Below are 56,744 nucleotides of genomic sequence, written 5' to 3' on the forward strand. Positions count from 1 at the left end.
GGGTTGCGCCTTGTGCCCCCCCCCGGGGGGGGGGGGGGGGGGGGGGGGGGGGGGGGGGGGGGGGGGGGGGGGCGCGGGGGGCCCCTCGGGCGGGCCCCCCCGGCCCCACCCCCGGATACGGCCCCCGGGTCAGCGGGTGGCGAGGGTTTCGAGGAGGCGGTCGAGGGAGGTGCCGAGGCCCCAGCGGGCGGAGAGGTCTTCGAGGGTCATCGGGTCGAGGGGTTCGCGGGGGAGGGCCGGGTCGAAGGCGGGGAGGGGGGCGTTGTCGGCGACGCGGACGACCTTGGGGGCGACGTCGAGGTAGGCGGAGCCCTCGACGAGGTTGCGGCGGCGGGCCGGGGTGAGCTTGGAGCCGATGTCGAGGGCGGCGGCGCGGATGCCGGGGAGGTCGCCGTACTCGTGGATCAGCTGGGCGGCGGTCTTCTCGCCGATGCCCTTGACGCCGGGCAGGCCGTCCGAGGCGTCGCCGCGCAGGGCGGCCATGTCGGCGTACTGGGCGCCGCGTACGCCGTACTTCTCCTGCAGCAGCGCGTCGTCGGTGACCTGGAGGTTGCCCATGCCCTTGACCGGGTAGAGGACGGTGATCCCGCGGGCGTCGTCCACCAGCTGGAAGAGGTCGCGGTCGCCGGTGACGATCTGGACGGGCCCGTCGGCGCGGGCGGTGAGGGTGCCGATCACGTCGTCCGCCTCGTAGCCGGGGCAGCCGACCCGGGCGATGCCGAGCGCGTCCAGTACCTGTTCGATCACCGGGACCTGCGGGGCGAGGGTGTCGGGCACCTCCTCCTCGCCGTCCTGGGCGGCCTCGGCGACCCGGTGGGTCTTGTACGAGGGGATGAGGTCCACCCGCCACTGCGGGCGCCAGTCGGCGTCCATGCAGGCGACGAGCAGGTCGGGGCGGTGGTCGTGGACCAGCCGGGCGATGAAGTCCAGCAGGCCTCGGACGGCGTTGACCGGCTCGCCCTGCGGGGAGCGCAGGGAGTCGGGTACGCCGTAGTAGGCGCGGAAGTACAGGCTGGCGGAGTCGAGCAGCATCAGTCGCGGTGCGGTCACGTGTCAGATCATGCCGCACCGCGACGACAGGGGGCGGCTTCAGTGCTCGTGGGGTCCGGCGCGGTGGACCGGGCCGTGGGCGTCGGCGCAGTGTTCGGCGGCGGTGTCGTCGGGCGCGGTGATCTGGAGCAGTGCGCCCGCCTCGTCCTCGCCGACGTGGTCGACCTGGAGGGTGCTGTGGGTGATCGCGTACTCGTCGGCGAGTCGGCGCTGGAGCTCGCGCCGGACGGCGTGGCAGTCCCCGCCGGGGGTGACCAGGATGTGGGCGGACAGGGCGGGCTGGCCGGAGGTGATCTCCCAGATGTGCAGGTCGTGGATCTCCTCGACGAGCGGCTCGGTGACCATCCGGTCGGCGACGGCGTCGGGGTCGATCCCGGCGGGGGCGGCCTCCAGGAAGATCCGTCCGGAGTCCCGGACGAGGGCGATGCCGGCCTTGAGCATCAGCGCGACGACGATCAGCGAGGCGATGGCGTCGGCCCGGGCGAAGCCGGTGAGCAGGACGACCAGGCCGGCGACGGCGGTGGCGATGAACGCGTACAGGTCGGTGAGCACGTGCTGGAAGGCGCCTTCGACGTTGAGCGAGGTGCGGTTGGCCTTCGACATGCACCAGGTGGCCGCGAGGTTGACGACGATCCCGATCAGCGCGGTGACCAGCACCAGGGAGCCGGTGACCTCCGGCGGTGTGATCAGCCGGGTGACGGCCTCGTAGCCCAGCCAGGCGGAGAGCACCAGCAGGGTGACCCCGTTGGCCTGCGCGGAGAGGATCTCGGCGCGCTTGAGGCCGTAGGTGTAGCCGCCGCGGGCCGGTCGGGCGGCGAGCCGCATGGCGACCAGGGCGAGCACGATCGAGGCGGCGTCGGTGAGCATGTGCGCCGCGTCGGAGATCAGGGCCAGGGACTGGGCGGCGAAGCCGACCACGACCTCGCCGGCCATGAAGACGACGATCAGGGCGAGGGCGCTGAGCAGCCAGCGGCGGTCGGCGTCGGCGGAGACGCCGTGCGAGTGCCCGCCGTGGCCGCCGCCGTGTGAGTGCCCGGCGCCGTGCGCGTGGCCGCCGCCGTGCGAGTGCCCGGTCGACTGCTTGTGGTCATGCGCATGATCATCGTGCGAATGCTCGTGCCCGGCCATGGAAGTCCTCTCTGGGCGCACGGGTGGGAACAGGGGCGCGGTGCGACCGCCCTGCAACCGAAGTGAACCGCAGAATCGACAAAGATCCAAAGGCTGTACTGGTGACCGTTGTCGTTGCCGTTCCGGTGGCCGTACCCGATGGATGCCACACCCCTGCGACCAGCCGAAATCCCCTGCGCCCACGCCCAGTTGGGCCTGGGACCGGGCCCGGACCCCGGTCAGCCCGGCGCCACCGCCTCCAGGACCGACACGTCCAGGACCGCCGCGGTGGCCGCCCGGACCAGGGCCTGCATCAGCCGTAGGTCCTGCCCCTGCTCCGGGTGCCATTGCACCCCCAGCGTGAAGCCCGGCCCCTCCACCGCCTCCACCGTCCCGTCCGGCGCGTGGGCGCTCACCCGCAGGCCCGCGCCCACCCGGTCGACGGCCTGGTGGTGGAACGTCGGCACCTCCAGCTCGCTCTCCGGCAGCAGCCCGCCCAGCAGCGTCCCCGGCACCGGCCGCACCGGGTGCGACCCGTAGTGCCCCGGCGATCCGCCGTGCACGTCCACCGCCACCACGTCCGGCAGGTGCTGCACCAGCGTCCCCCCGCACACCACGTTCAGGACCTGCATCCCCCGGCAGACCCCCAGCAGCGGCATCCCCGCCGCCAGCGCCGCCCGCAGCAGCGCGACCTCCCAGGCGTCCCGCTCCGGCGAGTCCACGTCGGTCGCCGGATGGGCCGGCTCCCCGTAGTACGCCGGGTCGATGTCCGGGCCGCCCGCGACGACCAGGGCGTCCAGTCGGGCCAGCACCTCGGGCGCGCGCTCCGGGGCGTCCGGCGGCAGCAGGACGGCGATCCCGCCGGAGTCCCGGACGTACGCGGTGTACCGCTCGGGTACCAGGGCCACCCGCCGGCCCCGCCAGTCGCTCCAACTCGCGTCCACCAGATAGGTGCTGACGCCGATCAAAGGCCTGCGATCCATGGCGGGCATTCTCCCTCCCGAACCTCCTGAACCACCGTCAGCCACGCGCATCGGCGCGCCACACCACCCCGCCCTCTTCCGCCCCGTGAGCCGCAGGCCGTACGGTTCGCTGTGACCGCTTGATCTCGAAGAGTGATCGAGAAGATCGAGGAAGGGGGGTTCCGCCTTGTCCGCGAACGCCGTGCCCGGGAACTCCGCCGCGGGCTCGCCGCCCCGGCCGCCACTGACCCTGGACGAGCTGCGCACCCTGGTGGACGCCGGCCAGGTGCACACCGTGGCGCTCGCCTTCACCGACATGCAGGGCCGGCTGCAGGGCAAGCGCTTCGCCGCCCGCTTCTTCCTCGACGAAGTCGCCGAGAACGGCGCCGAGGCCTGCGACTACCTGCTGGCCGTCGACGTCGACCTGAACACCGTGGACGGCTACGCCTTCTCCTCCTGGGCCACCGGCTACGGCGACTTCGCGATGCGCCCCGACCTCGGTACCCTGCGGCTGACCCCCTGGCAGCCCGGCACCGCCCAGGTCACCGCCGACCTCGCCCGGCACGGCGGCCACCCGGTGGACGCCGCCCCGCGCCAGCTGCTGCGCCGCCAGATCGCCCGGCTCGCCGAGTACGGCCTGGCCGCCGACATCGGCACCGAACTGGAGTTCCTGGTCTTCCGCGACACCTACGAGCAGGCCTGGCTCGGCGGCTACCGCGGCCTGACCCCCGCCAACCTCTACAACGTCGACTACTCGATGCTGGGCACCGCCCGGGTCGAGCCGCTGCTCTCCCGGATCCGCAACGAGATGGCCGGTGCCGGCCTGGTCGTGGAATCCGCGAAGGGCGAGTGCAACCTCGGCCAGCACGAGATCGCCTTCCGCTACACCGACGCCCTCGCCACCTGCGACCAGCACAGCGTCTACAAGACCGGCGCCAAGGAGATCGCCGCCCAACTCGGCTGCGCGCTCACCTTCATGGCCAAGTACGACGAGCGCGAGGGCAACAGCTGCCACATCCACCTCTCGCTGCGCGACGCGGTCGGCGCCCCCGCCTTCGCCGACCGGGACGGCCGGATGACCGACACCATGCGGCACTTCCTGGCCGGCCAGCTGACGGCGCTGCGCGAGTTCAGCGTGCTCTACGCCCCGAACATCAACTCCTACAAGCGCTACCGGCCCGGCTCCTTCGCCCCGACCGCCGTCGCCTGGGGCCGGGACAACCGCACCTGCGCCTACCGGGTGGTCGGCCACGGCCCCGGCCTGCGGATGGAGAACCGGGTGCCCGGCGGCGACGTCAACCCGTACCTCGCGGTCGCCGGGATGATCGCGGCCGGCCTGCACGGGCTGCAGCGCAAGCTGGAGCTGCCCGCGCCCTGCCTGGGGAACGCCTACGCGGTCGAGGAGTACGCCCGGGTGCCCGGGTCGCTGCGCGAGGCCGCCGAACTGTGGGGGCGGAGCGAACTGGCCCGGGAGGCCTTCGGCGACGACGTGGTCGACCACTACCTGAACATGGCCCGGGTCGAACAGGCCGCCTACGACGGCGCCGTCACCGACTGGGAACGCTACCGATCCTTCGAACGGATGTGACGCATGAGCGACGGATGTGACGCATGAGCGACCGACGTGACGCACGGGCGACGGGGTGCGACGCCATGACCGACGTGACCGACGGGTGTGACGCCACGGCCCACGGACGTGCCGCATGAGCGAGCCGCCCGCGAGCACCGTCCGCAACCCCGCCACCGGCGAGGTGCTCGCCACCGTCCCGGACACCACCGACGGGCAGCTGGACGCCGCCGCCCGGCGCGCCCTCGACGCCCAGGACGGCTGGGCCGCGCTCGCCCCCGGCGAACGGGCCCGGCTGCTGCGCCGGTTCGCCGACCAGGTCGACGCGCACGTCCCCGAGCTGGCCGCCCTGGAGGTCGCCGAGGCCGGGCACACCCTGGGCAACGCCCGCTGGGAGGCCGGCAACGTCCGCGACCTGCTGGAGTACGCGGCCGGGGGAGTGGAACGCCTGACCGGCCGGCAGATCCCGGTGCCCGGCGGCCTGGACGTGACCTTCCACGAGCCGGTCGGCGTGGTCGGGGTGATCGCGCCGTGGAACTTCCCGATGCCGATCGCCGCCTGGGGCTTCGCCCCCGCCCTGGCCGCCGGCAACGCCGTCCTCCTCAAGCCCGCCGAGGCGACCCCGCTGACCGCGCTGCGCCTGGCCGAACTCGCCCTGGCGGCGGGCCTGCCCGAGGGCCTCCTCCAGGTCGTGCCCGGGGCGGGCGGCACCACCGGCCGTGCGCTGGTGGACCACCCGGCGGTCCGCAAGATCGTCTTCACCGGCTCCACCGTCGTCGGGAAGGAGGTCGCGGCCCGCTGCGCCGCCCGCGCCAAGCGGGTCACCCTGGAACTCGGCGGGAAGAGCCCGAACATCGTCTTCGCCGACGCCGACCTCGCCCGTGCCGCCGACCCGATGTCCTTCGCGGACAACAGCGGCCAGGACTGCTGCGCCCGCAGCCGGATCCTGGTCCAGCGCGAGGTCTACGAGGACTTCCTGGCCCTGCTGCTGCCCGCCGTCGAGACCCTGCGCACCGGCGACCCGAACGACCCGGAGACCCAGCTCGGCCCGCTGATCTCGGCCGCCCAGGTCCGCCGGGTGGCCTCCTACGTGACCCCCGAACTGCCGGTGCTGGCCCGCGGCAAGGTGCCCGACGGGCCCGGCTACTGGTACCCGCCGACCGTGATCGCCCCCGACGACCCGCAGCTCCCGGCGGTCACCGAGGAGATCTTCGGCCCGGTCGCCGCCGTCCTGCCGTTCACCGACGAGGCCGACGCCCTGCGGCTGGCCAACGCGACCCGCTACGGCCTGTCCGGCTCGATCTGGACCCGGGACGTCGGCCGCGCGCTGCGCCTGGCCCGGGGCGTGCGGGCGGGCAACCTGTCGGTCAACTCGCACGCCTCGGTGCGCTACTGGACGCCCTTCGGCGGCTTCGGCGAGTCCGGGGTGGGCCGCGAGCTGGGGCCGGACGCACTGCGCCACTTCACCGAGACCAAGAACGTCTTCATCCAGAGCGAGGAGTGACGGCCCGATGAGCGAGAAGCACGCCGAGCGCGAGCGGGACGAGGCGGTCTGCCGCCGGCTGGTCGGCCGCACCGCCGTGGTCACCGGCGCGGGCAGCGGCATCGGCCTGGCCGCCGCCCGCCGGCTCGCCTCGGAGGGGGCGAAGGTGGTCTGCGCCGACCTCGACGAGAAGACCGGGCGGGCCGCCGCGAAGGAGGTCGGCGGGCTGTTCGTGCACACCGACGTCACCGACCCGTACATGGTCGAGGCGCTGTTCGACGAGGCGTACGAGACCTACGGCAGCGTGGACGTCGCGTTCAACAACGCGGGCATCTCGCCGCCGGAGGACGACTCGATCCTGACCACCGGCCTGGACGCCTGGCGCCGGGTGCAGGAGGTCAACCTGACCTCGGTGTACCTGTGCTGCAAGGCCGCGCTGCCGTACATGCGCCGGCACGGGCGGGGTTCGATCATCAACACCGCCAGCTTCGTGGCCCGGATGGGCGCGGCCACCTCGCAGATCTCCTACACCGCCTCCAAGGGCGGGGTGCTCGCGATGTCCCGCGAGCTGGGCGTGCAGTTCGCCCGGGAGGGGATCCGGGTCAACGCGCTCTCTCCCGGGCCGGTGGACACCCCGCTGCTGCGCGAGCTGTTCGCCGCGGACCCGGAGCGGGCCGCCCGGCGGCTGGTGCACATCCCGCTCGGCCGGTTCGCCCGGGCGGAGGAGATCGCCGCCGCGGTGGCGTTCCTCGCCAGCGACGACTCCTCGTTCATCACGGCGAGCGAGTTCCTGGTGGACGGCGGCATCTCCGGGGCGTACGTCACACCGCTGTGAGCGGCCCGCAGGGTCCCCGCCCGGGCCCCCGCCCGGGTTTCGGGGCCTCCGGCGGGGGTCGGCGGCCCCTTCTCACCGTAATCTCATCGAAAACCGAGGGAATAGGCCGCCGCGCTGATTTCGCGTTTATCCGGCTGCCTTTAGATTCTTTGCTGTGAGCGAGCAGATTCCCGCCGGGTGGTACCCGGACCCGAAGGACACCACCGGCGACCCGAGACCGCAGCGGTGGTGGGACGGCAAGGGCTGGACGGCCAGTACCCGGCCCGCACCCTCGGACGCCCCGGAGCCGACGACTCCGGAGCCGTCGGCGGCCGAGGCCCCGGTGGCGGCCGAGGCCCCGGTGGCCGGTGATCCGGGGCCGGGAACGGCCGAGCAGCCCAGGGTGCTGGAGGGCGAGGTCCTGGAGAGTGGCCCGACCGTCCGCTACCCGGAGCCGCCGCCCTTCGGCACGGCCTACGGCACGCCCGCCGCGCCGCCCCGCAAGCCCTGGCGCAAGCCGTCCAAGCTCGTCCTGGCGACGGCCGTCGCCGCCCTGCTCGGCCTCGGCGCCGGCTCGGGCATCACCTACCTCGCGATGGACGGCCACGGGGACCGGGCCAAGCCCTCCGCGCGGCAGGCCCCGCAGGGCGGCTACGGGCCCTGGGACGGCTACCCGGGCCTCGGCGGCAACGGCAACGGCGGCGGCAACGGCAATGGCGGTGGCGCCAACGGCGGCAACGGCGGAAACGGGGGCGGCGGCAACGGCGGCAGTGGGGACGGCAAGGGCAGCGGCAAGGCCAAGCCCGGCGCCGGAAAGGCGATCGACCTGGTCAACGGGATCAGCCTGCCGGCCCCGTCCGGCTGGCAGGCCGGCACCACCAGCGACGGCTACGCCAGCATCATCGTCGGCGCGTACACCTGCGCGGACGGCACCGACAGCTGCACCCTCGGCGGCGTGACCACCGGGCGGATCGACGGCGGCGGCACCGACGCCCAGGCGGCGGCCAAGGCCGACATCGCGAAGGCCGCCAAGGAGGCGTACGGCGACGTCACCGGCCACCAGGAGCTCAAGTCCGAGGCGGTCAAGGTCAGCGGCCGGGACGGCTACCTGGTCCGCTGGAAGGTCGACGCGCCCAAGGGCAACAACGGCTACGTGCAGACCGTGGTCTTCCCGTCCGCCGACGGCAAGGCGCTGGTCTCGGTGCACTTCGGCTTCGACATCGCCGACAAGGCGCCGGACCTCGCCGTGATGGACACCATCGTCAAGGGCATCACCGACTACAAGGGCAAGCTGCCGAGCATCCCGGGGATGCCGGGCACGGGCTCCGGCACGGGCTCCGGCGCGGGTTCCGGCGCGGGGTCGGCCCCCGGCTCCGGTGCGGGTTCGGCGCCCGGCTCGGGCGCCGGGGACCCCGGCGGCGCGGGGGGCACCAGCAGCACCTGAGCCCGCGCGCTCCTCACACGGCGGCGGCCCACCCGGGAGGAAGACCTCCGGGGTGGGCCGCCGCCGTTGCCGTGCCTGCCGTGCCCGCCGTGCCTGCCGGTGGGGACCGGAGCCGGCGGTACCACTGGAGCTACGGGAACCGGCCCGGACGGGGGTTGGCCGGCCCGGTTCCCGTGTCCGGCGTCAGGAGTCGCGTCGAACAGCCTCGACACGACGGCGCCGGAGCACCATGCCGGCCCAGCCGACGCCGATCGCGGCGGCACCGGCGAGCAGCAGCGGACCGGTGGCCGAGGTGCCGGCCACGGCCGCGGAGGTGGTCGGGACGATCTGGCCGGCCGGGGCGTTCGGGTCCCCGCCGTGGCCGTGGTGGGCGACCGTGGACTTGGAGGCGTCGGCCGCGATCTGGGCGTCGCTGGGCGCGGCCGGGGCCTGGGCGGCGAGCACCGGGGCCGCGGCGGCGGTCGAGCCGAAGTCGACGTCCGAGCAGCTGTAGAACGCCTCCGGGCTGTCGCTGCGCTGCCACACGGTGTAGAGCAGTTGGCGGCCGGTGCGCTGCGGCAGGGTGCCGGCGTAGGTGTAGTACCCGTTGGTGGCGTTGCGGTCGACCTGCACCTGGGCCACCGGGGCCGGGTCGAGGTCCGACCACTTCAGCGGCTTGGTGGGGTCGTAGCTCGGCTTGGTGATGTAGACGGTCTGGGTGCCGACGTGCGGCGCGGTGGTGCGGAACTGGAAGGTGAAGGCGCCGGCCTTCACCTGGGTGGCCGGCCAGTCGGTGCGCGGCCAGTCCAGGGCGGAGTACTTGTCGCGGTTGGCCGAGCAGAGCTTGCCGTCCGGGATCAGCGCCTGGTGGTTGCCGTTGGCGTTGGCGATGTTGACCTCGTTCCAGTCGTACAGCGGCTGGGTGCCGTTCGCGGCGACGAGGTCCTTGCAGATCTGGGAGACCGGGTGCTCGGGGCCCTCCGCGTAGCAGGCGGCGACGCGGCTGACGGGGTTGGTCATCGTGCCGTGGGCGCTGGCGGTGCCGGCGGTGGTCGCGGCCACCGCGAGGACCGCGGCGCCGACCACGCCGACGGACAGGGTGCTTCGCTTGATGGACATGGGGTGGGGACTCCTTGACCGTCGTTCCGGGCGTTGCGTGGGGGAACGGGCACGCCTGCCCGCCGGGGTGCCGCCGGCCCGGCGCGCGGCCCCCGGGCAGAGCGTAGGATTGGTCTGGACCAGATGGCAATAGCCGCGCGTCGAGCACTTGTTGACGGACTGTAGGCCCCCGAGCAGCGCAAAGGCCCGACGGAAGGCAGGAGTTAGCTCTTCCATCGGGCCCCGTTAAGGCTCCGGAAAGGTCGGTGCCACAGGTTTCAGGGCCGCATGGTGTGGATGATGCCGGCCTGGATCGTGGTCCCGCTGTGGGTGCCGTTCTCGATCGTGTTGTTGATGACGTACGTCGTCCCGGCCTGCTTCCGGAACCGTTCGGGATCGAACTCCGCCAGGATCTCGAAGAGCTCGTCGGCCGCCGCCGGGTCCTCCCGGAACAGCCGGCGCAGCCGGGTGCGCAGCACGGCCGTCGGGTCCGCCAGCGCGTCCCGGTCGTCGCCGGCCTCCACCACCTCGGCCCGGATCAGCTCCAGCTCGGCGTCCGCCGCCTCGTCCTCCCGGCCGCGCCCGAACAGCCGGCCGACCCGCGAACTGACCTGCTGCCAGGCCGCGGTGGCCATCAGCCCGGCCAGTGACGAGGCGCCCGACGTCACCATCTGCTGCACGACTTCCGCTTCCATGCCGCCCCCTCGTGGTTCGTGTGTCGGCACCACGGTAGGGCAGCGGCGGACGGAGCGTCAGAGGAACGTCCTCCCCTCGCCCCGGTAGGTCGGGACGGTCCGCACCACCCGGTCGCCCTCGATCAGGTGCAGCTCGGCGAAGCGTTCGCACAGCTCGCCCGCCTTGGCGTGCCGGAACCAGACCCGGTCGCCGATCAGCAGGTCGTCGGCGGCCGGGCCGAGCAGCGGGGTCTGCACCTCCCCGGCGCCCTCCATCGGGTCGTAGCGCAGACCCTGCGGCAGGTACGGCACCGGTGAGCGGTCCGGGCCGGCCGCGCCGGAGGCCGGGTAGCCGCCGCCGAGCACGGTCACCACGCCGAGGCCGGGGCGGCGCACCACCGGCTGGCCGAACAGGGCGGCCGGGCGGCCCCGGAACGAGCGGTAGTTGTCGAACAGCTGCGGTGCGTACAGCCCGGAGCCGGCCGCCACCTCGGTGACGGCGCGTTCGGCCACGGTGGACTCCACACTGCCGGTGCCGCCGCCGTTGACGAACTCCAGTTCGGCCACCCGGCGCAGCCGCCGGACCACCGCCGCGCGCCGCTCGGCCAGTTCGGCCCGGGCCTTGGCCTGCATCAGCCGGATCAGCTGCGAGCGCACCGGCCGGCCGGGCACCCGGTCGCCCACCCCGGCGACGTGCCCCTCGTACGCCATCAGGCCGACCACCCGGAACCCCCGGCGCTGCTGGACGAGTTCGGCGAAGGCGCCGAGGTCCTCCGGGGTGCGCAGCGGCGAGCGCCGGGCGCCCACCCGGACCCGGCCGCCCAGCAGGTGCAGCGAGGTGTCCAGTTCCAGGCAGACCCGTACCTCGGCGTCGCCGCCGCGGGCCTTGTCGATCAGGTCCAGCTGGGCCGGGTCGTCCAGGACGACGGTGACCTCCCGGGCGGCCGCCGGGTCGGCGGTCAGCTCGGCGTACCCGTCGCGGTCGGCGGAGGGGTAGGCGAGAAGGATGTCGCGGACGCCGGTGCGGGCCAGCCAGAGCGACTCGGGCAGGGTGTAGCTCATCACCCCGGCGAAGCCCTCCATGGCCAGGGCCCGTTCCAGCAGTGCCCGGCAGCGCACCGACTTGCTGGCCACCCGGATCGGCTTGCCGCCCGCCCGGCGCGCCAGGTCGGCGGCGTTGGCGTCGAAGGCGGCGAGGTCGACGACGGCGAGCGGGCCGTCCAGGTGGGCGGTGGCGCGGTCGTACCGGAGGCGGTCGGAGACCGGGGTGGGCGCGTCGAGGATCACCATGGGCGCAGGGTGCCACAGCGGGCTACCGGTTGGTAGGGCCTGTCTCGTGGATTTTGTCGGATCAGGCCGGCCCGGCAAGGAGCCGCGAGACAGGCCCTCCGGGGCGCGTGCGGGGAAATGGGGCCCGCCGGGCGCGGTGGCATAGGGTCGGGCGGGTGGACCGCAAAGACTTCTCCAACCCGGCCTTCGTCGGCAAGAGCATCCCGAATCCCGGCTTCTCCGACGACGACGGCACGGCGGACGCGGCGCTGACCGAGGCCCTCGCCCGCTGGTCGCAGGACCGCGCGGCCGAGCCCGAGGTGCTGGCGGCGCTGACCCCGACCCGGCTGATGGTCCCGATCGTCGCGATCCTCGGCGAGGTCGAGGTGGACGAGCACGGGCACAAGCACGACAAGACCAGCGACATGGCCGTCCCGGTGCTGGAGGCCCCGGACGGGCGCCGCGCGCTGCCGGCCTTCACCTCGCTGGAGTCGCTGGCCCGCTGGCGCGCCGACGCCCGTCCGGCGCCGACGGCGGCCCCGCAGGCCGCGATGGTGGCCTACTCCGAGCGCGCCGACACCCTGCTGCTCGACCCGGCCGGGCCGGTGCCCTTCCTGCTCACCGGGGCCCGGCTGCGGGCGCTCGCGGAGAACCGGCCGTTCCTGCCGCCGGCGCGGGACCCGGAGGTGCGCGAGGCGGTGCGGGCGCTGCTGGCGGCCGAGCCGCAGGTGGTCACCGGGCTGCTGGCGGACGCCGAGGACTCGGACGGGGTGCTCGCGGTGGTGTTCGACCCGGCGCTGGACCAGCCGGGGCTCCAGGCGGCCGCGCAGCGGGTCGGGCAGGCGGTGGCCGCCGACCCGGTGCTGCGGGTGCGGCTGGACCGGGGGCTGGACCTCGCGGTGCTGCCGGCCGGCGCCGGGCTGCCCGGGGAGCCGCTGTACCGGCGGTAGGCCGGAAGCAAGCCGGACAAAAGCGAATAAAGCTGAAAAATGCACCGCCTCACGTGAGGCGGTGCATTTTTCGGTCGCACCGGGTCAGGAGTAGACGGGGCCGGTGAACTTCTCGCCCGGGCCCGCGCCCGGGGCGTCCGGGACGAGCGAGGCCTCGCGGAAGGCCAGCTGGAGCGAGCGCAGCCCGTCCCGCAGCGGGGCGGCGTGGAAGTTGCTGATCTCCGGGGCGCCGGCGGTGACCAGCCCGGCCAGCGCGGTGATCAGCTTGCGGGCCTCGTCCAGGTCCTTGTCCTTGTCGCCGCCCTCGGCGAGACCGCACTTGACGGCGGCAGCGCTCATCAGGTGCACCGCGACGGTGGTGATCACCTCGACGGCCGGGACCTCGGCGATGTCGCGGGTGAGGTCGTCGAAGCCGATCGCGTCGTCGTCCGCGCCGGGGGTCTGGGTGGGCTCGCTGCTCAAGGGGGGCTCGTTCCTTCGTGCCGGTGTCCGTACCCCTGGAGCGTACAAGTTGGTCCGAAGCGGGGCGGAATAGTGTTCTCCGGCGCGACGCTGTATGCTTCGAGACTGACCGGCCGGGATCCTGCGAGGGAGTCCGGCCAGCAAGAGGAGGCTCCACCCAGGAGGCCCGAGAGGGCAACCGCGAAAGTCTCCCACCTGGTCGACCTCGCGGTCGACGGGTCCCGGTCCGCGACGGGCGCCACGGCGCCGAGTCGCCGCAGCGCCCCTCACCGGGCGTCGCCCCCGGTTGTGTGGAGCCCCGCTTGTACCGAGCGGGGCTTTTTTCGTGTCGCGGTGCGCGCAGTGCCGGGCAGCGCAGCACGAATGAAGCCCCGCCCAGTGGTCGAGTCCACTACGTGCGTCCGCCGTCCGACGGCCGCATCGCAGAAGGTGCAACCGAGGAGGCCCCATCAGCACCGAGCCCCGCATCAACGACCGGATTCGCGTTCCGGAGGTGCGACTCGTCGGTCCCAGCGGCGAGCAGGTCGGCATCGTGCCGCTTGCCAAGGCGCTGGAGCTCGCGCAGGAGTACGACCTCGACCTGGTCGAGGTCGCGGCGACCGCCCGGCCGCCGGTGTGCAAGCTCATGGACTACGGCAAGTTCAAGTACGAGTCGGCCATGAAGGCCCGTGAGGCGCGCAAGAACCAGGCGCACACGGTCATCAAGGAGATGAAGCTCCGGCCGAAGATCGACCCGCACGACTATGACACCAAGAAGGGTCACGTCGTTCGGTTCCTCAAGCAGGGCGACAAGGTCAAGATCACGATCATGTTCCGTGGTCGTGAGCAGTCCCGCCCCGAGCTGGGCTTCCGTCTGCTGCAGCGGCTCGCCGACGACGTCCAGGACCTGGGCTTCATCGAGTCCTCGCCGAAGCAGGACGGCCGGAACATGATCATGGTTCTTGGCCCGCACAAGAAGAAGACCGAGGCGATGGCCGAGGCCCGCGCCCTCGCCGACGCCCGCAAGGCCGAGCGTCAGGGCCGCACCCCCGGCTCCGACGCCGCCGCGGACGACGACCTGGTGGACGACCTGGCGGACGACGACCTGCTGGTCGACGACGAGGTCGCCGACGACGAGGCGACCGAGGCGCAGGACGCCCCGGCCGAGGCGCCGGTCACCGAGGCCGACGCCCCGGTCGAGCAGCCGGCCGCATCCCAGGGCGCCTGAGCCTTCACCGGCCAGGGCGGCCCGGGAGACCGGCCCCCCACGGTGACAGGGCGTCCCGCCCGGTCATCGCAGATCCATCCAGTTCACGCCCGCGTGGTACGAGCCGCGCGGGCGTGGACGGGACCGACGAGGAGATACGGCGAAATGCCGAAGCAGAAGACGCACAGTGGCGCCAGCAAGCGCTTCAAGATCAGTGGCTCTGGCAAGGTGCTGCGCGAGCGCGCCGGCCGCCGCCACCTCCTGGAGCACAAGCCCTCGACGCTGACCCGCAAGCTGGCCGGGACCGTCGAGCTGGCCCCCGCTGACGCCAAGAAGATCAAGAAGCTTCTCGGCAAGTGATCGCCCTTCCGCCCGGCGCCAGCCGTGAGCGGGACAGCTGATCCTTCCCGACCCATTCGAATGACGGACCACGTGAAGTAGTCCGTGGTCCAACCCAAGGAGTAATCAAGTGGCACGCGTCAAGCGGGCAGTCAACGCCCACAAGAAGCGCCGGGTCATCCTGGAGCGCGCCAGCGGCTACCGGGGCCAGCGCTCGCGCCTGTACCGCAAGGCCAAGGAGCAGGTCACCCACTCGCTGGTCTACAACTTCAACGACCGCAAGAAGCGCAAGGGCGACTTCCGTCAGCTGTGGATCCAGCGCATCAACGCTGCGGCCCGTGCCAACGGCATCACCTACAACCGCTTCGTGCAGGGCCTGAAGGCCGCCAGCGTCGAGATCGACCGCAAGATGCTGGCCGACCTGGCCGTCAACGACCCGGGTGCGTTCGCCTCCCTGGTCGAGGTGGCCCAGAAGGCGCTGCCGGCCGACGTGAACGCCCCGAAGGCCGCCGCGGACGCCGCCTGATCTTCCGAGATCGGTTGAGCTCTGACCGGACCCGCAGGCTCGCCTGCGGGTCCGGTTCTGCTTTCCGCTCCTCCGCGCCCCGGGTCCCTCGGCGCTCCCAGAGCCAGGCCCCTCGGCGCTCCCAGAGCCAGATCCCTCAGCGCCCCCAGAGAACGAGGCCATGCCGAGCACCGACACCCCCCTGCTGACCTCCCTGCGCTCGCCGCGCGTCGTCGCCGCCCGCCGGCTGGCCAAGCGCAACCAGCGCACCAAGGAGCGCCGGTTCCTGGTCGAGGGCCCGCAGGCCGTCCGGGAGGCCGTCGCCTTCGGCAGGCTGCCGGGCACGAACGAGCACGCCGTGGTCGAGGTCTACGCGACCCCCGAGGCCGCCGAGCGGCACGCCGGCATCGTCGAGGCGGCCCTGGCCGAGGGGCTGGCGGTGCTGACCGCCACCGACGAGGTGATCGCCGACATCTGCGACACCGTGACCCCGCAGGGCATCGTGGCGCTCTGCCGCTTCATCGACACCCCGTTCGACGAGGTGCTCAGGGCCCGTCCGAAGCTGGTCGCGATCCTCGCCCACGTGCGCGACCCCGGGAACGCCGGCACCGTGCTGCGCACCGCCGACGCGGCCGGCGCGGACGCCGTGGTGCTCACCGACGCCTCGGTGGACCTCTACAACCCGAAGGCCGTGCGGGCCTCCGTGGGCAGCCTGTTCCACCTGCCGGTGGCGGTCGGCGTGCCGGTCGAGGAAGCCGTCGGGAAGCTGCGCGAGGCCGGTGTCCGGGTGCTCGCCGCGGACGGCGCGGGGGAGCGCGACCTGGACCGGGAGCTCGACGAGGGCACCCTGGGCGCGCCGGGCGCATGGGTGTTCGGCAACGAGGCGTGGGGGCTCCCGGAGGAGACCCGCGCGCTCACCGACGAGGTCGTGCGCGTCCCGATCCACGGCCACGCGGAGAGCCTCAACCTGGCCACCGCCGCCGCCGTCTGCCTGTACGCCTCGGCCCGGGCGCAGCGTTCGCCCGGCGGCTGCCGTTCGAACGTCTGACGCACCCGGGGGCGCACCGGGATCACCCCGTTGCAAGCCCTACTGCGGGGGCCTGCGAGGCGCTAGGGTCTGCCTCTGTGGGGGGAACGGCACGGTGGGTAATCGGGGAGGCAACCCATGGTCGGCAGCGGGCCAGAGCTCGACCCGGACGACCTGCCGGACGGCCTGGTGGTCGCCGACGGGTCAGGCCGGGTGGTCTGCTTCAACCGGGCCGCGGCCCGGCTCACCGGCGTGCTCCCGGAGGCCGCGCTCGGCTCCGGGCTGGAGGACGTCCTCCCGCTGGAGGACCTGGACGGGCGCCGCTGGTGGCAGCTGACCGACCCGTACGGCGGCCTGGCCATCCGCACCCGTCAGCCGGAGCGCAACCTGCTGCTGCCCGGCGGCCGTGAGGTGCTGGTCTCCGCCCGGTACGTCCGCGCGGCGCGCGGCGGCCCGCTGGAGCGCCTGGTGATCGCCCTGCGCGGCACCGAGGCCCGGCGCCGGACCGAGCGCAGCCACGCCGAGCTGATCGCCACCGTCGCGCACGAGCTGCGCTCCCCGCTGACCAGTGTCAAGGGCTTCACGGCGACGCTGCTGGCCAAGTGGGAGCGGTTCACCGACGGGCAGAAGCGGCTGATGCTGGAGACCGTGGACGCCGACGCGGACCGGGTCACCCGGCTGATCGCCGAGCTGCTGGACATCTCCCGGATCGACGCGGGCCGGCTGGAGCTGCGCAAGCAGGTGGTGGACCTGGCCGCGGCGGTGCGCCGGCACGTGGAGCGCAAGGTCGCCACCGGCATCCCCGAGGACCGCTTCGACATCCGGATCGCCGAGCCGCTGACCGTCCTGTGGGCCGACCCGGACAAGGTCGACCAGGTGCTCGCCAACCTGCTGGAAAACGCGGTGCGGCACGGCGAGGGAACTGTCACGATCGAGGTGGCACCGGCCAAGGAGGTCGTCGAGGCGCCCCTGTGGGAGCGCTCCGGCACCCCTCCCCGCATCGTGGAAGGCACAGCGGTCACCGTGAGCGACGAAGGCAGCGGCATCCCCGAGGAATCGATGCCGCGCGTGTTCACCCGCTTCTGGCGCGGCTCCAAGCGCGGCGGCACCGGCCTGGGCCTGTACATCGTCAAGGGCATCGTGGAGGCCCACGGCGGCTCGATCCGCGTCGACCGCGCACCCGGCGGCGGTGCCCGGTTCCGGTTCATCCTGCCCGCCGGCGTGCCCGACTTCATGTTCTGACGGAGCAGCGGGGTCCCGCCGGAGGGCTTCCCGGCAGCGGTGCCACCCGCTGCGACTACACTCGACCTTTGGCGTCGCGCAACGCCCTGCGCGGCTGAGCCGCGGACATCCACTCCCGTGAGCCTCCGGTGAACGGAAACCGGCTGCCCGTGCCCCGGCCCCGCCGGGCGTGACGCGTTGGGCCCCTCCTGCCCGAGGGCGGGCAAGTTGGGCCCCTCCTGCCCGAGGGCGGGCAAGGAGGGCGAGCACCACCCACCTGAGCACGGACGAGCAGGAGCACGGGAAGATAGAGATGTCGGCACCCAACAAGTCCTACGACCCGGTCGAGGTCGAGGCCCTCAAGCCCGAGGTGGTGGAGCAGGCGCGGGACGAGGCCGTCGCCGCCTTCGCCGCCGCCACCACCCTGAACGAGCTGAAGGAGGCCAAGGTCGCCCACAGCGGCGACCGGTCCCCGCTCGCACTCGCCAACCGCGAGATCGGCGCCCTTCCCCCGCACGCCAAGGCCGCTGCGGGCAAGCTGATCGGCCAGGCCCGCGGCGACGTCAACAAGGCGTTCGCCAAGCGGCAGGTCGAGCTTGAGGCGGAGCGCGACGCCCGCGTGCTGGTCGAGGAGGCGGTGGACGTCACGCTGCCGTACGACCGCGCCCCGCGCGGCGCCCGGCACCCGCTGACCACCATGGCCGAGCGCATCGAGGACACCTTCGTCGCGATGGGCTACCAGGTCGCGGAAGGCCCCGAGGTCGAGGCCGAGTGGCTCAACTTCGACGCCCTCAACCTGGGCCCGGACCACCCGGCCCGCTCGATGCAGGACACCTTCTTCGTCCGGGCCCCGGACGGCTCCGCCGACTCCGGCGTGGTGCTGCGCACCCAGACCTCCCCGGTCCAGGCCCGCACCATGCTCGACCGAGAGCCCCCGCTCTACGTGGTCTGCCCCGGCCGGGTCTACCGGACCGACGAGCTGGACGCCACCCACACCCCGGTCTTCCGCCAGGTCGAGGGCCTCGCGGTGGACGAGGGCATCACCTTCGCCGACCTCAAGGGCACCATCGAGGTCCTGGTCGAGAAGCTGATCGGCGACCACCTGGAGCTGCGCTGGCGGCCCTCGTACTTCCCGTTCACCGAGCCGTCGGCCGAGGTCGACCTCCAGTGCTTCGTGTGCCTGGGCGCGAGCGTCGGCAACCCGGACCGCCCGTGCCGTACCTGCTCCTCCGAGGGCTGGATCGAGCTCGGCGGCTGCGGCGTGGTCAACCCGCGGGTGCTCGTCGCCTGCGGTGTCGACCCGAACCGCTACAGCGGGTTCGCCTTCGGCCTGGGCCTGGAGCGGATCCTGATGAATCGTCACAACGTCGCCGACATGCGCGACATGGTCGAGGGTGACGTGCGCTTCACCCTCCCGTTCGGGATGGAGATCTGATGCGCGTCCCGCTTTCCTGGCTGCGCGAGTACGTCGACCTGCCGGCCGGTGCGACCGGCCGTGACGTCGCGGAGCGCCTGGTCCGGGCCGGCCTGGAGGTCGAGACCGTCGAGCAGCTCGGCGGCGAGCTCAAGGGCCCGCTGGTGGTCGGCGAGGTGCTCTCCATCGAGGAGCTGACCGGCTTCAAGAAGCCGATCCGGCACTGCCTCGTCAACGTCGGCGACGCCAACGGCACCGGCGAGCCGCAGGAGATCGTCTGCGGCGCGCGCAACTTCGCGGTCGGCGACAAGGTCGTGGTCGTGCTCCCGGGCGCCGTGCTGCCCGGCCCGTTCCCGATCGCGGCCCGCCAGACCTACGGCCGCACCTCGGCCGGCATGATCTGCTCCGGGCGCGAGCTGCGCATGAGCGACGACCACGACGGCATCATCGTCCTCCCGCCGGAGTACGAGCCCGGCACCGACGCCATCGAGCTGCTCCAGCTCGTCGACGAGGTGCTCGACATCGCCGTCACCCCGGACCGCGGCTACTGCCTGTCCATGCGCGGCGTGGCCCGCGAGGCCGCCGCCGCGTACGGGCTGCCGCTGGCCGACCCGGCGCTGCTCGACGTGCCGCCGGCCAACTCCTTCGGCTACCTGGTCAAGGTCAACGACCCGACCGGCTGCGACCGCTTCGTGGCCCGTACGGTCGTCGGCGTCGACCCGAACGCCAAGTCCCCGATCTGGCTGCAGCGCCGTCTGCAGAAGTCGGGCATCCGGCCGATCTCGCTGACCGTCGACATCACCAACTACGTGATGCTGGAGGTCGGCCAGCCGCTGCACGCCTACGACAAGCAGCGCGTGAACGGCCCGATCACGGTCCGCCGGGCGGAGCAGGGCGAGGTCCTCACCACCCTCGACGGCGTCGAGCGCAAGCTCTCGCCCGAGGACCTGCTGATCTGCGACAGCAGCGGCCCGATCGGCCTGGCCGGTGTCATGGGCGGCGCCTCCACCGAGATCCTCGACCCGGCCGCCGGTCCGGGCACCACCGAGGTGATCATCGAGGCCGCGCACTTCGACCCGGTCGCGATCGCCCGCTCCGCCAAGCGGCACAAGCTGCCCTCCGAGGCGTCCAAGCGCTTCGAGCGCGGCGTCGACCCGGAGGCCGCCCGCGCCGCCGCGCAGCGCGCCGTCGACCTGCTGGTCCTGATCGCCGGCGGCACCGCCGAGGCCGGGGTCACCGACATCGCGGCGCCGCACCCGGTGCGCACCATCACCATCGCCGCCGACCTGCCCGACCGGGTGGCCGGCACGGCGTACGGCCGGGAGACGGTCACCCGTCGTCTGCAGGAGGTCGGCTGCTCGGTCTCCGGCGCCGACGTCCTGGAGGTCACCCCGCCGACCTGGCGCCCCGACCTGACCGACCCGTACGACCTCGCCGAGGAGGTCATCCGGCTGGAGGGCTACGACAACGTCCCCGCCCGGATGCCCGACGTGCCGCCGGGCAAGGGCCTGACCGAGGCCCAGCGGATCAACCGCCGGATCGGTGTCGCGCTGGCCGGGACGGGCTACGTCGAGGTCAACAACTACCCGTTCCTCGGCGAGACCGCCTGGGACGCGCTCGGCCTGGCGGCGGACGACCGCCGCCGCCGGACCGTCAAGCTGGTCAACCCGCTCAACGACGAGGAGCCGGCGCTGCGCACCACGCTGCTGCCGGGCCTGCTCGGCGCGCTGCGCCGCAACGTCGGCCGCGGCAACACCGACCTGGCGGTCTACGAGACCGGCACCGTCTTCCTGCCGAAGGACGAGCTGTCCGTGGCTCCGCGCCCGGCCGTCGACCACCGGCCCAGCGACGCGGAGCTGGCCGAGCTGGACGCCGCGCTGCCGGACCAGCCGCGCCGGGTCGCCGTCGCCCTCGCGGGTGAGCGGCTGCCGTCGGGCTGGTGGGGCAAGGGCGCCCAGGCCTCCTGGGCGGACGCCGTCCAGGCGGGCCGCACGGTGGCCCGCGCGGCCGGTGTCGAGCTGACCGTCCGTGCCGGGCAGCTCGCGCCCTGGCACCCGGGCCGCTGCGCCGAGCTGGTCGTCGCCGGCACCGATCGGGTGGTCGGCCACGCCGGCGAGCTGCACCCGCGGGTGGTCAAGGCGCTCGGCCTGCCGGCCCGGACCGCCGCGATGGAGATCGACGTCGACCTGCTGACCGCCGACGGCGCCGAGCGGGTCAACGGCCCGACGGTCTCCGGCTTCCCGGTGGCCACCCAGGACGTCGCGTTGATCGTCGACACGGCGGTTCCGGCCGCCGATGTCGAGTCCGCGCTGCGCACCGGTGCGGGCGAACTGCTGGAGGCCATCCGGCTGTTCGACGTGTTCACCGGTGAGCAGATCGGCGAGGGCAAGAAGTCGCTGGCGTACGCGCTGCGTTTCCGCGCCGTCGACCGCACGCTGACCGCCGACGAGGCCACCGCCGCCCGCGAGGCGGCCGTCGCCGAGGCCGTCGCCCGTACGGGAGCGGTGCTGCGCGGGGCCCTTCGTGTTGCCGCGTGCCCGCTTCCGGTTTGTGTGCTTCCGCCTGTCCGCGGCCGGGCGGCTTTGCCAAGGCTTGGCTTGACGGTGCCTCAGCCCGTGGCTTATCTCTTTACCTATGGAAGTAGATAAAGCCGAGGACCGACCCTCGCCCATCGAGTTCCGGCTGGACCCGGCCTCCGGTGTCCCGACCTACCTGCAGCTCGTGCAGCAGGTCGAACAGGCCCTGCGGATGGGCTGGTTGACCGAGGGGGACCGGCTGCCCCGGGTACGCGAGGCGGTGGCCGGGCTGGCGATCAACCCGAACACCGTGCTCAAGGCGTACCGGGAGCTGGAGCACCGGGGCCTGGCGGTCGGCCGTCGGGGCCAGGGCACCTTCGTGCGGGGGCTGCCCGCCGGGGTGGTGCCGCTGCGCGAACGGGCCGCGCTGCGGCGGGGGTTGCTGGACTGGATGCGCTCGGCGCGGACCGCCGGGCTGGACGAGGAGGGGATGGCCGCGGTGTTCGAAGACGCGCTGCGCGACCTGCGCGAGGGCCGGGACGGGGTGGTGGCCTGATGGCCGCGAACACGGTGATCGACTGCGCCGGGCTCGGCAGGCGCTACCGCCGCTCCTGGGCGCTGCGGGACTGCCGGCTGGCCGTCCCCGCCGGGCACGTGGTGGCCCTGGTCGGCCCGAACGGCGCCGGCAAGACCACGCTGCTGAGCCTGGCCGCCGGACTGACCCTGCCCAGCGAGGGCGCGCTGACCGTACTCGGCGACCAACAGCCGGGATCGCCGAAGGCGTTGGACCGGATCGGCTTCGTCGCCCAGAACGCCGCGCTCTACCCGGGCCTGCCGGTGCGCGACCTGCTCGCGATGGGCCGGCACCTCAACCGCCGCTGGGACGAGGCCCGGGCCCGCACTCACCTGGAGGGCCTCGGCATCCCGCTGGACCGCAGGTACGGCCGGCTCTCCGGCGGCCAGCAGGCCCAGGTCTCGCTCGCCCTCGCCCTCGCCAAGCGTCCCGAACTCCTGCTGCTGGACGAGCCGTTGGCCGCCCTGGACCCGCTCGCCCGGCATGACTTCATGGCCGTGCTGCTGACCGCCGTGGCCGAGGACGGGCTGTCGGTGGTGTTCTCCTCGCACGCCGTCCACGAGCTGGAGCGCAGCTGCGACTACCTGGTGGTGCTCGGCGGCGGAAGGGTCCAGGTGGCGGGGGAGGTGGACGACCTGCTGGGCGGCCACCGGATGCTCACCGGCCCGACCACCGACGCCGACCGGATCGCCGGGCTGCTGCCCGTGGTCCGCGACCGCCGGGCCGGCACCCAGTCCCACCTGCTGGTCCGCACCGGCGGCGTGGACGCCCCGGTCTCCGGCGAATGGCGCCAACAGCGCGTCGGCCTGGAGGAGTTGGTGCTCGCGTACCTGCGCGAACCGGCCGCCTCCGCCCTCCCCGGCCCACGCGGGGCCGTCCGTCCGAACGAGAAGGTCCTGCTGCCGTGAGTTCCCTGACCCTCGCGCCGCCCCGCTCCGCCGTCCTGCGGGCGGCCGGGCTGCGCCACCGGCCCGCGCTGCGGACCCTGCTGGGCGTCCTCGCCGGGCTGGCCCTCGTCCTGGGCGTCAGCGGGTACTACCTGCACGCCGGGTTCGACGACTCCGGTGCGGCCGGCTGCGACATGGCACTGCGGACCTGCAACGACCGCTGGAAGGAGTTCCTGCACGGGTACGGCTCCGAGCTGTCCGTCGGCGGGAACGTCGCCTACTTCCTGGGCGGCGCCCTCGGGGCGTTCGTCGGAGCGCCGCTGCTGGCCCGGGAGTTCGAGCACGGCACGGTGCGCTTCGCGTGGACCCAGGGCGCCGGGCGCACCCGCTGGACGGTCGGCGGGTTGGTGGTGGTCGGCAGTGTGCTGGCCGCCGCGACGGCCCTGACGGCGGTGGTGCTCGACTGGTGGATCTCGCCGCTGGCGGCGCACGGGGGCCGGTTCACCCCGTTGGCCTTCGCCAGTGCCCCGCCCGCGCTGGTCGGCCGGGTGCTGCTGGCCTTCGCGGTGTCCGCGCTCGCGGGTGCGGTGCTGCGGCGGACGGTGGTGGCGGTGGGGATCGGCGTGGCCGTCTCGGTCGCGGTGAACCTGGTGGCCGAATCCCTGCGGTTCCACTACCGCACCCCGCTCCAGGACACCGTCCACACGCTCGCCCAGGCCTCGCTCGACCACCGCTGGGAGGGGGCGATCTGGGTCACCGATCCGGCGGGGGACAGGCTCGGCCTCGGCCGGCTCTACGACCTGGGCGGTGACTACTACGGGGCGGAGAAGCTGCTGAACGAGGGCGGTTACTCGCTGCACGAGTCCTACCAGCCGGACAGCCGCTACTGGCTCTTCCAGTCCGTGGAGTTCGCCTGGACGGCCGGGCTCGCCGTGGCGCTGTGCGCGGTCGCGGTGTGGTGGATCCGGCGTCGGGCGGTCTGACCTGCGGCGCCGTAGATCGTTTGAAGAGTTTCCGTCAAAACCCTTGCGGGAGTGCGCGCGGACCGGCTTTCCTACTTCTCGTTAGGAAAGTTTCCTAACGCCACGAGGAATCGGAGCGTCCCATGCGCCCTCAGCCCCGTCGTGCCCTCCGCGTAGCCCTCGCCGCCGCCCTGGTGGCCGCACCCCTCACCGTCGCGGCCACCGCGGCGGCCCAGGCCGCCCCGGTCCCGGCCGCCGCCGTCCAGCTCAAGGGCGTCGGGCTGGACGACCCGCACAAGAAGGACATCGCGATGCAGCTGGTGTCCAGCGCGGAGAACTCGTCGCTGGACTGGAAGGCCCAGTACAAGTACATCGAGGACATCAAGGACGGCCGCGGCTACACCGCGGGCATCATCGGCTTCTGCTCCGGCACCGGCGACATGCTGGACCTCGTCCAGCACTACACCGACCTCAAGCCCGGCAACATCCTCGCCAAGTACCTGCCGGCCCTGAAGAAGGTCAACGGCAGCGAGTCGCACGCCGGCCTCGGCACCGCGTTCGAGAAGGACTGGGCCACCGCCGCCAAGGACACCGTCTTCCAGCAGGCCCAGAACGACGAGCGCGACCGGGTCTACTTCAACCCCGCCGTCAACCAGGCCAAGTCCGACGGCCTGCGCGCGCTCGGCCAGTTCGCCTACTACGACGCCATCGTGATGCACGGCCCGGGCAACAGCTCGGACAGCTTCGGCGGCATCCGCGCCGCCGCGATGAAGAAGGCCAAGACCCCGGCCCAGGGTGGCGACGAGGCCACCTACCTCAAGGCGTTCCTGGACGCCCGCAAGGTGGTCATGAAGAAGGAGGAGGCGCACTCCGACACCAGCCGCGTGGACACCGAGCAGCTGGTCTTCCTCAACGCCAAGAACTTCGACCTCAACCCGCCGCTGAAGTGGAAGGTCTACGGCGACAGCTACGCCATCAACAGCTGACGCGACGTCAAGACGAGGGCCCGGCAGCCGGATCACGGCCGCCGGGCCCCGCAGTCGCTTGCGCCGGAAGGGTCAGGCGCTCGCGGTGTAGTCGTAGAAGCCGCGGCCGGACTTGCGGCCGAGCAGGCCCGCGTCGACCATCCGGGAGAGCAGCGGGGGAGCGGCGTACAGCGGCTCCTTGTACTCGTCGTACATCGACTCGGCGATCGAGACGATGGTGTCCAGGCCGATCAGGTCGCACAGTCGCAGCGGGCCCATCGGGTGGGCGCAGCCGGCCTCCATGCCCTTGTCGATGTCGGAGGCGGTGGCCACGCCCGACTCGAACATCCGCACCGCGGACAGCAGGTACGGCACCAGCAGCGCGTTGACCACGAAGCCGGCCCGGTCGCGGGCGCGGATCGGCTCCTTGCGGAGCGCCTGGGTGGCGAAGGCCTCGACCCGCTCGGTGGTGGCCGCCGAGGTGGTCAGGGTCGGGATGACCTCGACCAGCTTCTGCACCGGCGCCGGGTTGAAGAAGTGCAGGCCGATCACCTGCTCCGGGCGGGAGGTGGCGGCGGCCAGCTTCACGATCGGGATCGAGGAGGTGTTGGAGGCGAGGATCGCGTCCCGGCGCTCGATGACCTGGTCCAGGGTCTGGAAGATCTTGACCTTGATGTCCTCGCGCTCGGCCACGGCCTCGACCACCAGGTCGCGGTCGGCGAAGTCGGACAGCTCGGTGGTGAAGGACAGCCGGGACATCGCCTCGTCCCGGTCCTCGGGGCTCAGCTTGCCGCGCTTGACCGCCGTGTCCAGGGAGTTGGTCAGCCGGGTGCGGCCGAACTCCAGGGCCTCGCCGCTGGCCTCGGACACCAGGACGTCCAGCCCGGCCCGGGCGAAGACCTCGGCGATGCCCGACCCCATGAGACCGCAGCCGACTACTCCGACGCGCGTGATGTCACTCACTCAGTTGCCCTTCGGTGGTGCTGGGGGTCGCCCAGCGACTGGTGGCCCAGCGAGCTGCTGGTCTGCGGGGCCGGGGGACCGGAATGGGTGCGCCGGTCACCGCCCCGACGACGTTACTACTCCGTACTGGCCGGTAGGTCACCCCCTCCCCGGCGGAGTGCCAGTGCGACCGAATCCCCCGAACGGGTGAGGCGGCGCCGCCGGACCCGTGTGCCCGGGGCCGCGGCCGCCCGCCGGCCGACAGAATGCCACACACGGGGGCAGGGGACGGGAAGGGAGCACAGTGTGCCGACGGGATCGCTCGCAGGACAGGTCGCCCTGGTCACCGGCGCCGGCCGGGGCATCGGCCGGGAGATCGCCATCGGCCTGGCCGCCGAGGGGATGTCCGTCGGCCTGGTCGGCCGCACCCACGAGACACTGACCGACACCCTCAAGGAGTGCGTCAAGCGCGGCGCCCGGGGTGTCGCCGTGACGGCCGACGTCACCCGCCCCGGTTCGGTGCGCGAGGCCGTCCGGGTCGTCGAGCGCGACCTCGGCGCGATCGACCTGCTGGTCAACAACGCAGGCCTGGTCGACCGCGCCGAGGTGCCGATCTGGGAGACCGACGCCAACCAGTGGTGGCAGGTGATCGAGACCAACCTCCGCGGCCCCTACAACCTGCTGCGCTGCGTCCTGCCGGGCATGGTCGCCCGGCGGCGCGGGCGGGTGGTCAACCTCAACTCCGGCTTCGCGCTCCGCCCGGACGGCGAGTACACCGCCTACGCGACGTCCAAGGGCGCGCTGCTCCAGCTCTCCGACAACATGGCGGACTCGCTCGCCCGGCACGACGTCGTCGTCCTCGACATCAGCCCGGGCGCGGTGCCCACCGACATGACCGCCGGGATGCCGATGTTCAAGGACATGAAGGCCTGGGGCTCCATCCCGTACATGGTCGCGGTCACCGTGGACGCCGCCCGGGGCCGCTTCGACGGGCTGCACGGGCGGTTCATCCACGCCGGGCGGGACGACCTGGAGGAACTGGTCAACCGGGCCGACGCGATCCGGGCCTCGGACGCCCGCACGCTGCGGCTGCGCCCGTACAAGGACGACGACCCGATGGTCTGACCGGCCCGGTGGCCCGCCCGGCCCGCTGAGCCGACCGGAGGCCCGCCCGGTGCGTTCACCAGGCGCCGAGCGGTGGCCGGCCCGCTACGCGCAGAGCTGGCTGGCGGTCACCGGCTTGAGCCCCGCCTTGGCGAGCCCGTCCAGGATCGCCGGCAGCGCGTCCACCGTGCACTGGTGGCCCATGTGCAGCGCGACCACCGAGCCGCCGCGCGCGGAGTTCAGCACCCGGCGCTGGAGTTCGGCGGCCGTGGGGTCGTTGTAGTCGCGCGGGTCGACGTCGAAGGACAGCACGTGCTCGTAGCCGACGGCCCTGGCCTGCTCGCGCACCATCGGGGTGGCGTACTGCGCGGCGGAGGGACGGAACCAGCGGCCGATCGAACCGGTGAGCCGCTGCAGCCGGTCGGCGCACTGGGCGATCTCGGCGCGGGCCTGGTCGGGCGTCATGGCGGAGATGTTGAGGTGGTTCTGGGTGTGGTTGCCCAGCTCGTGGCCGCCGTCCAGGATCCGCCGGGCCATCTGCGGCTGCTGGTCGAGCCAGCTGCCGACGGCCATCACGGTCACCTTGGCGCCGCGCTGCTCGGCGATCTCCAGCAGCGCGGTGGCGAGCTTCGGGTCGCCGCTGCCGTGGAAGGTGAGTGCCACGTTCCGGCCGGTGCGGGGTCCGTACGCGACCTCGACCGGGGTGCCGGGCGCGAGCGGCGGCAGCGGGGGCGGGGTCGACGGGGCGGACGCCTTGGCCGCGGCCGGGGTCGGCTCGCCGCCGGGCTGCGGCTCGGCGGGCTCCCCGGAGGGGGCCGGGGCGGTCGGGGCGGCGGACGGCGGGCCCTCGCCGCCGTTCCAGGCCGGGTCGGTGGTGTGCTGCGGGTCGACGGTGCCGGGGTGCGCGGCCAGCGCCCCGGGGTCGGCCCGGCGGGGGGCGCCGGTGCCGCAGGCGGTGAGGAGGCCGCCGGCGGTGAGGGCGGCCAGCGTGGCGGCGGTGCGCAGTACGGTGCGACGGTCGGCAGTCATCGGCAGCCAGCATAGAGAGGACGGCCCCGCCGGGCGATCCGGTATGACCGGCACCCCACCGCCCTTGACGTGCACACACTCTGTCTACGGGTGTTGCGTAAACCTGAACTCCCGCTGTTTCCACGGTGTGTCGTTGGATACGATCACCGCGCACCGCGTGTTGACAGGCGGTCGCACATTCCGGCATTGCGCATTGGGGGCGGACAGGATGCACGAGGACACCGCGGCGATCGGCCGGCCGGCCGACACCGACTGGGACTGGGCGAGAGCGGACGACTGGCAGCCGCCGAGCGAGCTGGACACCGGGGTCCCGCACACCGCCCGGATGTACGACTACTACCTGGGCGGCAAGGACAACTTCGAGGCCGACCGCCTGGCCGCGCAGGCCGCGATATCCGCCTACCCCGCGCTGCCGCTGCTGGCCCGCACCAACCGGCAGTTCCTCGGCCGCGCCGTGGAGTACGCGGCCGGCCGGGGCATCCGCCAGTTCGTCGACATCGGCACCGGCATCCCGGCCGTCGGCTCCACCAGCGAGGTCGCCCAGCGGGTCGCCCCGGCGGCCCGGGTGGTCTACGTGGACAACGACCCGATCGTTGCCACCCACGCCCGCGCCCTGCTGGCGAGCCACCCGGCCGGGCACACCTCGGTGATCGAGGCCGACCTGCGGGACCCGGCCGCCATCCTCGGCCACCCCGCGCTGGCCGCCGCCGTCGACCTCTCCCAGCCGGTCGCGCTGATGCTGGTCGCCGTCCTGCACTTCATCCGCGACGAGGACGGCGCGGAGCGGATCGTCCGCACCCTGCGCGACGCGCTCGCCCCCGGCAGCGCGCTGATCCTCTCCCACGGCAGCCCCGACTTCGCCTCCCGGGAGAGCGCGGCCGAGGGCACCCGGATCTACCGGAGCGCCAGCGCCCCGCTCGTCCTGCGCCCTCGGGCCGGGGTCGAACCCTTCTTCGGCGACTTCGAGTTCGTCGGCCCCGGGCTCGTCCAGCTCCCGCTCTGGCGCCCCACCGCCGGCCACGTCCCCACCACCGAACTGCCCGAGGGCTGGCAGGACGTCTCCGCCTACGCGGGCGTCGCCTTCAAGCCGTAGCGCCCGTACGCGTCCCGGCCCCGGCGCCCGGCTCCCGCGCCGGGCCGCCGCGGCGCGCGCACCGTCACCGACAACCCCTCACCACCCGGGTGGCCCACCGCATGACCACCGACCTGCCGCCGCTGCCGGACGGCGTCGACGCCCTGCTGCGCTCCGTCGGGGCCCCGCCCCGACTGGTCGCCCACCTCGCGCTGGTGCACGAGGTCGCCGAGCGGATCGCCGACTTCTGCGCCGACCAGGGCCTGGAGTTCGACCGCGAGGCCGTCCGGTACGGCGCGGCCACCCACGACATCGGCAAGGCCGTCCACCCGGAGGAGCTCTCGGCGCCCGGCTCCGCGCACGAGCCGGCCGGCCACGCCCTGCTGCTCGCCCACGGCGTGCCCGAGCGGCTCGCCCGCTTCGCCCGCGACCACGCGAACTGGGGCGGACCGGGCGTCACCGTCGAGGACCTGCTGGTCAGCCTGGCCGACAAGGTCTGGAAGGACAAGCGGGTCCGGGACCTGGAGGACCTGGTGGTCGAGCGGCTCGCCGCCGCCACCGGCCGGGAGCCCTGGGAGGCCTTCCTCGCCCTGGACGACCTGCTCACCCGGATCGGCGAGGACGCCCCGCGACGGCTCGCCGTCCAGGCCCGGTACCCGGTACGAACCGGGAGAAATTGACGCGACAGGCCGTGCGCGGCGGTGTTAGCTTCCGCCGCATGGAACCCCTGAGCGAGAACGACATCCGCGCGTCCTTCGTCAACTGCTCCAAGGGCGAGGCCCGTCGGCTCAGCCTGCCCCGGGGCCTGGCCGAACTCCCCTGGGAGAACCTGGACTTCCTCGGCTGGCGGGACCAGGGCGCGCCCGACCGCGCCTACCTGGTGGCCGCGCACGGCGGCGAGCCGGTCGGCGTGACGCTGCGGGTGCCGACGGTGCGGCGCAGCCTCACCAAGAGCAACGTGTGCTCGCTGTGCATCACCGCGCACGCCGGCACCGGCGTCGCACTGCTCGCGGCCCGCCGGGCCGGGGCGGCCGGCCGCGAGGGGAACACGGTCGGGACGTACATCTGCGCCGACCTCGCCTGCTCGCTCTACGTGCGCGGGCTGAAGAAGTCCACCCTGGTCACCCGGCCCGACGAGTCGCTGCCGCTGGAGCAGCAGATCGCCCGCACGGTGGGCAACCTCGACGCCTTCCTCGCCCGGGTGCTCACCGACACCCTCGCGTAGGACGCGGCGCGATCCGCCGTGCGGGGAGCGTCACTGCCCGCGCAGCTGCTCCAGGTCGCGGCGCTCCCGCTTGGTCGGACGCCCGGCGCCGCGGTCCCGCTGCCCGGCCGCCGCGACGAACTCGCGCGGGGGCCGCGGCGGGCTGTTGTCGACCAGGCACTCCGCCGCGACCGCGGCGCCGACCCGCTTGCGGATCAGCTCACACACCACCACGACCCGCTCGTACCCCTCCTCGCGGAACCGGACCTCGTCCCCGGTCTTCAGCGGCTGGGCCGGCTTGGCCCGTTCGCCGTTCACCCGGACGTGCCCGGCCCGGCAGGCGGCGGCCGCCAGCGCCCGCGTCCTGACCAGCCGGACCGACCAGATCCAGCTGTCCAGCCGTACGCTTCCCTCGTGTTCAGCCATCCTCCGAGCCTATCCAAGCGCCCGGCCGAGCCCATCCAAGCGCCCGGCCGGGCGGCCTACGCGGCGGACGGCACCTCCTGGACCGCCCAGCCGTTGCCGTCCGGGTCGTTGAAGAACACGAAGTTGTTCCACGCCTCGCCGTGCCCGTCCACCCGGGACCCCGCGACGAAGTGCTGGACCGGGCTGACCTGCACGCCCCGCGCCGCCAGTTCGGCGTGTGCCTTCTCGATGTCCGCGACCACCAGCTGCAGTCCCTTGACGGAGCCGGGCGGCGCGTCGACCACCCCGGTGCCCACCACGATCGAGCAGGGCGAGCCGGGGGGAGTGAGCTGGACGACCCGGACCCCGTCCCGCAGCCGGGTGTCGTGGTCGACCGTGAAGCCGGCCTGCTCCTCGTAGAAGAGTTTCGCGCGGTCCACGTCGGAAACCGGGACCACGACGACTTCGAGCTTCCAGTCCATCGCCCTCACCCCTCTCGGCCGGGCTCTTCCAGTATCCGTCCGGCGGCTTTCATCCAGAACTGTTCCCCGGGGTCCGTCGGATAGCCTGAGAACACGATGAATCCGCAGACCACGCCCGCCGCGACCCCGCAGGCCACCCCGCTGACCACCCCGTGGGGCACCCTCGACCTCACCCGCGTCCCCGAGGACCCGCGCGAGCGGCTCCGGGCCTGGGACGCCGCCGACGAGTACCTGCTGCGCCACCTGGCGGGCGAGGCGGACAGCGCGGCCGGTGCCGCGACCGAGCTGTCCGGCCGCCGGATCGCCGTCCTCGGCGACCGCTGGGGCGCGCTGACCACCGCGCTCGCCGGGTTCCGTCCGGTCCAGGTCTCCGACTCCCACCTCGGCCGGCAGGCCACCAGGGCCAACCTGGCCCGGGCCGGCGCCGCCGTCGAGGAGGACCGGCTGCTCACCACCCGGGACACCCCGCCGGAGCGGATCGACGTGCTGCTGGTGCGCGTCCCCAAGAGCCTTGCCCTGCTGGAGGACCAGCTGCACCGGCTCGCCCCCGCCGTGCACGCCGGCACGGTGGTGGTCGGCGCCGGGATGGTCACCGAGATCCACACCTCCACCCTGCGGCTCTTCGAGCGGATCCTCGGCCCGACCCGCACCTCGCTCGCGGTCCGCAAGGCCCGGCTGGTCTTCTGCACCCCCGACCCGGCGCTCGACCCCGGCCCCAGCCCGTGGCCGCACCGCTACGCGCTGCCGTCGGACATCGGCCCGGCGTCCGGCCGTACGGTCGTCAACCACGCGGGCACCTTCTGCGCCGAGCGGCTCGACATCGGCACCCGCTTCCTCCTGGCCCACCTGCCCGCCCCGGCCCCCGGCGCCCGGGTGGTGGACCTCGGCTGCGGCAACGGCGTGGTGGGGACGGCCGCCGCCCTGGCCGGGCCCGGCGCGGAACTGCTCTTCGTGGACGAGTCGCTCCAGGCGCTGGCCTCCGCCGAGGAGACCTTCCGCGCCAACCTGGGCCCGGACGCCCCGGCCGGGTTCCTGGCCGCCGACGCGCTCGGGACGGACGCGATCGCCCCCGGCTCGGTGGACCTGGTGCTCAACAACCCGCCGTTCCACTCCCACCAGGCCACCACCGACGCCACCGCCTGGCGGATGTTCACCGGCTCGCACCGGGCGCTGCGGTCCGGCGGCGAACTCTGGGTGGTCGGCAACCGCCACCTCGGCTACCACGTCAAGCTGCGCAGGCTCTTCGGCAACTGCCGACTGGTGGCGGGCAACCCCAAGTTCGTGGTGCTGAAGGCCGTCAAGCGCTGACCGGCGGTCGCCGCGGCGGCGGTCCTCGACCGACCCTTCTTGCATGAATTTTCCCTCGCGCGTATATTCATGCCACGACTAAGGAGGAACGCCATGGCATTGCGAGTCGCCGTCGCCGGCGCGAGCGGGTACGCGGGCGGCGAGGTGCTGCGCCTGCTGCTCGGCCACCCCGAGGTGGAGATCGGAGCGCTGACCGGCGGCTCGAACGCGGGCAGCAGGCTGGGAGCGCTCCAGCCGCACCTGATCCCGCTCGCCGACCGCGTCCTCGAAGCCACCACCCCCGAGGTGCTGGCCGACCACGACGTGGTGTTCCTGGCGCTGCCGCACGGCCAGTCCGCCGCCGTCGCCGAGGCCCTCGGCCCGAACGTCCTGGTGGTCGACTGCGGCGCCGACTTCCGGCTCAAGGCCGCGGCCGACTGGGAGCAGTTCTACGGTTCCGCGCACGCCGGCACCTGGCCCTACGGCCTGCCCGAACTCCCCGGCCACCGGGCCGCGTTGAAGGGCAGCAACCGGATCGCCGTGCCCGGCTGCTACCCGACGGCCGTCACCCTGGCGCTGTACCCCGCCTACGCGGCGCAGCTCGCCGAACCGGAGGCCGTGGTGGTCGCCGCCTCCGGCACCTCCGGCGCCGGCAAGGCCGCCAAGCCGCACCTGCTGGGCAGCGAGGTGATGGGCAGCGTCAGCCCGTACGGCGTGGGCGGCGTCCACCGGCACACCCCGGAGATGGCGCAGAACCTCACCCCGGTCGCGGGCGAGCCGGTCACCGTCTCCTTCACCCCCACCCTGGTCCCGATGCCGCGCGGCATCCTCGCCACCTGCTCGGCCAAGGCCAGGCCGGGCGTGACCGCCGAGCAGCTGCGCGCGGCCTACGCCGAGGCGTTCGCGGACGAGCCCTTCGTCCACCTGCTGCCCGAGGGCCAGTGGCCGCAGACCAGCAGCGTCTACGGCGCCAACTCCGCCCTGGTCCAGGTCGCCCTGGACGCCACCGCCGGGCGGATCATCGCGATCAGCGCGATCGACAACCTCGTCAAGGGCACCGCCGGCGGCGCGGTGCAGAGCATGAACATCGCCCTCGGCCTGCCCGAGGAGCTGGGTCTTCCCGTGAACGGAGTCGCACCGTGAGCAACGGCAACAACGTGGGCGTGACCGCCGCCAAGGGTTTCCGCGCCGCCGGCGTGACGGCCGGCATCAAGGCCTCCGGCACCCCGGACCTCGCCCTGGTGGTCAACGACGGCCCCCTGCTCGCCGCGGCCGGCGTCTTCACCGCCAACCGGGTCAAGGCCGCGCCGGTGCTCTGGTCCGAGCAGGTCCTCAAGGGCGGGCAGGTCTCCGCCGTCGTCCTCAACTCCGGTGGCGCCAACGCCTGCACCGGCCCGCTGGGCTTCCAGGACACCCACGTCACCGCCGAGCGGGTCGCCGGGGAGCTGGAGCTCAACGCGGGCGAGGTCGCCGTCGCCTCCACCGGCCTGATCGGCGTCCGGCTGCCGATGGACGTCCTGCTGCCCGGCATCGCCCTGGCCGCCGGCGAGCTCAGCGCGACGGGCGGCGAGGCCGCCGCGATCGCCATCAAGACCACCGACACCGTGCACAAGACCGCCCAGGTCACCAGCCCGGCCGGCTGGACGGTCGGCGGCATGGCCAAGGGCGCGGGCATGCTCGCCCCGAGCCTCGCCACCATGCTGGTGGTGCTCACCACCGACGCCGTCGCCGACAGCGCCGACCTGGACGCCGCCCTGCGCGGCGCCACCCGCACCACCTTCGACCGGATCGACTCCGACGGCTGCATGTCGACCAACGACACCGTGCTGCTGCTCGCCTCCGGCGCCACCGGCACCACCCCGGACCCGGCCGAGTTCGCCGAGGCCGTCCGTACGGTCAGCGCCGACCTGGCCCGCCAGCTGATCGGCGACGCCGAGGGCGCGAGCAAGGACATCCGGATCGACGTCGCCGGTGCCGCCACCGAGGACGAGGCCGTCGAGGTCGCCCGGACGATCAGCCGCAACAACCTGCTCAAGTGCGCCGTCCACGGCGAGGACCCCAACTGGGGCCGGGTGCTGGCCGCGATCGGCACCACCTCCGCCGCCTTCGACCCCGACCGGCTGGACGTCGCCATCAACGGCGTCTGGGTCTGCCGGGACGGCGGCGTCGGTGAGGACCGCGACCTGGTGGACATGAAGGGCCGCGAGGTCGTGATCACCGCGAACCTCAACGCCGGCACCGCGAGCGCCTCGCTGTGGACCAACGACCTCACCGCCGACTACGTCCACGAGAACAGCGCCTACTCCACCTGAGCCGCGCCGTCCTCCCCCAGCCTTCGGCCGGGGGGACCCCCACTACGAGGGAATCCCGTGCAGATCGCACCCAAGGGCGAACAGGCCCGCAACAACACCGCGTTGCCCAAGGCCCTGACGCTGATCGAGGCGCTGCCGTGGCTGGAGCGCTTCCACGGCAAGACCGTCGTGATCAAGTTCGGCGGCAACGCCATGGTGGACGAGAGCCTCAAGGCGGCGTTCGCCCAGGACGTCGTGTTCCTGCGCTACGCGGGCCTGCACCCCGTCGTGGTGCACGGCGGCGGCCCGCAGATCAGCGCCCAGCTGGACAAGCTGGGCCTGGAGTCCAGCTTCACCAACGGCCTGCGGGTCACCACCCCGGAGACCATGGACGTGGTCCGGATGGTGCTGGCCGGCCAGGTGCAGCGCGAGCTGGTCGGCCTGCTCAACTCGCACGGCCCGTTCGCCGTCGGCATGACCGGTGAGGACGCGCACACCATGACGGCGGTCAAGCGCTACGCGGTGGTGGACGGCGAGCAGGTGGACATCGGCCTGGTCGGCGACATCGTCAACATCGAGGCGGGCGCGGTCAAGGCCCTGATCGCCGACGGCCGGATCCCGGTCATCTCCTCGATCGCGCGCGGCACCGACGGCCACGTCTACAACATCAACGCCGACACCGCGGCCTCGGCCGTCGCGGTCGCGCTCGGCGCCGAGATGCTCGTCGTCCTCACCGACGTCGAGGGCCTCTACAAGGACTGGCCGGACTCCGACGACGTGATCAGCCAGCTCACCGCGAGCGAGCTGGACGTGCTGCTGCCCGGCCTCGCCAGCGGCATGCTCCCCAAGATGGAGGGCTGCCTGCGCGCCGTCCGCTCCGGCGTGGGCACCGCCCGCGTCCTGGACGGCCGGGTGCAGCACAGCCTGCTGCTGGAGATCTTCACCGACGAGGGCATCGGCACGATGGTCGTGCCGGACGACGAACCGACCGTGACCGGGGGACTGGCATGACGCACAACGAGCAGTTGACCGAGCGGTGGCAGCACGCCTTCACGGACAACTACGGCACCCCCCGGATCCCGCTGGTGCGCGGCGAGGGCAGCAAGCTCTGGGACGCCGACGGCAAGGAGTACACCGACCTGCTGGCCGGCATCGCCGTCAACGCCCTGGGCACCGCCCACCCGGCCGTCGTCGAGGCGGTCGGCCGGCAGATCGCCACCCTCGGCCACGTCTCCAACCTCTTCATGGCCGAGCCGACCATCGCCCTCGCCGAGCGGCTGCTCGCGCTGGACGGCCGGCCGGGCGGCCGGGTGTTCTTCTGCAACTCCGGCGCCGAGGCCAACGAGGCCGCGTTCAAGATCAGCCGGCGGACCGGCCGCACCCACCTGGTCGCCCTCCAGGGCGCCTTCCACGGCCGGACCATGGGCGCCCTCGCGCTGACCGGCCAGCCCGCCAAGCAGGCACCGTTCCACCCGCTGCCCGGTGACGTCACCCACGTCCCGTTCGGCGACGTCGAGGCGCTGCGCGCGGCCGTCACCACCGAGACCGCGGCCGTCTTCCTGGAGCCGATCCAGGGCGAGAACGGCGCGATCCCGCTCCCGGACGGCTACCTCCGGGCCGCCCGCGAGATCACCCGGGCCACCGGCACCCTGCTCGTCCTGGACGAGATCCAGACCGGCGTCGGCCGCACCGGCCACTGGTTCGCCCACCAGGCCCACGAGGGCGTCGAGCCGGACGTGGTCACCCTGGCCAAGGCGCTCGGCGGCGGGCTGCCGATGGGGGCCACCCTCGCCTTCGGGCCGGCCGCCGACCTGCTCTCCCCGGGGCAGCACGGCACCACCTTCGGCGGCAACCCGGTGGCCGCCGCGGCCGGGCTCGCGGTGCTGGACACCATCGAGTCGGAGGGCCTGCTGGAGCACGTCCGCAAGCTCGGCGAGCGGCTGCGGGGCGGCGTCGAGGCGATCGGCGACCCGCTGGTCTCGCACGTGCGCGGGGCCGGGCTGCTGCTCGGCATCGTGCTCACCGAGCCGGTCGCGGCCCAGGTCCAGGCCGTCGCGCAGGAGGCGGGCTTCCTGGTCAACGCGGCCGTCCCGGACGCCGTCCGGCTGGCCCCGCCGCTGGTGCTGACCGAGCAGGAGGCGGACGCCTTCCTCGCGGCGCTGCCCGGTGTCCTCCGGACGGTGCGCGAGAACGCCCCGGCCGATGCGAGTTGACCGTCGTCCGGGAGAATAATCACATGACCGTTTCCCACTCCGGCCCCGCCGCCGGTCCGACGCCGCAGGTGCCCCAGACCCGCACGGCGCGCCACCGGCGGATCGTGGACCTGCTCACCCGCCAGCCCGTGCGCTCGCAGAGCCAGCTCGCCAAGCTGCTCGCCGACGACGGACTCGTGGTCACCCAGGCCACCCTCTCCCGGGACCTGGACGAGCTGGGCGCGGTCAAGATCCGCAACCGGGACGGCGCGCTGATCTACGCCGTCCCGGCGGAGGGCGGCGACCGCACGCCCCGGGCGCCGATGGGGGAGTCGGCCAGTGAGGGCCGGATGGCCCGGCTGGCCGGCGAGCTGATGGTCTCGGCGACGGCCTCCGGCAACCTGGTGGTGCTGCGCACCCCGCCGGGCGCCGCCCAGTTCCTGGCCTCGTCGATCGACCAGGCCGAGGTGTTCGAGATCATCGGCACCATCGCGGGCGACGACACCGTGCTGCTGATCAGCCGTGACCCGGCCGGCGGCCAGGCGCTCGCCGACCACCTCATGCAACTCGCCCAGGCGAAGGCGCAGTAGCGCCCGGCGCACACAAAACCCCGGCCGACGGATCCCCGTCCGGCCGGGGTTTTGTGTTCCATGCACCATCGTGCATACTTATGCCACCTACTGCACATGCATGAAGGAGCCCAGCGATGACCGCCCAGCAGTCCTCCGACGTCCGCCTCTGGGGCGCGCGCTTCGCCGACGGCCCGTCCGAGGCGCTGGCCAGGCTCTCCGCCTCGGTCCACTTCGACTGGCGCCTCGCGCCGTACGACATCGCCGGCTCCAAGGCCCACGCCCGGGTCCTGCACAAGGCCGGCCTGCTCTCCGACGACGAGCTCGCCGCCATGCTGGCCGGCCTCGACCGGCTGCTCGCCGACGTCGAGGCGGGCACCTTCACCGGCACCGTCGCCGACGAGGACGTCCACACCGCCCTGGAGCGCGGCCTGCTGGAGCGCCTCGGCGCCGACCTCGGCGGCAAGCTGCGGGCCGGCCGCTCGCGCAACGACCAGATCGCCACGCTGTTCCGGATGTACCTGCGGGACCACGCCAAGACCATCGGCGGCCTGCTGCTCGACCTCCAGCAGGCCCTGGTCGGCCTCGCCGAGGCGCACCCGGACACCGCCATGCCGGGCCGCACCCACCTCCAGCACGCCCAGCCGGTGCTCTTCGCCCACCACGTCCTCGCGCACGTGCAGGCCTTCGGCCGGGACGCCGAGCGGCTGCGCCAGTGGGACACCCGCACCGCCGTCTCGCCGTACGGCTCCGGGGCGCTGGCCGGCTCCTCGCTCGGCCTCGACCCGCAGGCCGTCGCCGCCGACCTCGGCTTCGAGGGCGGCTCGGTCGGCAACTCCATCGACGGCACGGCCTCGCGCGACTTCGTCGCCGAGTTCGCCTTCGTGACCGCGATGATCGGGATCAACCTCTCCCGGATCGCGGAGGAGGTGATCATCTGGAACACCAAGGAGTTCGGCTTCATCACGCTGCACGACGCCTTCTCCACCGGCTCCTCGATCATGCCGCAGAAGAAGAACCCGGACATCGCCGAGCTGGCCCGTGGCAAGTCCGGCCGCCTGATCGGCAACCTGACCGGCCTGCTGGCCACCCTCAAGGCGCTGCCGCTGGCCTACAACCGGGACCTCCAGGAGGACAAGGAGCCGGTCTTCGACTCCTGCGACACGCTGGAGGTGCTGCTGCCCGCGTTCACCGGGATGATGGCGACCCTCACCGTGCACCGGGAGCGGCTGGAGGAGCTGGCCCCGGCCGGCTTCTCGCTCGCCACCGACATCGCCGAGTGGCTGGTCAAGCAGGGCGTGCCGTTCCGGGTCGCGCACGAGGTGGCCGGCGCCTGCGTCAAGGCCTGCGAGGCCGAGGGCATCGAACTGTCCGACCTGACGGACGAGCAGTTCGCCGCGATCTCCGAGCACCTGACGCCCCAGGTGCGGTCGGTGCTCAGCGTGCACGGCGCCATCGCCTCCCGTGACGGGCGCGGCGGCACCGCCCCCTCCGCGGTCGCGGTCCAGTTCGCCGAGGTCAAGGCGGACCTGGCGCGGCAGCAGGAGTGGGTCCAGGGCTGACCCGCCGAGGGGCGCGGGAGGGGCGCGGCGGTCCGACCGGCGCGCCCCTCCGGCGTCCGCGCCCCGGCCCGGGCGTAACCGGCCCCGCTCCGGTGCGTCATGCACGGTGTGTGCACCACCCTTCCCCCCGTCCCCTCCGCCGAGGACGTCTACCTCGCCGAACGCCGCCGCCGCGTGGTCCGCGAGACCGTCGCCGCCCTGCCAGGCCGCTGCCCGCAACTGGTCGCCGCCCTAGCCGAGGACCCTCCGCCCACCTACCGCGAGCTCTCCGAGCGCCTCGGGATGCCCCGCGGCTCCATCGGGCCGACCCGCTCCCGCTGCCTCGCCTGCCTGCGTACGCTGCTCCATGCGGAGCGCTACCCGTGAGGCGAGGGGGTGACGCCGCCCGGGCCCGTTCCCCGCGCCGGCCGCCCCCGCCGTCGGGGCGTGACCCTCGCCACGTCCGGCCCCGCGAAGGTTGAGCGGAGCTGACACCCGGGTAGAGCGCTGGCGAACGCAGCCCTTGACGAGGGCGCGATCACTCGGATACTGAGCGTGAGCGCGTCACCCTCTGCGCGCCGGCACGACCGACTGGGGAGGCCCCTCCACATGGGCATGAGCGTGATCATCTCGGCCGCTGAGGCCGAGGACGCGGAGCAGATCCTCAAGCTCCAGTACCTCGGCTACCAGCCCGAGGCCGAGCTGTACGGCGACTGGGCGATCAAGCCCCTGACACAGAGCCTGGAGAGCCTGCGCGCCGAACTGGCCGAACGGCACTTCCTGGTCGCCCGGCTGGGCGACGAGGTGGTCGGCACCGTCCGCGGCCACGTCGACGAGGACGGCGTCGCCCGGATAGGGCGCCTGGTCGTCCACCCGAGGATGCAGCGCCACGGCCTCGGCGGCCGGCTGCTGGACGCGCTGGAGCGCCGGCTGGCCGAGGAGGGGCCGGTCTCCGGCTACCGCCTGTTCACCGGCCACCGCAGCCTCGGCAACCTGCGGCTGTACGCTCGGCAGGGCTACCGGCAGACCCGGGTCGAGCAGGTCGACAACCGGCTGAGCCTCGTCCACCTGGAGAAGCCCGTCGCCCCCGCGCTCGCCGCGACGGCCTGAGCGCGCGGCCCCGCCGCCTCGCGCCCCGTGCTCGGCGCCGCCACCATCCGGATGGTCCGGTGGCGGCGCCGAGTCGTATCGTCCCAGGTCAGAGCCGTTCATGTCCGCATTGCGGACAGCCTCGACAAATAATTGGGCGTACTCCGACCCATCTGTTTTACTGGCTCACATGACTGCGACGACGAACTGGACCCCCACCGGCACGCTGCCGGCAGGTGAGCGTGCCATGTGTCGTCGAATGTGTCACCGCTGAGGGCCACCGCCCCCGGCACCCCTCCGAGGGTGCCCTCCCCTCGCGCCCCGAAGCGAGACTCCGGTGCCGCTCCCGCCTGTGCGAGCGTGCCCCTCCTCCCGTACCCCCCACCCCGTCGTGCCCGCCCGCCCGCGGGCCGGTGACTCGTAAGGGCCACGCCGTCGCGCGGCCCGGCCGTCCAGCGGCCACGATCAAGGGGTGGCAGGTCCGGATCCCCCTGGCGAAGCGCCGTGAGAAGCCGCCGACCGAAACCCGGTCGGGCGGTCGACCAACGCCGCCCGCCCCCGACCCACGGAAGCAGCTGTGATCACCACCACGGACCTCACGAAGGTCTACCGCTCCCGAGGCCGCGAGGTGACCGCCCTCGCCGGTGTCGACCTGCACGTCCGCCCGGGCGAGGTCTACGGCGTCGTCGGCACCAGCGGTGCCGGCAAGTCCACCCTCATCCGCTGCGTGAACATGCTGGAGCGCCCGAGTTCCGGCACGGTCACCGTGGACGGGGTCGAACTCACCGCGCTGTCCGGCGGCGAGAACCGCGCCGGACGGGAGCTGCGCGAGGCACGCCGCCGGATCGGCATGGTCTTCCAGCACTTCAACCTGCTGTCCTCGCGGACCGTGCAGCAGAACGTCGAACTCCCGCTGGAGATCATCGGCCTGGACCGCACCCAGCGCCGCCGCAAGGCCGCCGAGCTGCTCGACCTGGTCGGCCTCGGCGACAAGGCCCGCAGCTACCCCAACCAGCTCTCCGGCGGCCAGAAGCAGCGCGTCGGCATCGCCCGCGCCCTGGCCGGCGACCCCAAGGTGCTGCTCTCCGACGAGGCCACCTCGGCGCTCGACCCGGAGACCACCCGCTCGATCCTCAAGCTGCTGCGCGAGCTCAACCAGCAGCTCGGCCTCACCGTCCTGCTGATCACCCACGAGATGGACGTCATCAAGTCCGTCTGCGACTCCGCCGCCCTGATGCGCGGCGGACGGGTGGTCGAGTCCGGCAAGCTCACCGACCTGCTCGCCGAGCCCGGCTCCGAGCTGGCCCGCGAGCTGTTCCCGCTCAGCGAGTTCGGCACCGGCCACCCCGGCTCCACCGTGCTGGAGATCACCTTCCAGGGCGACACCTCGGCCCAGCCGTTCGTCTCCCAGCTGGCCCGCACCTACCAGATCGACATCAACATCCTGGGCGCCGCCGTGGAGACCATCGCCGGCCGGATGGTCGGCCGGATGCGGGTCGAGCTGACCGGCGGCCACCAGGACAACGTGGTGCCGATCGGCTACCTGCGCGAGCAGGGCCTCCAGGTGGACGTGATCGGCGCGGCGAACGGAGCGGTGGCATGACCTGGGACCAGATGCAGGAGCTGATGTGGCCCGCCACCCAGGAGACCTTCCAGATGGTCGGGGTGTCCGCGGCCGTCACGGTGCTGCTCGGCCTGCCGCTGGGCGTCCTGCTGGTGCTCACCGACAAGGGCGGCCTGCTGGCCAACCGGGTCGTCAACAAGGCCATCGGCTTCGTGGTGAACATCGCCCGCTCGGTGCCCTTCATCATCCTGATGATCGCGCTGATCTCCTTCACCCGTTGGCTGGTCGGCACCTCGATCGGCTGGCAGGCGGCGACCGTGCCGCTGACCATCGGCGCCATCCCGTTCTTCGCCCGCCTGGTCGAGACCTCCGTCCGTGAGGTCGACCGCGGCCTGGTCGAGGCGGTCCAGTCGATGGGCGGCAGCACCTGGACGATCGTCCGCAAGACCCTGCTGCCCGAGGCGCTGCCCGGCATCGTGGCCTCCGTCACCACCACGGTCATCACGCTGGTCAGCTACTCCGCGATGGCCGGCACGGTCGGCGGCGGCGGCCTCGGCACCCTCGCCGTCAACTACGGCTACCAGCGCTTCGAGACCGCCTTCATGTGGGTGATCGTGGCCGAGCTGGTGATCATCGTCACCGCCGTCCAGCTGATCGGCGACTTCGCCGTCAACCGCCTCGCCCACCGCGGCCGCTCCGGCGGCCGGACCCGGCTGCTCGGCCGCACCCCGACGACTCCCGACCAGGACCTCGTCGCCTCCTAGACCTCCCCCGTCCGACCCCGGACGCGGCTCCCCGCAACACGCAGAAAGGCACTTTTCGTGCGCAACTCGCTGAAGTTCACCACCGCCCTGGTCACCGCCGGCCTCGCCCTCTCGCTGGCCGCCTGCGGCAGCTCGGGGTCCTCCTCCTCGGACCCGAACGCGCCGCTCAAGGTCGTCGCCAGTCCGACCCCGCACGGGCAGATCCTCAAGTACGTCAAGGACAACCTCGCGGCCAAGGCGGGCCTCAAGCTGGACATCAAGGAGGTCACCGACTACGTGACCCCCAACACGGCGGTGCAGGACGGTTCGGCCGACGCCAACTACTTCCAGCACGTCCCGTACCTGGAGGACTTCAACAAGAAGCACGGCACGGACATCGTGTCGGTGGAGGCCGTGCACCTGGAGCCGCTGGGCCTCTACTCCAAGAAGGTCAAGGCGATCACCGACCTGCCGGACGGCGCCACCATCGGCCTGCCGAACGACGCCACCAACGAGGGCCGCGCGCTCAAGCTGCTCGCCGACAACAAGCTCATCACCCTCAAGGACGGCGTCACCACCACGGCCACCCCGGCCGACGTGACCGGCAACCCGAAGAACTTCAAGTGGAAGGAACTGGAGGCCGCCCAGCTGCCCCGCTCGGTCTCCGACCTCGACGCCGCCGTCATCAACGGCAACTACGCGATCGACTCCGGCCTGAAGCCGGCCACCGACGCGCTGGTGCTGGAGAAGGCCGAGGGCAACCCGTACGCCAACATCCTCGCCGTCAAGAAGGGCAAGGAGAACGACCCGCGGGTCAAGAAGCTCGCCGAGCTGCTGCACTCCGACGAGGTCAAGAAGTACATCAACGACACCTTCCAGGGCTCGGTCATCCCGGCCTTCTGACCGACGCCGCTGCCGTGACGGCACGCACCGGACGCCCGACCGGGCCCCCGCCGCACCTCGGCGGGGGCCCGGTCGGGCAGTATGCATCCGGGGCACCCCGGGCGACGGCGTTCTGACGCACCGTCGAGCGGGCGGCGCACCGCATGGCACCCGGAGCGCGCCGGAGGCGTACGGTGTTGTGTTCACGACCCGGCGAGGAGAGACGGCATGGCAGCGAGCTTCCCCGAGACCGCCATCAGCACCGAACGGCTGCTGCTGCGGCCCCTTGCGGAGGACGACGCCCCCGGCCTGGCCACGATGATGGCCGACGAGCTGGTCATGGCCTGGACGGACCTCCCGCACCCCTTCACCGAGGCGTACGCGGCCGAGCTCGCCCGCACCCTCGCGCCCGCCCACCGGGCCGCCGGACGCGGCATCGTCTTCGCCGTCACCGAACACCTGACCCAGCGCCTGGTCGGCCTGGTCGAGCTGCGCAACACCGACTGGCGGCTGCGCAGCACCGAGATCTCCTACGTCACCGCCGCCTGGGCGCGCGGCGAGGGCTACGCCCCGGAGGCGGTCCTCGGCGTCGCCCAGTGGCTGTTCGAGGACCGCGGCTTCCTGCGCCTGGAGATGCGCACCGCCGCCGGGAACACCGCCGCCCAGCAGGTCGCCCAGAAGATCGGCGGCATCAGCGAGGGCGTGCTGCGCAGCGCCTGGATAGTGCGCGGGGAGTCCGGCGAGGTCGTCGGGGCGCCTCCGCGCGGCCTGGCCGGCGTCGAGAGCCGGAGCGACCTCATCCTGTGGAGCCTGCTCCCGGAGGACATGGAGTCGCCCGAACCGCACCTCGGCAGCCACCCCGGCGAACACCGCTACGTGCTGCGCGACTGAGCGGGCGCGCCCGGAGCGGGTGTGTCCGGGCCGGGGTGTGTCCGAGGCAGGTGCGTCCGGGCGTCCGTCCGAGGCAGGTGCGTTCGAGGCGGGTGTGTTCCGGGCGGGTGTGTCCTGACCGCCGCCGGCCGCCGGTCCGCCACGGACATGTGTGCGAGATGTCGGCCTCCGGGGGATCACACCCGGTAGCCTCTGACCGGCGCCGTGCGACGGCGCACGAGTGGTGCACCGAGTCGAGGGGGAACGGCCGCAGATGGCTGACCGGATCACGGTCATCGGGTGGGACGGCACGCCGCTGACCGAGGCCGCCGGCGCGGCCCTCGCCGCGGCGACCCTGGTGGCCGGAGCCCCCTACCAACTGAGCGCCCTCCCGGTGCCGGAGGCCGCCGAGCGGATCGCCCTCGGCGACATCCGGCAGGCCGCCCGCAGGATCGCCGAGCACCGCGGCGCCGCCGTCGTGGTCGCCGAGGGCGACCCGGGCTTCTTCGGCGTGGTGCGCACCCTGCGCCGCCCCGAGTACGGCCTCGAACTGGAAGTGCTGCCCGCCGTCTCCTCCGTCGCCACCGCCTTCGCCCGGGCCGGCATGCCCTGGGAGGACGCCCAGGTGGTCAGCGCCCACGGCGGGCGGCTGCGCCGGGCGGCCAACATCTGCCGGGCCCATCCCAAGGTCGCGGTGCTCACCGCCCCGGGCGCCGGGCCCGCCGAACTCGCCCTGATGCTGCGCGGGGTGCACCGGACCTTCGTGGTCTGCGAGGCCCTCGGCACCTCGGAGGAGGACGTCACCGTCCTCACCTCCGACCGGATCGCCGACCACGTGTGGCGCGACCCCAACGTGGTGCTGGTGATCGGCGGCGCGGCCCAGGCCGGCCCGGTCGACCAGGCGGCCGGCTGGCTGGCCGGGCGCCCGGTCGGCTACCCCGGCGCGGAACGCGGCTGGGCGCTCCCCGGTGACGCCTACGCGGGCGCCGGGCGCACGGGTGGTGAAACGGGCGCGTCGGACGTGCTCCCGGCGCACGTACGCGCCCTGGTGCTGGCCCGGCTGGGCGCACGCCCCGGGGACCTGGTCTGGTCGGTCGGCGCGGGCAGCGGCGCCCTCGCGGTGGAGGCGGCCCGGTTCGGCGCCGCCGTCGTCGCGGTGGAGGGCTCCCGCTCGGCCTGCGCCCGGCTGACCGTCAACGCCCGCCGCTACGGCGTCGAGGTGGAGGCCGTGTACGGGAGCGGCCCCGAGGTGCTGGGCGGCCTGCCGGAGCCGGACGCGGCGGTGGTCGAGTCCGGTGACCCGGAGCTGGTGCGCGCGGTGCTGGCCCGCAAACCGGAGCGCTTCGTCGCCCTGCCCAGGACCTTCGCCGAGGCCGAGGAGGTCCGCCGGGCGATCGCCGAGGCGGGCTACCGGGCGGACGGTGAACTGCTCCAGTCCACCCCGCTGCGGTCCGCGGGGGAGGCCGGCGGGCTGGGGCTGGGGCTGGGAGCGGGCGGAAGCGGCGCGCTGGTGCTCTGGGGTGAGCAGATCGTGTGAAGGCCTCGGGCGCGCACCGGGGCGTACGGTGGCGCGGACGGTGACGGGGACGGTGATCCAGGTCGCATCCGGACACCGATTCGAGAGGTGACCGCGCCGGGCCGGTAGTGTGACGTCCTGGGCGGCTGCGGCGTAGGCGACCCACCCGATTAGGTCGGTTTGTCACCTTTTTGACGCGGTGCAACTCGGTTTTGCTCGGAGTGTGGGCAATTCGACGGGCCTCGTGCCGGACCTGGAGAATGCCGTAGGGTCCGGTGCGGTCGTGCCGGTTGCTCCGGGTTGTCGTTGTTTCAGACGATGTGCCGTCCCGTACGGACGGTGCGCCGGGCCGGGGTGCCACAGTGCGCCGGATGGACTTGGGCCGCAGCGCCACGGCGCGGCGGCCGCGTGTGGTTGAGGGGCGGGTCGGTCGCAGGCCCGGCCCGTGCGGATGGGCGCTGCGGTCGGTGATCGTGTGTCGCCAAGGGCGCGGCAGCGGCCTGGAAGGAGCTTTGACAATGACCGATGGCGGCCACGTCCCGGGCGAGGGACTGCCGGAGCACCTGAACGCCGGGCCCGACCCGCTCGGCGGACCGGAGGGCGTCGCGGGCGTTGCACCCCTCCAGGGCGTCGCGACCGACGGCGGGGTGATCCCGAACCAGGCGGCCCCGATCGGCGGCCTGCCCGGCGCGGTGCCCCCGGGGGCCGGCGGCATCCCGCCGCAGGGCCAGTCCGGCTACGCCCCCGGCGTTGCGGCGACCGGCCTCCCCGGCGAGGGCTGGGCCGTCGACCAGGGCGCCCCGCGCCCGGCCTTCCACTTCCTCGACCAGCCCGACGCACCGGACGGCCTGGACGACGATGACGACGTGCTGCTGATGCCGGGCCCGCAGGGCTCCTGGGGCGAGCCGATGGCGTCCGTCCCGGTCGAGCCGGCGCCGCTCGCGCCGCACCAGGAGGGCACGCCGGTCGAGCCGTCCTGGCCGCCGGTGGACCCGCCGGTGCTCGGCGGCGAGTACCTCCAGCAGCAGCCCGTCCAGGTGCAGCCGCAGACGCAGCAGCCGATGACGCAGGCTCAGCCGCCGCGCCGCCCGCTGCACGCCGGCCCGCCGATCCCGGACCCGTCGCTGATGACCGGCCACGTGCCGGTCCGCTCGCTGGCCGACCGCGGCCCGTCGCAGGGCGGCACGCCCGCGCACGGCATCCCGGTCGTCGGCCGGCCGCCGATGGCCGAGGCCGCCGCCCCGGCGCAGGCCGGCCTGCCGCAGGCCGCTCCGACGGCGCAGGCCGCGCCGGTCGCCCCCGTGGCTCCGGTGGCCCCCGCGGCTCCGGTGGCGGAGGGGCAGGTGCCGCTCGCGCACGACGGTCGGCAGCTGGTGCAGGTGCCCCTGGCCTCGCCGCCGATGGAGTCCCTGCTCGGCGTCGAGACGGTCGGGGCGATCGAGGTCATCGAGGTCATCGAGCTTCCGGGGGCGGTCCACGCCCTGGCGGGTACTCAGCCGGCCCCGGCCCCGGCCGCGGCCCCGGCCGCGGCAGCGCCCGAGGCCGTCACGGAGGCCGCCGCCGTCGCGCCGCAGGCCGTCGTGGCCGAGCAGGGCGTCGAGCCGGTCGCCGAAGCCGTCGCCGAGGTCGTCGCCGAGGTCGTTGTCGAGGCCGTCGTCGAACAGGGTGTCGAGCAGGCCCCGGCCGAGGCACCCGCCGAGGCCGTCGCCGTCGAACCCGCTGTCGCCGAGGGCGCCGAGGGCGCCGAGGGCACCGCCGGGGAGGGCGCCGTCGACGGTGCTGTCGCCGAGGGTGCCGAGGCCGCCGCCCCGGCCGGTCAGCCGCGCCGGATCTCCGCCTTCCTGGCCGCGCCCACCCCGCACGGCCTGCCCAAGGTCCAGCCGGCCGAGCAGGCCCCGGCCGCCGAGGTGGCGGCGCCTCAGCAGCCCGCGCCCATAGCGGCCACCGACGTGCCGCAGGCCGCCGAGGGCGCCGAGCCCGTCGCGGCCGCTGCCGTCGCCGCCGAGCCGGTCCAGGGCGTCGAGCCCGTGGAGTCCGGTGAGTCCGTGCCGGAGGCCGTCGCGGAGCCGGTCGCCGAGACCGCCGCCGGTACCGGCGAGATGCCGTCCGGCCAGGTCGTCGGCGAGCCCGCCGCGGAGGCCGGGCAGCCGCAGGAGGCCGTGACCGCCGAGAGCCCGGCGGAGGTGCCCGCCGAGCAGGCTTCGGCCGAGCAGCCCGTCGAGGCCGGGCCGACCGCCGAGGCGGCGCAGCCGGCCGACGCCGTCGCGCAGGACGCGGAGCAGCAGCCCGCGGCCGAGGCGGCCGAGGTTGCCGTCGAGCAGCCCGCCGTGGGCCCGGAGGCCGGGACCCCGGCGCAGGACCCGGTCGAGCAGGCCGCGGCCGGGACGCCCGTCGAGGCCGCGCCCGAGGCCGTTGCCGTTGCCGAGCCCGTCGTCGGCGAGCCCGTCGCCGTCGAGCCCGTCGCCGCCGAGGCCGGCGAGGGTGAGACCGCGAGCGCCGAGCCGGTCCAGGAGCAGGCCCCCGAGGCCCCCGCCGCCGAGGACGGGCAGACCGAGCAGCCCGCCGAGCAGCCCGCGGCCGAGGAGCCCGCCGCGGACCGGCCCGTCGAGCAGCCCGCCGCCGAAGAGGCCGCCGCCGCGGAGCCGTCCGAAGCCCCGTCGGAGGAGCAGCAGTCCGCGGAGCAGCCCGTCGAGCAGCCCGCCGCCGGGGAGGCCGCCGCCGAGGAGCCCGTCGAGGAGCCCGCCGAGCCGCGCGGCCCGGCCGCCCCCGGTTACGACGAGGTCGGTCGCGAGGCCGTCCACCAGGTGATCCGCGAGCGCCGCGACATCCGCAACGGCTTCCGCCCGGACCCGATCCCGCACGAGGTGCTGATCCGCGTCCTGGAGGCCGCCCACACCGCGCCCAGCGTCGGCTACTCGCAGCCCTGGGACTTCGTGGTGATCCGTTCGGCGAAGACCCGCCGGCGGATGCACGCCCTGGCCGAGCGCCAGCGCGAGTCGTACGCGGACTCGCTGCCCAAGGGCCGGGCCAAGCAGTTCAAGGAAATCAAGATCGAGGCCATCCTCGAGACCCCGGTCAACATCGTGGTGACCGCCGACCGCACCCGTGGCGGCCGGCACACCCTGGGCCGGCACACCCAGCCGCAGATGGCCCCGTACTCGGCGGCCCTGGCCGTCGAGAACCTGTGGCTGGCGGCCCGGGCCGAGGGCCTGGGCGTCGGCTGGGTGAGCTTCTTCGACGACGAGGAGCTGGTCCGGGAGCTCGGCCTGCCCGAGCACCTGGAGGTCGTCGCCTACCTGTGCGTCGGCTTCGTCGACTCCTTCCCGGACGAGCCCGAGCTGGAGCAGCAGGGCTGGGCGAAGAAGCGCCCGCTGTCCTGGGTCGTCCACGAGGAGCAGTACGGCAACCGCGCGCTGCCCGGCGAGGAGCCGCAGAGCCTGCTCGCCGACACCCTGCGCGGCATCCGTCCGCTGGACGCCAAGGCGCTCGGCGAGGCGTGGGACCGGCAGAAGCGGATGACCAAGCCGGCCGGTTCGCTCGGCATGCTGGAGATCATCTCCGCCCAGCTGTGCGGCCTGTCCCGCAAGTGCCCGCCGCCGCTGCCGGAGCCCGCCTGTGTGGCGATCTTCGCCGGCGACCACGGCGTGCACGCCCAGGGCGTCAGCCCGTGGCCGCAGGAGGTGACCGCCCAGATGGTCGGGAACTTCCTGGCCGGCGGCGCGGTGATCAACTCCTTCGCGAAGCAGATCGGCACCGAGGTCTGCGTGGTCGACGTCGGCGTGGCCGCCGAGCTGCCGGACGCCGTCCAGCAGGGCCGCGCCACCGGGCTGCTGCCGCGCAAGGTCCGCCCGGGCACCGCCGACATGACCCAGGGTCCGGCGATGACCCGCGAGGAGGCCCTCAAGGCCATCGAGGTCGGCATCGAGACCGCCCGCGACCTGGTCGCGGCGGGCAACAAGGCGCTGGTCACCGGCGACATGGGCATCGCCAACACCACCGCCTCGGCGGCCCTGATCTCGGTGTTCACCGGCCTCGACCCGGCCGAGGTCACCGGTCGCGGCACCGGTATCGACGACGAGACCCACGCCCGCAAGATCGAGGTCATCCGGGCCGCGCTGGCGCTGCACCGGCCCGACCCGAGCGACCCGGTCGGCGTCCTCGCCGCCGTCGGCGGCCTGGAGCACGCGGCCCTCGCGGGCTTCCTGCTGGGCGCCGCCTCGCTGCGCACCCCGGTGATCCTGGACGGTGTCATCGCCGGTTCGGCCGCGCTGGCCGCCAAGGCGATCGCCCCCGAGGTGCTGGCGGCCTGCATCGCCGGCCACCGCTCCGCCGAGCCCGGCCACCAGGCCGCGCTGGCGAAGCTCGGCCTGCGTCCGCTCATCGACCTGGACCTTCGCCTCGGCGAGGGCACCGGTGCCTTGCTGGCCCTGCCGCTGGTGCAGAGCGCGGCCCGGGCGATGCACGATGTAGCCACCTTCGATTCCGCCGGGGTCACCGAGAAGGCCTGACGCGCACCTCGTCACCGCTCCGCGGACCGGCCCGAGGGCGCGCCGGTCCGCGGAGCGGTGTCTCGCCGTACCGTCCCCACACCCTCATTTTCCGATCAGGAGCACCGCCGATGACCGCGCCCACCCCGCACCCGAGCACCGAGGGCCGCACTCCGTACCCGGTCGGCCTGCTGCTGGCCGGCCGTCGCGTCGTCGTGGTCGGCGGCGGCCAGGTCGCCCAGCGGCGGCTGCCCGCGCTGATCGCCACCGGCGCCGAGCTCCACCTGATAGCTCCGGTCACCACCCCGGCCGTCCAGGCGATGGCGGACGCCGGTGAGCTGACCTGGCACGCCCGTCCGTACCGGGACGGCGACCTGGCCGACACCTGGTACGTGCTGGTCGCCACCGACGACCCGGCCGTCAACGCGGCCGTCAGCGCCGAGGCCGAGCGCGGGCGGGTGTTCTGCTCCCGCAGCGACGACGCCTCCGCCGCCACCGCCTGGACCCCGGCCAGCGGACGCGACGCGGGTGCCACCGTGGCCGTCCTCACCGGCGACCCTCGGCACTCCGCCGCCCTGCGCGACGCCATCGTGGACGGTCTGCGGGACGGCTCGCTGGCCGCCCGCCAGTACCGCTCGCACGGCGCCGGTGTCGCCCTGGTCGGCGGCGGCCCGGGGGACCCGGACCTGATCACCGTGCGCGGCCGCCGCCTGCTCGCGGACGCCGACGTGGTGGTCGCCGACCGCCTGGCCCCGCGCGAGCTGCTCGCCGAGCTGCCCGAGCACGTCGAGGTGATCGACGCCTCCAAGATCCCGTACGGCCGGTTCATGGCCCAGGAGGCGATCAATCGCACGCTGATCGAGCACGCCAAGGCCGGCAAGTTCGTGGTCAGGCTCAAGGGCGGCGACCCGTACGTCTTCGGCCGCGGCGGCGAGGAGCTGCTGGCCTGCGCCGAGGCCGGTCTGCCGGTCACCGTCGTGCCGGGGATCTCCAGTTCGATCAGTGTCCCCGCCTCGGCCGGCGTTCCGGTCACCCACCGCGGCATGACGCACGAGTTCACGGTGATCTCGGGCCACGTCGGCCCGGACGACGAGCGCTCGCTGACCAACTGGGAGGCCGCCGCCCGGATGAGCGGCACCCTGGTGCTGCTGATGGCCGTGGACAAGATCGGCGCGATCGCCGCCCGGCTGGTCGAGTACGGCCGGTCCGCGGACACCCCGGTCGCGATCGTCCAGGAGGGCACCACGGCCGCCCAGCGCCGGGTGGACGCCACCCTGGGCACCGTCGCCGCGGTGGTGGAGGCCGAGGGCGTCAAGCCGCCGGCGGTCATCGTGGTCGGCGACGTCGTCAACGTCCTGGCCGCCGCCTTCCGGCCGTAGGCCGTCCCGGCGCGGGAAGTCGGCCGGTCCGACCTCCCGCGCCAGCACAGCCCGCGCCAGCACAGCCCGGACCGGCTACTCCAGCGGCTGCTCCGTCCAGATCACCTTCCCGGTCGCCGTGTAGCGCGTCCCCCAGCGGTCCGCGAACTGCGCGACCAGGAACAGCCCGCGCCCGCCCTCGTCCTCGGTCGCCGCGTACCGCAGGTGCGGCGAGGTGCTGCTGCCGTCCGACACCTCGCAGATCAGTGCCCGGTCCCGTAGCAGTCGCACCCGGATCGGCCCGGAGCCGTACCGGATCGCGTTGGTCACCAGCTCGCTCAGGATCAGCTCGGTGACGAACGCGGCCTCGTCCAGCCCCCAGGACTCCAGCCGCCGGGCCACCTCCGCCCGGACGGCCCCCACCGCCGCCGGGTCGGACGGCACCTCCCACTCCGCCACCTGGTCCGGCGACAGCACCCTGGTCCGCGCCACCAGCAGCGCGATGTCGTCCTGCGGACGCTCCGGCAGCATCGCCCCGAGGACGTCCGCACAGGTCTGCTCGGGCGTGCGCGGCGGACCGGCCAGCGCGGACCGCAGCAGCTCCAGCCCCTCGTCGATGTCCCGCTCGCGGTCCTCGACCAGCCCGTCCGTGTACAGCACCAGCCGGCTGCCCTCCGCCAGCTCCAGCTCGGCGGTCTCGAACGGCAGCACCGCCAGCCCCAGCGGCGGCCCGGTCGGCAGCTCCGGGAACACCACCCGGCCCTGCGGGTCCACCACGGCCGGCGGCGGATGCCCGGCGGTGGCCAGCGTGCAGCGCCGCGCCACCGGGTCGTAGATCGCGTACAGGCAGGTCGCCCCGGTCAGCCCGGCGCTCTCGCCGCTCGCCGCCTCGTCCTGGTCGATCCGGTTGACCAGCTCGTCCAGGTGCCCCAGCAGCTCGTCCGGCGGCAGGTCCAGGGTGGAGAAGTTGTGGATCGCCGTCCGCAGCCGGCCCATCGTCGCCGCCGCGTGCAGCCCGTGCCCGACCACGTCCCCGACCACCAGCGCCACCCGCGCCCCCGGCAGCGGGATCACGTCGAACCAGTCCCCGCCCACCCCGGCCTGGGCGGGCAGGTACCGGTGCGCCACGTCCAGCGCGTTCTGCGCCGGCAGGTTGCGCGGCAGCAGGCTGTGCTGCAGCGTCACCGCCATCGCGTGCTCCCGGGTGTAGCGGCGGGCGTTGTCGATGCACACCGCGGCGTGCGACACCAGCTCTTCGGCCAGCGCCAGGTCGTCCGTCTCGAACGGCTCCGCCCGCTGCGCCCGCCAGAACCGGGCCACCCCCAGCAGCACCCCGCGCGCCCGCAGCGGCACCCGCACCAGCGAGTGCACCCCGTACGCCAGGATCCGGGTCGACCGCTCCGGGTCCTGCTCCCGCCACCGCCGGGCCTGCGACAGGTCGGGTTCCAGGCCCGGCTCCCCGCTGTGCAGCGCCCCGGCCAGCGGCGTCTCGGGCACCACGTCCAGCACCGTGCCGACCGCGTGGAACGGCGCGTCGTCCCGGACGCCCGCCACCGCCGTACGCCGCATCCGTCCCGGTGACGAGCCCGGCGGCGGCTCCTCGCCCGCCAGGACCTGCTCCGCGAGGTCCACCGTGACGAAGTCCGCGAACCGGGGCACCGCGACCTGCGCCAGCTCCTCGGCCGTCCGCGTCACGTCCAGCGTGCTGCCCACCGACACCCCGGCGTCGTACAGCAGCCGCAGCCTCCGCTGGGCGCCCTCGGCCCGGCCGGACAGCGCCAGCAGCTCGGTGGAGTCACGCAGCGTGGCGACGCACCCGGGCGGGCCGCCCGCCTGGTCGGTCAGCCGGACGTTCACCGCCAGCAGCCGCTCCCCGGACATCACGATCTCGTCGGTCACCTGACGGTTGGCGGTCAGCAGTTCCAGCGGCGCCGGCTCCAGGCCCAGCCCGGCCACCGGGCGGCCCTCGGCGTCCGGCGGCAGGTCCAGCAGCCGGCGCGCCTCGTCATTGCAGAGCAGCAGCCGCCCGTCCCCGCCGACGATCATGACGCCCTCGCGCACCGCGTGCAGCACGGCCGCGTGGTGCTCGTACATCCGTGTCATCTCGATCGGGCCCAGGCCGCGGGTCTGCCGCCGCAGCCGGCGGCTGATCAGCGCCGTGCCGAGGGTGGCCAGCCCGATCGCGCCCGCCGCCGTGCCCAGCACCACCGGCAGCTGGCGCTCGCTCGCCGTGCTGACGTTCGCCAGCGTGACGCCCGCCGAGACCAGCCCGACCACCTGGCCGTCCGGCGCGTACACCGGGACGATCGCCTGCACCAGCGGGCCGAGCGTGCCCGTGACGTGCTCGGTCACCACCTGGCCCTGCAGCGCGGGCTGGTAGTTCCCGACGAACTTCTGGCCGATCCGGGCCGGGTTCGGATGGGTGTAGCGGATGCCCTGGTTGTTCAGGACGACGATGAAGTCCACGCCCGAGGCGATCCGCGCGGACTGCGCCTTCGGCTGGAGGACGGCGGTCGGGTCGGGGGAGCGGAGCGCGTCGACCATGCCCGGGGAGTTGGCGAAGGACTGGGCGACCGCCACAGACCGGTTGCGGGCCTCGTGGTCGGCGTCGTTGTGCGACTGCACCACCAGCGCCACCACGGCCGCCGCCACCAGCAGCAGCACGACCAGGATCTGCAGCGCGAACACCTGCCCGGCCACCGACCGGTGCCACACCGACCACCCCCGCATCGCGCGCGGCAGCTGTGGCCGACCGCGTGGGCGGCCACCGGAGGAGCCGGCGGAGCCAGTGGCGCCAGAGGCCGACGGAGCCCAGGATCGACCCGGATAACGGGCCATACGGTCATATTTGCACTCAGACCAGCCGGGGACCACCCCGTCCCCGCGGCCGTTTGGCCTTCCCCGCCCCGGCTTGGCAAGATCGCAGGGTGTCCGAACCCAGCACCGTCTCCGACCCCGCCGACCCCCGCCTCGCCGACTACACCGGCCTCACCGACGTCGAACTGCGCCGCCGCCGCGAACCCGCCGAGGGCCTGTTCATCGCCGAGGGCGAGAAGGTCATCCGCCGCGCCCTCGCCGCCGGCTACCGGATGCGGTCGATGCTGCTCACCGCCAAGTGGCTGGACGTGATGGCCGACGTCATCGCCGAGGCCGACGCCCCGGTCCACGTGGTCGAGCCCGGCCTCGCCGAAGCCGTCACCGGCTACCACGTCCACCGCGGCGCGCTCGCCTCCATGGAGCGCAAGCCCCTCCCGGACGCCGCGGACGTCCTGGCCGGCGCCCGCCGGGTCGCGGTCCTGGAGGGCCTGGTCGACCACACCAACCTCGGGGCCATCTTCCGCAGCGCCGCGGCCCTCGGGATGGACGCCGTCCTGCTCTCGCCGGACTGCGCCGACCCGCTCTACCGGCGCGCCGTCAAGGTCTCGATGGGCGCCGTCTTCGCGGTCCCGTACGCCCGGCTCGACCCCTGGCCCGCCGCCCTGGACACCGTCCGCGAGGCCGGCTTCACGCTCCTCGCCCTCACCCCCGCCGACGGCGCCGTCGACCTCTCCGCCCTCACGCCGCACCGCCTCCCCAAGGCCGCGCTCATGCTCGGCGCCGAAGGCGACGGCCTCACCCGCCGGGCCATCGCCGCCGCCGACCACCCGGTCCGCATCCCGATGGCCCACGGCATCGACTCGCTCAACGTGGGCGCGGCGGCGGCGGTGGCGTTCTACGCCGTCACCACTCCCGCTTCCTGACCCGGGCTCCGGCGTCGCCGCTCGGCCGCCCGCCACCCGTTCCGCCGGCGTGGGAAGTCGGCCGGTCCGACGTCCCGCGCCGTGACCGGATGCCGCCGACCCGCCCGGGTCAGCCCGTGGGGGCCGTGGGCGGGGCCGGAGCGGCGGCGGGGGGCGGGGTGCTGCCGTTGGTGGCGCCGGGCCAGGACTCGTCGAGGGTGCCGTCGGCGCGGACGGTGTAGCGGGTGGAGGCCACCGCGCCGGCGGCGAGGCGCTCCTCGCGGACGACCGTGCTGCCGTCCAGCCGCCAGGTGGCCGTGGCCTGCGGGTCCGCCGCCGAGGTGCGGGAGGTGGTGGCGACGGGGCTGTCCCCGGCGAAGGTGTAGAGCTGGACGAGGTCGACCGGCGCCGAGCCCTCGGCCCGCCGCAGGACGACGACCGCGGCCGGCCCGCCCTTGTACCGGGCCGGCAGCACCGCGCTGAGCGCGACCTGCGGTCCGGCGCCGACCGAGTGCCCGTCCTTCAGCGCGATGGCCGGCCCGCCCGCCCCGTCGGGGTAGCTGCGGTTCGGCCAGTCGACCGCGGGCACCGGCCCCTGCGGGGGCGTCAGGGCGCCGTCCCGCGCGGCTGCCGGGAGGGGCGCGGTCGACGCCTGCGGGGCAGCCGGGAGGGGTGCCGTCGCGGCCTGCGGGGCGACGTCCACCGAGGTCCCCGGCACCGCCTGCTCGCCGCCGCCACCGGTGCCGGCCGAGCCCGGGGTGACGCTCGCGACCACCCCGGTCGACGGCCGCCGGCCCTGGTCGCTCCGGTTCTCGCACCCCTGCGCCGCCGCGATGGCCAGCGCCACGCCGATCGTCACCGTGACGAAGACGATCAGGCGCTGCCGCAGCAGCCGCTGCCGCGCGGTGCCGGGCCGGCCGCCGGGGACGGGCCGCCCGCCCGGGGCCGGGGTGTGCTGGCGGTCGCGCGGGCGGGCCCCGGGCCGGGCCGGGGGCGGTGTCTGCGGACGGTCCGGCCGGGCCCGCAGCGGACGTGTCACGGGTGTCGGCTCGGGCCGGGGGAGCGGTGCGGCGCCCTGCGGACGCCGCCCGGGGGCCCCGGACGCCTGCGCGCCGGGACGGCCCGCCGCCGCACGGGCCCGGGCCGGGGCGGGCGGTTCGGGGGAGCGCCCGGGAGCCGGAACGCCCTGGTGGGCGGCGTCCTGCCGAGCGGGAGCGGACGCCCCCCGCCCCGGCCGGGCCGCGCGGGTGCTGCCGCCGGAGGCCCCCGAGGCCGCACCGCGCGCCGCGAGTTCGCTGAGCCGCTCGTGCAGCGCGGCGGCGCCGGGCCGTTCGGCGGGCTCCTTGGCGAGGCAGGCCCGGATCAGCGGCGCCAGCTGCGGCGGCACCGCCGACAGGTCGGGCTCCTCGTGGACGACCCGGTACAGCATCACTTCGGAGGACGCCCCGGAACCGAACGGGGTGTCCCCGGTGAGCGCGTACGCGAGGGTGGCGCCGAAGGCGAAGACGTCGGTGGCGGGTGTGACGGCGGCCCCGCGCACCTGCTCGGGCGCGAGGAAGCCGGGGGAGCCGACGGCCGTGCCGACGTGGGTGAGCGTGCTGGCACCGCGCGACCAGGCGATGCCGAAGTCGATGATCCGCGGTCCGCGCGGCGAGAGCAGGATGTTGGAGGGCTTGAGGTCGCGGTGGACCACCCCGGCCTCGTGCACCTTGACCAGTCCGTCGGCGAGCGCGGCCCCGACCCGGGCCGCGTCGGCCCAGCTCAGCGGCCCTTCGTCGCCGACCCGCTTGTAGAGGGAGGGCCCGGGCACGTAGGCGGTGGCCAGCCAGGGCCGGTCGGCCTCGATGTCGGAGCCGACCACGCGGGCGGTGCAGCCGCCCCGGATCCGGGAGGCGGCGGCGATCTCGCGGGCGAAGCGGGTGCGGAACTCCACGTCCTCGGCG

The 56,744-nt window shown here is 74.0% G+C and carries 49 protein-coding genes and 1 pseudogene (1 of these 50 running past the window's edge); 37 read left to right on the forward strand and 13 right to left on the reverse strand.

Annotated elements, in window-relative coordinates; genetic code table 11:
* Positions 1–129: 129 nt before the first annotated feature.
* The 3 genes from ACFQ6N_RS12970 to ACFQ6N_RS12980 form a co-directional block, all read right to left on the reverse strand.
* The gene (locus ACFQ6N_RS12970) at positions 130–1,032 is read right to left on the reverse strand and encodes a 5'-3' exonuclease H3TH domain-containing protein (protein ID WP_380649042.1); all 903 of its coding nucleotides are present in this window, start codon (positions 1,030–1,032) and stop codon (positions 130–132) included.
* 57 nt (positions 1,033–1,089) lie between these two features.
* Complete coding sequence (locus tag ACFQ6N_RS12975) at positions 1,090–2,178, reverse strand: cation diffusion facilitator family transporter (RefSeq protein WP_380648896.1); 1,089 nt, start codon at positions 2,176–2,178, stop codon at positions 1,090–1,092.
* Between the two features lie 218 nt (positions 2,179–2,396).
* Complete coding sequence (locus tag ACFQ6N_RS12980; RefSeq protein WP_380648897.1) at positions 2,397–3,140, reverse strand: gamma-glutamyl-gamma-aminobutyrate hydrolase family protein; 744 nt, start codon at positions 3,138–3,140, stop codon at positions 2,397–2,399.
* A 166-nt stretch (positions 3,141–3,306) separates the two neighbouring features.
* Here ACFQ6N_RS12980 and ACFQ6N_RS12985 point away from each other — a divergent pair, with 166 nt between their 5' ends.
* The 4 genes from ACFQ6N_RS12985 (at position 3,307) to ACFQ6N_RS13000 (ending at position 8,427) form a co-directional block, all read left to right on the forward strand.
* A complete protein-coding gene (locus tag ACFQ6N_RS12985) occupies positions 3,307–4,707 on the forward strand; it encodes a glutamine synthetase family protein (RefSeq protein ID WP_380648898.1) in 1,401 nt (466 codons plus the stop codon).
* 115 nt (positions 4,708–4,822) lie between these two features.
* Positions 4,823–6,190: an aldehyde dehydrogenase family protein gene (locus ACFQ6N_RS12990; protein WP_380648899.1), complete on the forward strand. Its 1,368-nt coding sequence runs from the start codon at positions 4,823–4,825 to the stop codon at positions 6,188–6,190.
* Between the two features lie 7 nt (positions 6,191–6,197).
* Complete coding sequence (locus ACFQ6N_RS12995; protein WP_380648900.1) at positions 6,198–7,004, forward strand: 3-oxoacyl-ACP reductase; 807 nt, start codon at positions 6,198–6,200, stop codon at positions 7,002–7,004.
* A 154-nt stretch (positions 7,005–7,158) separates the two neighbouring features.
* Entirely contained in the window at positions 7,159–8,427 is a 1,269-nt protein-coding gene (locus ACFQ6N_RS13000) for a DUF2510 domain-containing protein (protein ID WP_380648901.1), read from the forward strand.
* 183 nt (positions 8,428–8,610) lie between these two features.
* On the opposite strand, the gene ACFQ6N_RS13005 is transcribed toward ACFQ6N_RS13000, so the two are convergent.
* From ACFQ6N_RS13005 to ACFQ6N_RS13015, 3 genes are all read right to left on the reverse strand, one after another.
* A complete protein-coding gene (locus ACFQ6N_RS13005) occupies positions 8,611–9,525 on the reverse strand; it encodes a lytic polysaccharide monooxygenase (protein ID WP_380648903.1) in 915 nt (304 codons plus the stop codon).
* 257 nt (positions 9,526–9,782) lie between these two features.
* Positions 9,783–10,199: a hypothetical protein gene (locus ACFQ6N_RS13010; protein ID WP_380648905.1), complete on the reverse strand. Its 417-nt coding sequence runs from the start codon at positions 10,197–10,199 to the stop codon at positions 9,783–9,785.
* 57 nt (positions 10,200–10,256) lie between these two features.
* Positions 10,257–11,468 carry an amino acid deaminase/aldolase gene (locus tag ACFQ6N_RS13015; RefSeq protein ID WP_380648907.1) on the reverse strand — a complete coding sequence of 404 codons (1,212 nt, stop codon included), beginning with the start codon at positions 11,466–11,468 and terminating at the stop codon, positions 10,257–10,259.
* Positions 11,469–11,623: 155 nt separating this feature from the next.
* Here ACFQ6N_RS13015 and ACFQ6N_RS13020 point away from each other — a divergent pair, with 155 nt between their 5' ends.
* Positions 11,624–12,397 (forward strand): SseB family protein, encoded by a 774-nt coding sequence (locus ACFQ6N_RS13020; RefSeq protein WP_380648908.1) that lies wholly within the window; start codon positions 11,624–11,626, stop codon positions 12,395–12,397.
* An 84-nt stretch (positions 12,398–12,481) separates the two neighbouring features.
* Here the strand turns inward: ACFQ6N_RS13020 and ACFQ6N_RS13025 are convergent, their stop codons facing one another.
* Positions 12,482–12,859: a DUF1844 domain-containing protein gene (locus ACFQ6N_RS13025; RefSeq protein WP_380648909.1), complete on the reverse strand. Its 378-nt coding sequence runs from the start codon at positions 12,857–12,859 to the stop codon at positions 12,482–12,484.
* A gap of 448 nt (positions 12,860–13,307) precedes the next feature.
* Here ACFQ6N_RS13025 and infC point away from each other — a divergent pair, with 448 nt between their 5' ends.
* From infC to ACFQ6N_RS13080, 11 genes are all read left to right on the forward strand, one after another.
* Positions 13,308–14,066 carry a translation initiation factor IF-3 gene (infC, locus tag ACFQ6N_RS13030; RefSeq protein ID WP_380649043.1) on the forward strand — a complete coding sequence of 253 codons (759 nt, stop codon included), beginning with the start codon at positions 13,308–13,310 and terminating at the stop codon, positions 14,064–14,066.
* A gap of 144 nt (positions 14,067–14,210) precedes the next feature.
* Positions 14,211–14,405: a 50S ribosomal protein L35 gene (rpmI, locus tag ACFQ6N_RS13035; RefSeq protein WP_030055648.1), complete on the forward strand. Its 195-nt coding sequence runs from the start codon at positions 14,211–14,213 to the stop codon at positions 14,403–14,405.
* Positions 14,406–14,514: 109 nt separating this feature from the next.
* The gene (gene rplT, locus ACFQ6N_RS13040; protein WP_030055649.1) at positions 14,515–14,910 is read left to right on the forward strand and encodes a 50S ribosomal protein L20; all 396 of its coding nucleotides are present in this window, start codon (positions 14,515–14,517) and stop codon (positions 14,908–14,910) included.
* Positions 14,911–15,070: 160 nt separating this feature from the next.
* A complete protein-coding gene (locus ACFQ6N_RS13045) occupies positions 15,071–15,937 on the forward strand; it encodes a TrmH family RNA methyltransferase (RefSeq protein ID WP_380648910.1) in 867 nt (288 codons plus the stop codon).
* Positions 15,938–16,054: 117 nt separating this feature from the next.
* Positions 16,055–17,158 carry an ATP-binding protein gene (locus ACFQ6N_RS13050; RefSeq protein ID WP_380648911.1) on the forward strand — a complete coding sequence of 368 codons (1,104 nt, stop codon included), beginning with the start codon at positions 16,055–16,057 and terminating at the stop codon, positions 17,156–17,158.
* Between the two features lie 292 nt (positions 17,159–17,450).
* Positions 17,451–18,572: a phenylalanine--tRNA ligase subunit alpha gene (gene pheS, locus ACFQ6N_RS13055; protein ID WP_380648912.1), complete on the forward strand. Its 1,122-nt coding sequence runs from the start codon at positions 17,451–17,453 to the stop codon at positions 18,570–18,572.
* Positions 18,572–21,199 carry a phenylalanine--tRNA ligase subunit beta gene (gene pheT, locus ACFQ6N_RS13060; protein WP_380648913.1) on the forward strand — a complete coding sequence of 876 codons (2,628 nt, stop codon included), beginning with the start codon at positions 18,572–18,574 and terminating at the stop codon, positions 21,197–21,199. The genes pheS and pheT overlap by 1 nt, the downstream gene beginning before the upstream one ends.
* Positions 21,186–21,623 carry a GntR family transcriptional regulator gene (locus ACFQ6N_RS13065; protein ID WP_380648915.1) on the forward strand — a complete coding sequence of 146 codons (438 nt, stop codon included), beginning with the start codon at positions 21,186–21,188 and terminating at the stop codon, positions 21,621–21,623. Before pheT ends, ACFQ6N_RS13065 begins: the two co-directional genes overlap by 14 nt.
* Positions 21,623–22,549: an ATP-binding cassette domain-containing protein gene (locus tag ACFQ6N_RS13070; RefSeq protein ID WP_380648916.1), complete on the forward strand. Its 927-nt coding sequence runs from the start codon at positions 21,623–21,625 to the stop codon at positions 22,547–22,549. The genes ACFQ6N_RS13065 and ACFQ6N_RS13070 overlap by 1 nt, the downstream gene beginning before the upstream one ends.
* On the forward strand, positions 22,546–23,511 hold the full coding sequence (locus tag ACFQ6N_RS13075; protein WP_380648917.1) for an ABC transporter permease subunit: 966 nt from the start codon (positions 22,546–22,548) through the stop codon (positions 23,509–23,511). Before ACFQ6N_RS13070 ends, ACFQ6N_RS13075 begins: the two co-directional genes overlap by 4 nt.
* A gap of 122 nt (positions 23,512–23,633) precedes the next feature.
* Positions 23,634–24,476 (forward strand): chitosanase, encoded by an 843-nt coding sequence (locus ACFQ6N_RS13080; protein ID WP_380648918.1) that lies wholly within the window; start codon positions 23,634–23,636, stop codon positions 24,474–24,476.
* A 72-nt stretch (positions 24,477–24,548) separates the two neighbouring features.
* On the opposite strand, the gene ACFQ6N_RS13085 is transcribed toward ACFQ6N_RS13080, so the two are convergent.
* Positions 24,549–25,418 (reverse strand): 3-hydroxybutyryl-CoA dehydrogenase, encoded by an 870-nt coding sequence (locus ACFQ6N_RS13085; protein ID WP_380648919.1) that lies wholly within the window; start codon positions 25,416–25,418, stop codon positions 24,549–24,551.
* A 285-nt stretch (positions 25,419–25,703) separates the two neighbouring features.
* Here ACFQ6N_RS13085 and ACFQ6N_RS13090 point away from each other — a divergent pair, with 285 nt between their 5' ends.
* A complete protein-coding gene (locus tag ACFQ6N_RS13090; RefSeq protein WP_380648921.1) occupies positions 25,704–26,522 on the forward strand; it encodes an SDR family NAD(P)-dependent oxidoreductase in 819 nt (272 codons plus the stop codon).
* A gap of 84 nt (positions 26,523–26,606) precedes the next feature.
* Here the strand turns inward: ACFQ6N_RS13090 and ACFQ6N_RS13095 are convergent, their stop codons facing one another.
* Positions 26,607–27,530 (reverse strand): polysaccharide deacetylase family protein, encoded by a 924-nt coding sequence (locus tag ACFQ6N_RS13095; RefSeq protein WP_380648922.1) that lies wholly within the window; start codon positions 27,528–27,530, stop codon positions 26,607–26,609.
* Between the two features lie 208 nt (positions 27,531–27,738).
* On the opposite strand from ACFQ6N_RS13095, the gene ACFQ6N_RS13100 reads away from it, so the two are divergent.
* From ACFQ6N_RS13100 to ACFQ6N_RS13110, 3 genes are all read left to right on the forward strand, one after another.
* Positions 27,739–28,623 carry an SAM-dependent methyltransferase gene (locus tag ACFQ6N_RS13100; protein WP_380648923.1) on the forward strand — a complete coding sequence of 295 codons (885 nt, stop codon included), beginning with the start codon at positions 27,739–27,741 and terminating at the stop codon, positions 28,621–28,623.
* Between the two features lie 101 nt (positions 28,624–28,724).
* Positions 28,725–29,282: an HDIG domain-containing metalloprotein gene (locus ACFQ6N_RS13105; protein WP_380648924.1), complete on the forward strand. Its 558-nt coding sequence runs from the start codon at positions 28,725–28,727 to the stop codon at positions 29,280–29,282.
* A gap of 38 nt (positions 29,283–29,320) precedes the next feature.
* Positions 29,321–29,827, forward strand: a complete 507-nt coding sequence (locus tag ACFQ6N_RS13110) for an FBP domain-containing protein (protein ID WP_380648926.1) — start codon at positions 29,321–29,323, stop codon at positions 29,825–29,827.
* Between the two features lie 30 nt (positions 29,828–29,857).
* Here the strand turns inward: ACFQ6N_RS13110 and ACFQ6N_RS13115 are convergent, their stop codons facing one another.
* Entirely contained in the window at positions 29,858–30,232 is a 375-nt protein-coding gene (locus tag ACFQ6N_RS13115; RefSeq protein WP_380648927.1) for an RNA-binding S4 domain-containing protein, read from the reverse strand.
* Between the two features lie 56 nt (positions 30,233–30,288).
* Positions 30,289–30,693 (reverse strand): VOC family protein, encoded by a 405-nt coding sequence (locus tag ACFQ6N_RS13120; RefSeq protein ID WP_380648928.1) that lies wholly within the window; start codon positions 30,691–30,693, stop codon positions 30,289–30,291.
* Positions 30,694–30,789: 96 nt separating this feature from the next.
* On the opposite strand from ACFQ6N_RS13120, the gene ACFQ6N_RS13125 reads away from it, so the two are divergent.
* From ACFQ6N_RS13125 to cobA, 16 genes are all read left to right on the forward strand, one after another.
* Positions 30,790–32,001, forward strand: coding sequence for a methyltransferase (locus ACFQ6N_RS13125; protein ID WP_380648929.1), 1,212 nt, complete (start codon positions 30,790–30,792; stop codon positions 31,999–32,001).
* A gap of 93 nt (positions 32,002–32,094) precedes the next feature.
* Positions 32,095–33,123 carry an N-acetyl-gamma-glutamyl-phosphate reductase gene (argC, locus tag ACFQ6N_RS13130; RefSeq protein WP_380648930.1) on the forward strand — a complete coding sequence of 343 codons (1,029 nt, stop codon included), beginning with the start codon at positions 32,095–32,097 and terminating at the stop codon, positions 33,121–33,123.
* Between the two features lie 14 nt (positions 33,124–33,137).
* A complete protein-coding gene (gene argJ / locus ACFQ6N_RS13135; RefSeq protein ID WP_380649045.1) occupies positions 33,138–34,292 on the forward strand; it encodes a bifunctional glutamate N-acetyltransferase/amino-acid acetyltransferase ArgJ in 1,155 nt (384 codons plus the stop codon).
* A 57-nt stretch (positions 34,293–34,349) separates the two neighbouring features.
* Entirely contained in the window at positions 34,350–35,282 is a 933-nt protein-coding gene (gene argB / locus ACFQ6N_RS13140) for an acetylglutamate kinase (protein ID WP_380648931.1), read from the forward strand.
* A complete protein-coding gene (locus ACFQ6N_RS13145) occupies positions 35,279–36,484 on the forward strand; it encodes an acetylornithine transaminase (RefSeq protein WP_380648933.1) in 1,206 nt (401 codons plus the stop codon). Before argB ends, ACFQ6N_RS13145 begins: the two co-directional genes overlap by 4 nt.
* Before the next feature lie 23 nt (positions 36,485–36,507).
* Complete coding sequence (locus tag ACFQ6N_RS13150; RefSeq protein WP_380648934.1) at positions 36,508–37,053, forward strand: arginine repressor; 546 nt, start codon at positions 36,508–36,510, stop codon at positions 37,051–37,053.
* 116 nt (positions 37,054–37,169) lie between these two features.
* Positions 37,170–38,594, forward strand: a complete 1,425-nt coding sequence (gene argH / locus ACFQ6N_RS13155) for an argininosuccinate lyase (RefSeq protein ID WP_380648935.1) — start codon at positions 37,170–37,172, stop codon at positions 38,592–38,594.
* A gap of 108 nt (positions 38,595–38,702) precedes the next feature.
* Positions 38,703–38,960, forward strand: a complete 258-nt coding sequence (locus tag ACFQ6N_RS13160) for a sigma-70 family RNA polymerase sigma factor (RefSeq protein WP_189920805.1) — start codon at positions 38,703–38,705, stop codon at positions 38,958–38,960.
* A 222-nt stretch (positions 38,961–39,182) separates the two neighbouring features.
* On the forward strand, positions 39,183–39,683 hold the full coding sequence (locus tag ACFQ6N_RS13165; protein ID WP_380648936.1) for a GNAT family N-acetyltransferase: 501 nt from the start codon (positions 39,183–39,185) through the stop codon (positions 39,681–39,683).
* 556 nt (positions 39,684–40,239) lie between these two features.
* Positions 40,240–41,265 (forward strand): methionine ABC transporter ATP-binding protein, encoded by a 1,026-nt coding sequence (locus tag ACFQ6N_RS13170; RefSeq protein ID WP_380648938.1) that lies wholly within the window; start codon positions 40,240–40,242, stop codon positions 41,263–41,265.
* Positions 41,262–41,990, forward strand: coding sequence for a methionine ABC transporter permease (locus tag ACFQ6N_RS13175; protein WP_380648939.1), 729 nt, complete (start codon positions 41,262–41,264; stop codon positions 41,988–41,990). Before ACFQ6N_RS13170 ends, ACFQ6N_RS13175 begins: the two co-directional genes overlap by 4 nt.
* A gap of 57 nt (positions 41,991–42,047) precedes the next feature.
* A complete protein-coding gene (locus ACFQ6N_RS13180) occupies positions 42,048–42,872 on the forward strand; it encodes a MetQ/NlpA family ABC transporter substrate-binding protein (protein WP_380648940.1) in 825 nt (274 codons plus the stop codon).
* A 207-nt stretch (positions 42,873–43,079) separates the two neighbouring features.
* On the forward strand, positions 43,080–43,742 hold the full coding sequence (locus ACFQ6N_RS13185) for a GNAT family N-acetyltransferase (RefSeq protein ID WP_380648942.1): 663 nt from the start codon (positions 43,080–43,082) through the stop codon (positions 43,740–43,742).
* 253 nt (positions 43,743–43,995) lie between these two features.
* The gene (cbiE, locus tag ACFQ6N_RS13190; RefSeq protein WP_380648943.1) at positions 43,996–45,258 is read left to right on the forward strand and encodes a precorrin-6y C5,15-methyltransferase (decarboxylating) subunit CbiE; all 1,263 of its coding nucleotides are present in this window, start codon (positions 43,996–43,998) and stop codon (positions 45,256–45,258) included.
* Positions 45,259–45,755: 497 nt separating this feature from the next.
* Positions 45,756–49,745 (forward strand): nicotinate-nucleotide--dimethylbenzimidazole phosphoribosyltransferase, encoded by a 3,990-nt coding sequence (gene cobT, locus ACFQ6N_RS13195; RefSeq protein WP_380648944.1) that lies wholly within the window; start codon positions 45,756–45,758, stop codon positions 49,743–49,745.
* A 110-nt stretch (positions 49,746–49,855) separates the two neighbouring features.
* On the forward strand, positions 49,856–51,103 hold the full coding sequence (gene cobA, locus ACFQ6N_RS13200; RefSeq protein WP_380648945.1) for a uroporphyrinogen-III C-methyltransferase: 1,248 nt from the start codon (positions 49,856–49,858) through the stop codon (positions 51,101–51,103).
* A gap of 75 nt (positions 51,104–51,178) precedes the next feature.
* On the opposite strand, the gene ACFQ6N_RS13205 is transcribed toward cobA, so the two are convergent.
* Positions 51,179–53,920, reverse strand: a complete 2,742-nt coding sequence (locus ACFQ6N_RS13205; protein ID WP_380648946.1) for a SpoIIE family protein phosphatase — start codon at positions 53,918–53,920, stop codon at positions 51,179–51,181.
* An 89-nt stretch (positions 53,921–54,009) separates the two neighbouring features.
* On the opposite strand from ACFQ6N_RS13205, the gene ACFQ6N_RS13210 reads away from it, so the two are divergent.
* On the forward strand, positions 54,010–54,822 hold the full coding sequence (locus ACFQ6N_RS13210) for a TrmH family RNA methyltransferase (protein WP_380648947.1): 813 nt from the start codon (positions 54,010–54,012) through the stop codon (positions 54,820–54,822).
* Positions 54,823–55,555: 733 nt separating this feature from the next.
* Here the strand turns inward: ACFQ6N_RS13210 and ACFQ6N_RS13215 are convergent.
* Positions 55,556–56,744, reverse strand: a pseudogene (locus ACFQ6N_RS13215) (protein kinase) (its annotated part continues 152 nt past the right edge of the window); the annotation flags it as partial.

This window comes from Kitasatospora sp. NPDC056446 (assembly GCF_042796115.1).
In the GTDB taxonomy this organism is placed as follows: Bacteria; Actinomycetota; Actinomycetes; order Streptomycetales; family Streptomycetaceae; genus Kitasatospora.

Coding starts and splice junctions, on each gene's coding strand:
- cobA (WP_380648945.1), top strand. CDS start 49,856: ATGACCGCGCCCACCCCGCACCCGAGCACCGAGGGCCGCACTCCGTAC.
- ACFQ6N_RS12990 (WP_380648899.1), top strand. CDS start 4,823: ATGAGCGAGCCGCCCGCGAGCACCGTCCGCAACCCCGCCACCGGCGAG.
- ACFQ6N_RS13080 (WP_380648918.1), top strand. CDS start 23,634: ATGCGCCCTCAGCCCCGTCGTGCCCTCCGCGTAGCCCTCGCCGCCGCC.
- ACFQ6N_RS12995 (WP_380648900.1), top strand. CDS start 6,198: ATGAGCGAGAAGCACGCCGAGCGCGAGCGGGACGAGGCGGTCTGCCGC.
- ACFQ6N_RS13105 (WP_380648924.1), top strand. CDS start 28,725: ATGACCACCGACCTGCCGCCGCTGCCGGACGGCGTCGACGCCCTGCTG.
- argH (WP_380648935.1), top strand. CDS start 37,170: ATGACCGCCCAGCAGTCCTCCGACGTCCGCCTCTGGGGCGCGCGCTTC.
- cbiE (WP_380648943.1), top strand. CDS start 43,996: ATGGCTGACCGGATCACGGTCATCGGGTGGGACGGCACGCCGCTGACC.
- ACFQ6N_RS13125 (WP_380648929.1), top strand. CDS start 30,790: ATGAATCCGCAGACCACGCCCGCCGCGACCCCGCAGGCCACCCCGCTG.
- ACFQ6N_RS12975 (WP_380648896.1), bottom strand. CDS start 2,178: ATGGCCGGGCACGAGCATTCGCACGATGATCATGCGCATGACCACAAG.
- ACFQ6N_RS13070 (WP_380648916.1), top strand. CDS start 21,623: ATGGCCGCGAACACGGTGATCGACTGCGCCGGGCTCGGCAGGCGCTAC.
- ACFQ6N_RS12970 (WP_380649042.1), bottom strand. CDS start 1,032: ATGCTGCTCGACTCCGCCAGCCTGTACTTCCGCGCCTACTACGGCGTA.
- ACFQ6N_RS13165 (WP_380648936.1), top strand. CDS start 39,183: ATGGGCATGAGCGTGATCATCTCGGCCGCTGAGGCCGAGGACGCGGAG.
- pheS (WP_380648912.1), top strand. CDS start 17,451: ATGTCGGCACCCAACAAGTCCTACGACCCGGTCGAGGTCGAGGCCCTC.
- pheT (WP_380648913.1), top strand. CDS start 18,572: ATGCGCGTCCCGCTTTCCTGGCTGCGCGAGTACGTCGACCTGCCGGCC.
- ACFQ6N_RS13050 (WP_380648911.1), top strand. CDS start 16,055: ATGGTCGGCAGCGGGCCAGAGCTCGACCCGGACGACCTGCCGGACGGC.
- ACFQ6N_RS13015 (WP_380648907.1), bottom strand. CDS start 11,468: ATGGTGATCCTCGACGCGCCCACCCCGGTCTCCGACCGCCTCCGGTAC.
- rpmI (WP_030055648.1), top strand. CDS start 14,211: ATGCCGAAGCAGAAGACGCACAGTGGCGCCAGCAAGCGCTTCAAGATC.
- ACFQ6N_RS12980 (WP_380648897.1), bottom strand. CDS start 3,140: ATGGATCGCAGGCCTTTGATCGGCGTCAGCACCTATCTGGTGGACGCG.
- argC (WP_380648930.1), top strand. CDS start 32,095: ATGGCATTGCGAGTCGCCGTCGCCGGCGCGAGCGGGTACGCGGGCGGC.
- ACFQ6N_RS13185 (WP_380648942.1), top strand. CDS start 43,080: ATGGCAGCGAGCTTCCCCGAGACCGCCATCAGCACCGAACGGCTGCTG.
- ACFQ6N_RS13115 (WP_380648927.1), bottom strand. CDS start 30,232: ATGGCTGAACACGAGGGAAGCGTACGGCTGGACAGCTGGATCTGGTCG.
- cobT (WP_380648944.1), top strand. CDS start 45,756: ATGACCGATGGCGGCCACGTCCCGGGCGAGGGACTGCCGGAGCACCTG.
- ACFQ6N_RS13065 (WP_380648915.1), top strand. CDS start 21,186: ATGGAAGTAGATAAAGCCGAGGACCGACCCTCGCCCATCGAGTTCCGG.
- ACFQ6N_RS13150 (WP_380648934.1), top strand. CDS start 36,508: ATGACCGTTTCCCACTCCGGCCCCGCCGCCGGTCCGACGCCGCAGGTG.
- ACFQ6N_RS13005 (WP_380648903.1), bottom strand. CDS start 9,525: ATGTCCATCAAGCGAAGCACCCTGTCCGTCGGCGTGGTCGGCGCCGCG.
- ACFQ6N_RS13100 (WP_380648923.1), top strand. CDS start 27,739: ATGCACGAGGACACCGCGGCGATCGGCCGGCCGGCCGACACCGACTGG.
- ACFQ6N_RS13095 (WP_380648922.1), bottom strand. CDS start 27,530: ATGACTGCCGACCGTCGCACCGTACTGCGCACCGCCGCCACGCTGGCC.
- ACFQ6N_RS13205 (WP_380648946.1), bottom strand. CDS start 53,920: ATGGCCCGTTATCCGGGTCGATCCTGGGCTCCGTCGGCCTCTGGCGCC.
- ACFQ6N_RS13175 (WP_380648939.1), top strand. CDS start 41,262: ATGACCTGGGACCAGATGCAGGAGCTGATGTGGCCCGCCACCCAGGAG.
- ACFQ6N_RS13010 (WP_380648905.1), bottom strand. CDS start 10,199: ATGGAAGCGGAAGTCGTGCAGCAGATGGTGACGTCGGGCGCCTCGTCA.
- ACFQ6N_RS13120 (WP_380648928.1), bottom strand. CDS start 30,693: ATGGACTGGAAGCTCGAAGTCGTCGTGGTCCCGGTTTCCGACGTGGAC.
- ACFQ6N_RS13045 (WP_380648910.1), top strand. CDS start 15,071: ATGCCGAGCACCGACACCCCCCTGCTGACCTCCCTGCGCTCGCCGCGC.
- ACFQ6N_RS13110 (WP_380648926.1), top strand. CDS start 29,321: ATGGAACCCCTGAGCGAGAACGACATCCGCGCGTCCTTCGTCAACTGC.
- ACFQ6N_RS13145 (WP_380648933.1), top strand. CDS start 35,279: ATGACGCACAACGAGCAGTTGACCGAGCGGTGGCAGCACGCCTTCACG.